The following is a 57,037-nucleotide window of genomic DNA, read 5'->3' as shown; positions in this document are numbered from 1 at the left end:
TGGTTGCCGGTTTCGGCGCCATCGCGGTTTTCGGTACGTTCATGGTACGGCCCGGTTGCGCCGCGCCATAGCTCTTACCGCTGGCATCGGTGTACTGGCCGTAGGCCGGGCTAGCCGGGTTTTTCGAGCTAAACAGCGGCTGCTGCGCGGCCATGCCGCCGCCCATCAGGCGGCCCATCATGTAACCGGCCATCAGCGGCATCCAGAAGCTGCCGCTGCTTTGCGCCTGCGCCTGGTTTTCCGGGGCGACGCCCGCCTGAGCTGGCGCCTGCTGGCATTGGCCTTCGCCGAACTCGGCGACGCAGTCTTCGCGGGTGGCGTATTTCGGCGCGGTGCGCGCGGCTTCTTTCACCGCGTTGTTGTAGGCGGTGGTGCACTCTGCGGCTTTGCTTGGGTTAGCCGCGGAGCAGTCATCGGCGTTCTGATACAGAGAAACCGTCTCGTCAGTTTTTTCGCAACCGGCGAGCATAAAGACGGCGGTGACGGCAAGGGCGACCGGCGTCAGGTGGCGAGCGCTCCAGCTTTTGCGGAACGACGCATGATTAATATTTTTTGTCCGTTTCATATTTGTCTTCCAGGACCCAGTGGTAGTGCGTTTGTCAACGCTCAGGATAGAGTATGAGTGGTGGAAATTGAAGCGAAAGAGGGGAAAAGCGGGGGTCTTTACGTTGTCTTACGTTTTACGCCCGCCTGACCCGAAGGCCAGACGAGGCGTAATCGCATTCAACGATTAGTGACTAAACGGATTGGAACCGCTGGTCTTCGTCGTACGGGCGGCAGCCGGCTGTGCGGAGGCGGTGTTCGCATAACCGTCAGCGGCGGCGTCCTGCTGCGGGTTTTCCGGCGCGACGCTGTCTGGTGAAGTCGGGATCGCTTTACCCAGCGTGTTGTTCAGCGCAATCAGATCCTGCTCGTTTAGCGTGCCGAGAGCGGACTTGATGTTCAGCTCGTTGATCAGGTAGTTATAACGGGCGTTGGAGAGCTGCTGCTTGGCGTTGTACAGCGTGGTGGTAGCATCCAACACATCAACGATGGTACGCGTACCCACCGAATAACCCGCTTCCATCGCATCCAGGGAGCTCTGCGCAGAGACCACGGCCTGTTTGTAAGCGTTGATGCTGCTGATGGAGGCATTCACGTTGTTAAACGACGAACGCACGGTTTGCACCACGCTGCGATGCGCGCTTTCCAGCTGCTCGCTGGCGCCGACGAAGTTGTACTGCGCCTGTTTCACCTGCGAGTTAACCATCCCGCCCTGATACAGCGGTAGGGAGAAGCTCAGGCCGACTTTGTTTTGCCCGACATCGGCGTCCTGGGTAATGTTTTTGGAACCGCTGTAACGGTTATTAGAGACACCGGTAGAAGCATTCAAATCAAGGGTAGGTAAATGACCATCCTGCGCCTGGCGAATCTGCTCACGAGCCAAATCCTGGTTCAGACGCGCCTGCAGCAGCGACAGGTTGCGGTTTTCCGCTTCCTTCAGCAGCGCGTTCACCGCCTGCGGCTTGTTGGTTTTGAAACCGTTAACGTTCAGCGACGCCAGCTCCGGATAGTAGTTGCCGGTGACCTGACGCAGCTCTTCCACGGCGTTGTCGAGGTCGTTACGCGCGGTCACTTCATTTGCCAGCACGGCGTCGTATTGTGAACGGGCGTTCTGCACGTCGGTGATGGCAACCAGGCCCACGTTAAAGCGCTGGGTGGTTTGGTCCAACTGGCGGTAGATGGCCTGTTTCTGCGCTTCGGTATAGGAGAGCGTATCGATAGCGGCCAGAACTTTAAAGTATGCCGTCGCGGTATTCAGGATCAGCGTTTGCTGGTCGGTTTGATAGGTGACATCCTGAATGCCCGCCGCTTTTTCCTGCAGGGTCAGCGCGCGCCATTTCGACATATCGAACAGGGTTTGCGTTAACTGCAGTGAACCGCTGGTGACGTTGGAGTTCTGGTTTTTGTAATCACGGAACCCGCTGGTATAGGTATAATCCGCGCCCAGACCGAGTTGCGGCAGTAATGGGCTACGCGCTTCGTTGATTTTTTCGAATGCAGCATCGCGATCGGCTGCCGATTTACGCAGATCAGGGTTGCTAATACGCGCCTGCTGATAAACCTGCAACAGGTTCTCTGCCTGGCTCATGGCGCTGAAGCCAGTCAGGCCCAGGCCGATAAGGATGGGAAAAAGTTTCTTCATTTGCATTCCTTGTTGTGAAGCATTTAGCGCTACTCAAATTCTAAAAATAATCGCTGATTGTATCGACTCTGTCGCCGTAAAAAGTTGGCGTTACGTGCCATAGGGCGGTAATTTGCACCAATCTAACATACAGGCTGTAAAACGGTAGCCAAACGGCCTATAAATCCCTACTTTCGGATGAGCAGGACACAGACAATGAGCAAACCCAATCAGCAGGGAATTACCTTCTCTAAAAACGATGTAGAAATTATTGCACGCGAAACGCTTTATCGCGGTTTTTTTTCGCTCGATTTGTATCGTTTTCGCCATCGCCTGTTTAACGGCGGGATGAGCGGCGAGGTGACCCGCGAAATTTTTGAGCGCGGGCACGCCGCGGTCTTGCTACCCTTTGACCCGGTACGCGATGAAGTTGTGCTGGTCGAGCAGATCCGCATTGCCGCCTATGATACCAGCGAGAGCCCGTGGCTGCTGGAAATGGTCGCCGGGATGATAGAAGAAGGCGAAACGGTAGAGGATGTCGCCCGCCGCGAAGCGCTGGAAGAGGCCGGGCTTGAAGTTGGGCGTACCAAACCAATATTAAGCTATCTGGCAAGCCCAGGCGGCACCAGCGAACGGTTATCGATCCTGGTGGGCGAAGTTGATGCATCGACGGCTAAAGGCATTCACGGCCTGGCCGAAGAAAACGAGGATATTCGGGTGCATGTGGTGAGCCGGGAACAGGCTTACCAGTGGGTAGAAGAGGGGAAAATCGACAATGCGGCTTCTGTCATCGCCCTGCAATGGCTGCAGCTGCATTATCATAGCTTACGAAACGAGTGGAAATAATATGAAGCGTTATACACCTGACTTCCCGGAAATGATGCGCCTGTGCGAAACCAATTTCGCCCAGTTGCGCCGCCTGTTGCCTCGCACTGAGGCGGTCGGCGATATGGCGAACTATCAGGTGGGTGCGGCGCAATACCGATTAACGGTGGTCGAATCGACCCGCTACACTACATTGGTGACAATAGAACAGACCCAGCCTGCGGTGAGTTACTGGAGCCTGCCGTCAATGACGGTGCGCCTGTACCACGACGCGATGGTGGCCGAAGTGTGTTCAAGTCAGCAGATTTTTCGCTTCAAAGCGAGATATGATTATCCTAATAAAAAGTTGCATCAACGCGACGAAAAGCATCAAATTAATCAGTTTCTGGCCGACTGGCTGCGTTACTGTTTAGCACATGGAGCGATGGCGATTCCGGTTTGTTAGCGTCGTGAAACCTAAGGACACCATTTGGAAAGCCTGTTAAACCTACCTCTGGCTGGTGAGGCCAGAGTCAGGATATTACAAATTACTGATACTCACCTGTTTGCTGAAAAACATGAAACGCTGTTGGGTATCAATACCTGGGAAAGTTATCAGGCTGTATTGGATGCGATACATGCCTCACAGCGTGAATGCGACCTGATTGTAGCAACAGGCGATCTGGCGCAAGACCACTCCGCCGCGGCCTATCAGCATTTCGCTGAAGGCATCGCGAGCTTTGCCGCACCCTGCGTCTGGCTGCCGGGAAACCATGATTTCCAACCGGCGATGTACAGCACGCTGCACGATGCCGGCATCTCCCCCGCCAAACGCGTCCTGTTGGGCGACCATTGGCAAATCCTGCTGCTCGACAGCCAGGTCTTCGGGGTGCCCCACGGCGAGCTGAGCGATTTCCAATTGGAGTGGCTTGAGCATCAATTGAATGCTGAACCTGAGCGCTACACGCTGCTGTTACTCCATCATCATCCGCTGCCGGCGGGTTGCAGTTGGCTCGATCAGCATAGCCTGCGCAATGCCGGGGCGTTAGACCAAATCCTGAGCAACTATCCGCGGGTTAAGCACCTGCTATGCGGCCATATTCACCAGGAGCTGGATCTCGACTGGAACGGGCGGCGGATGATGGCGACGCCATCGACCTGCGTGCAGTTTAAGCCGCACTGCGCTAATTTCACCCTCGATACCGTCTCTCCAGGCTGGCGCTGGCTGGAGCTGCATCCCGATGGCGCGTTGACGACTGAAGTCTGTCGTCTCAGCGGCGCCGAGTTTCACCCGGATATCGCTTCAGAAGGATACTGATGTCTACTCTTCTTTATCTGCACGGATTTAACAGCTCGCCGCGCTCGGCAAAAGCGACGGCGCTGAAAACGTGGCTGGCGCAGCACCACCGGGAAATTAACATGGTGGTGCCGGAACTGCCTGCTTTCCCGGCGCAGGCGGCAGAGATGCTGGAAGCTATCGTGCTGGAGCACGGCGGCGAGCCGCTAGGCGTGGTTGGGTCGTCGCTGGGCGGCTACTACGCCACCTGGCTGTCGCAATGTTTTATGCTGCCGGCGGTGGTGGTTAACCCGGCGGTGCGGCCATTTGAACTGCTGAACAATTTTCTTGGCCCCAATGAGAATCCGTACACCGGGCAGCAATATGTGCTAGAGTCTCGCCATATTTACGATCTTAAAGTCATGCATATCGACCCGCTGGAAGCGCCTGACCTCATCTGGTTATTGCAGCAAACGGGCGATGAAGTGCTTGATTACCGCCAGGCTGTTGACTACTTCGCCTCCTGCCGTCAAACGGTCGAGGAGGGCGGTAATCACGCATTTGTTGGCTTTGAAGATCATTTCACCCAGATTATCGATTTTCTGGGCCTGCGCTAAGCGGTTCAGAACGACCTACGAATACACACCATGACGCAATCTTCATATAACGCTGATGCCATTGAGGTACTCACCGGGCTTGAGCCGGTTCGCCGCCGCCCGGGAATGTACACCGACACAACCCGTCCTAACCATCTTGGTCAGGAAGTTATTGATAACAGTGTGGATGAAGCACTGGCCGGTCACGCCAAACGCGTGGAGGTCATCCTTCATGCCGATCAATCGTTGGAAGTCATTGACGACGGACGCGGGATGCCGGTTGATATCCACCCGGAAGAAGGGGTTCCGGCGGTTGAGCTGATCCTTTGTCGGCTGCACGCGGGCGGGAAGTTTTCTAACAAAAACTACCAGTTCTCCGGCGGCCTCCATGGGGTAGGGATCTCGGTCGTCAACGCCTTGTCTAAACGCGTGGAAGTCAACGTGCGCCGCGATGGCCAGGTCTACAGCATCGCCTTTGAGAACGGGGAAAAAGTTGAAGACCTGCGCGTCACCGGCACCTGCGGTAAACGCAACACCGGGACCAGCGTCCATTTCTGGCCGGATGAAAGCTTCTTCGATAGCCCGCGTTTCTCCGTCTCGCGGCTAACTCACCTGCTAAAAGCGAAAGCGGTGCTGTGCCCGGGTGTGGAAATTGTTTTCCGCGACCAGGTGAACAACAGCGAACAGCGCTGGTGTTATGCGGACGGCCTTAATGATTATCTGTGCGAGGCGGTCAACGGCCTGCCGCTGCTGCCGGAAAAACCGTTTGTCGGTAACTTCTCCGGCGAAACGGAAGCGGTGGATTGGGCGCTGCTGTGGCTGCCGGAAGGCGGCGAACTTCTGACTGAAAGCTACGTCAACCTGATCCCGACCATGCAGGGCGGTACCCACGTTAACGGTCTGCGTCAGGGTCTGCTCGACGCGATGCGCGAGTTCTGCGAATACCGCAATATCCTGCCGCGCGGCGTGAAGCTGTCGGCGGAAGATATCTGGGATCGCTGCGCGTACGTACTGTCGGTGAAGATGCAGGATCCGCAGTTCGCCGGGCAGACGAAAGAACGTCTGTCGTCGCGTCAGTGCGCGGCATTCGTCTCCGGGGTGGTTAAAGACGCCTTCAGCCTGTGGCTGAATCAGAACGTACAGGCGGCGGAGCTGCTGGCGGAAATGGCCATTTCCAGCGCCCAGCGCCGCCTGCGCGCCGCCAAGAAAGTAGTGCGCAAAAAGCTCACCAGCGGCCCGGCGCTGCCGGGTAAGCTGGCGGACTGCACCGCGCAGGACCTGAACCGCACCGAACTGTTCCTCGTCGAAGGGGACTCGGCGGGCGGTTCGGCGAAACAGGCGCGCGACCGTGAATATCAGGCGATCATGCCGCTTAAAGGCAAGATCCTGAATACCTGGGAAGTCTCTTCCGATGAAGTGCTCGCTTCGCAAGAGGTGCACGACATTTCGGTGGCGATTGGTATCGACCCGGATAGCGATGATTTAAGCCAGCTGCGTTACGGTAAAATCTGTATTCTCGCCGATGCCGACTCGGATGGTCTGCACATCGCTACCCTGCTGTGCGCGCTGTTCGTGAAGCATTTCCGTACCCTGGTGAAAGAGGGGCACGTGTACGTCGCGCTGCCGCCGCTGTATCGTATCGACCTGGGTAAAGAGGTTTACTACGCGCTGACGGAAGAAGAAAAAGCCGGCGTGCTTGAGCAGTTGAAGCGTAAGAAAGGCAAGCCGAACGTACAGCGCTTTAAAGGGCTGGGCGAGATGAACCCGATGCAGCTACGGGAAACCACGCTCGACCCGAATACCCGCCGCCTGGTGCAGCTCATCATCACCGATGAAGACGAGCAACAAACGACCGCGGTGATGGATATGCTGTTGGCCAAGAAGCGTTCGGAAGACCGCCGCAACTGGCTGCAGGAAAAAGGCGATATGGCGGATCTCGAAGCCTGAGCCGACGTCAGCCGCCAGATACGAAAAAGGGAGCCCCAGGCTCCCTTTTTTGCTTTTGCCGGGCTTATACGCCAGCCTGCAAAATGCGGATGCTGGTTTCCAGCACGTCGCCTTTTACCGCTTCGGCGTAAGCCTTCATGTGCGGCGTTTGCAGATGCGCTTCGAGATGCGCGACGCTTTCCCACTGCTCGACCATGACGATCGAATCCGGGGCGGAGGTCTGGAAACTCACGCCGGCGGCGTGGTCAACCAGCGGCGCGTAGCCGTGGCAACCCTCTTCCTGCAGTACCACAGGGACAATTTTAGCGAACTGATCCAGTACCGCCTGACGGTGGTGCTGGCCCGGACGGGTACGAATTTCGGCAATCACTGTTAACATGGTTAACTCAACTCCTTCTGTGTGTAAACTCGCCATACTTCAAGGTTAGTGACTTGAATAACAGCGAGTGTAGACATCTAGTTAACCAAAAATCTCGGCCAGATGCTTGCGATATTCTGCGATGACGTGTGGAACGTCAGGCATTTTAATCACGTCGTTGGCGATAAAGGTCGGCATCGCGCTCATGCCAAGGAACTGATTGGCTTTGTGGAACGGCAGGTAAACGCCATCAACGCCGACGCCGTGGAAGAACTGATCTTTATCGGTGAAAGCTTCCATCGGCGCGTTCCAGGTCAACGACAGCATATACTGTTTGCCCTGAATCAACCCGCCGGAGCCATATTTTTTGCTGTCATCGGAGCGGGTACGGCCATCGCTGGCGTACAGAGAACCATGGCCTTCGGTGAAGACATCATCCATGTACTTTTTCACGGTCCACGGCGCGCCCATCCACCAGCCCGGCATCTGCCAGATAACCACATCGGCCCACAGGAAATTCTGCACTTCTTCTTTTACATCGTACTCGCTTTCCGCGCGGACGATTTTAACATCATGCCCGACGTCGCGCAGATAACCATCCGCGACCTCGGTCAGGGTGTCGTTTAATTGGCCATTAGAGTGAGCGAATTTTTTCGCCCCGTTGATAATCAGGATGTTGCTCATTTTTTGCCCTCAACCTATTAAATTTGTCGGCAATTTTACCCCGCGAAGCGGGGCAGTAAAATGAGCAAAATGTGCAAAGTCTTTTGCATTTTTGGCAATAATGAGGCTACCAGTAAACGCGTGCCTCGAAGCCGCCTTCCGGCGCGTTAGCAAAATCAACCCGCATACCGTGCAGCGAGGCGATGCGGCGAACGATCGATAAGCCTAATCCGCTGCCGGGGGCGTCCTGGCCCGGCGGGCGATAAAAACGCTCGCCAATGCGCGCCAGGGCTTGCGGACTAATGCCTGGACCATTGTCGCGAACCCGGAACTCGCGGGCGGAAAGCGTGATATCCACCCGGCTACCGCGCGGGCTATAGCGCACGGCATTATCCAGCAGATTGCGTACCAGCAGGCTGAGCAGCAGCGGCTGGCCGGTACGGACGATATTGCTGGCATTCAGATGCAGGCGTAGCTCAATGGCGGACTGCTGGGCGTGGTGATACATCTCCATCACCGCCGACTGCAGCAGGTCGTCGATGGCGACCGGCTGCACGTCATCCAGTTGGGCAAGGGAATCCAGACGCGACAGCGTAAGTAATTGATCGACCAGCCGAGTGGCGCGGTCGATGCCCTGATGTAATTGCGCCAACGCTTTATCCCGGCCTTCGGGATCGTCCATCGAAAGCTGGGCGACTTCGGTTTGCACCTTCAGCGCCGCCAGCGGACTGCGCAACTCGTGGGCGGCATCAGAGGTAAAACGGCGCTCGCGCAGCATGGTTTCGTGGGTACGGCTGAATAGCTGATTCAGGGCATCGACCAGCGGGCGAACTTCCGAAGGGATTTTGTCGTCCGACAGACGTTCCGCCGAGTCCGGCGCGCGCTGGCGCAGGGTTCGAGCCAGTTTCTTCAACGGCGCCAGCTCGCGGCTTAATAGCACAATGAGTAACAGGAACATCAGCGGCAGCGCGACCAGCCACGGCGTGAGCTGCGAGGTGACGATATCCACCGCCATCTCCCGGCGATAATCCCACTCCTGACCGACGGCGATACGATGTCGGCCATCGGCGGTGGTCAACCACAAGAAGCGCCATTCGTCGTCATCGCCGCGCAGATAGCCGTCACTGAAGCCTTCGCGTTGCGATCCCCATTGAATATCTTCGCCGTTTTCACCATCGTTGAGCACCATTTTCCCGTCGCGGGTGAAGATAGCGAAGGCCAGCGCGTCATCATCAAGATGGCCGTGTTTTACTTTTTTCTTTTCGCGGATTTGCGTCGGTCGCGCCTGTAGCTCATCGACATTCATCGCGCTCAGGCGGCGGGCGAAGAGCAGTTGTTGGGTATCAAACAGCTTATCCAGCTTTTCGCTGGTCTGCTGCCAGGCGATCACGCAGGCGATCCCCCAGGCGGCGCTGGTCAACAGGACAAACAGCAGCGTCAGTCGCAGGCGCAGGCTTAAACGGGCGAGTCGTTTCATGCGTCACCCAGGGTATAGCCGATGCCGTGCACGGTGCGGATAAAACCGCTGCCGAGTTTGCGGCGCAGATGATGAACGTGTACTTCCACGGCGTTGCTGGAGACCTCGTCGTCCCAGTTATAGAGCTTTTCCTCGATAAGCTTACGCGGCAATACGCGCCCGGCGTTGCGCATAAGCAGTTCCAGCAGGGCGAACTCCTTCGGCTTCAGCGCCAGGCTTTCGCCGTCGAGGCTGGCGGTTAAGCGGTTTGGATCGAGGCTCACCTTGCCGTGGCGTAGCTCGCTGCTGCTCTGGCCGTGAGCGCGGCGGATCAGCGCTTCGAGACGCGCCGCCACCTCAATCAGGGCGAAGGGTTTACACAGATAGTCATCGGCGCCGAGCTGTAGCCCTTCAACCCGCTGGCTCAGCGCGTCGCGGGCGGTGAGGATCAGCACGGGTTCATTACGGCCTTTATCGCGCCATTCGCGCAGAATATCGAGGCCGTCAATGCCGGGGAGGGTAAGGTCAAGTATCGCGGCGTCGTAAGGGGCGCTATATAAGGCATTTTTGCCCTCCTGGCCTGCGGTGAACCAGTCGATGCTGAAGCCCATTTTGCTCAGCCCGGCTTTGATGCCGTCGCCGATCAGTTTGTCATCTTCTACCAATAATATGCGCATGTTTCCCTCCGCCGATCCCGTTTCTTTGCGCAGTAAACCGCGTTGAAGTAGGGGATGTACAGCATTAAAATTTCTTTTTTCCGCTTAAGAAGTCGTTAAGTTTTGTCAGGCGTAATAGGAGCCATACCAACACAAAAGGGAGAATATAAGATGAAAAAAATTGCTGCGATGACCGCGATTATTGCTTTGGTTTCCATGCCGGTACTGGCCGCCGGGCAGGGTGGCTTCACCGGGCCGTCGACTACCACCACCACGCAGGCCGGCGGCTTCACCGGGCCGAGCGGCGCGGTGACCACCGTGGCGAACGCCAAGTCGCTGCGTGATGACACCTGGGTGACCCTGCGCGGTAAAATCGTCGAGCGCATCTCTGATGACCTGTATAAATTCCAGGATGCCTCCGGCGTGGTGAACGTCGATATCGACCACAAGCGCTGGAACGGCGTCACCGTCGGCCCGCAGGATACGGTAGAAATTCAGGGTGAAGTCGATAAAGACTGGAACTCGGTCGAGATCGACGTGAAGCAGATCCGTAAAATCACGCCATAACGCCCGCGCCAGAATGCGCAAGATCGGTCAGGAATCGCTATCCTCGCTCTGGCAGAGTGTGTCGCGTGGAGGAGACGATGAACGATATTAAGGCCAGCCCGGCGTACGTCGGGCGTTTTCAGCGAGTCTGTTTGTACATTGAGAACCATCTTGATGAGCCGCTAACGCTGGAGGCGCTGAGCGCGATTGCGTATAGCTCGCCTTACCATTTTCACCGGCAATTTAGCGCGTATACCGGCGTTCCGCTGTACCGGTATATTCAGTGGTTACGCCTGCGGCGCGCCTGTTGGCGCCTGGCTTTCAACCCGCAGGATAAAATCATCGATATTGCCCTTGATGCCGGATTTCAAAATTCGGAGTCGTTCAGTCGCGCCTTCCGTACCGCGTTTGATCAAAGCCCGACTCAGTTCCGTCAGCGACCGGATTGGGGCGAGTGGCATCGGCGCGTACCGAAACATACGCTTCAGGAGCAAACTTCGATGGACGTCAACATTATTCAATTTCCAGCCACAAGGATCGCCGTATTGCAACATCGCGGGAGCCCGGACCTGGTCAACGCCACCGCCGCGCGTTTTATCGCATGGCGCAAAACGAGCGGGCTGTCGCCAGTCGCCACCAGCGAAACCTGGGGCATTGCCTGGGACGATCCGCAAACAACGCCAGGCGACGCTTTTCGTTTTGATATCTGCGGCACCGTTGAGCGACCGATTAGCGAAAACGCGTTTGGCGTGATTAACGGCGAGATCCCGGCAGGCCGTTGCGCAGTGGCCCGCCATCACGGTTCGCTGGACACGCTGGCGCAAAGCGTCTGGTTTCTCTATCGCGACTGGCTGCCCGCCTCCGGGGAGACGCTAAGGGATTTTCCGGTGTACTTCCGCTACCTCAATTTTGTGCATGAAGTTGGCGAGCATGAACTCCGCACCGATATTTATTTACCGTTAGCCTGATTGATATCCTCATCCTCTTTAACCGATCTCACTTCCTGTGACTCAGGGCGTGAGATCGGGTATTATCGCAGGTAGTTTTGCCGCCGCAATGGCCGCGTCCCAGATTGAGGATCCACGATTAATGAGCGATATGGCAGAGCGCCTCGCGCTACATGAATTCACGGAAAATGCCTACCTGAACTACTCCATGTACGTCATCATGGACAGGGCATTGCCGTTTATTGGCGATGGCTTAAAGCCGGTTCAGCGCCGCATTGTCTATGCAATGTCCGAGCTGGGCCTGAACGCCAGCGCCAAGTTCAAAAAATCCGCCCGCACCGTCGGCGACGTACTGGGTAAATATCACCCGCACGGCGACAGCGCCTGCTATGAAGCGATGGTGCTGATGGCGCAACCTTTCTCTTACCGCTATCCGCTGGTGGACGGGCAGGGGAACTGGGGGGCGCCGGACGATCCGAAATCCTTCGCGGCGATGCGTTACACCGAATCCCGTCTGTCGAAATACGCCGAGCTGCTGCTCAGCGAGCTCGGCCAGGGCACCGTCGATTGGGTACCGAACTTTGACGGTACGCTGCAGGAGCCGAAAATGCTGCCTGCGCGTCTGCCGAACATTCTGCTGAACGGCACCACCGGCATCGCCGTTGGTATGGCCACCGATATCCCGCCGCACAACCTGCGTGAAGTGGCGCAGGCGGCGATTACGCTGCTGGAAAAACCGAAAACCACCCTCGATGAGCTACTGGATATCGTGCAGGGGCCGGACTACCCGACCGAAGCGGAAATCATTACCCCGCGCGCGGAAATTCGCAAAATCTACCAGAACGGCCGTGGTTCGGTGCGCATGCGCGCCGTGTGGGCGAAAGAAGACGGCGCGGTGGTGATTAGCGCGCTGCCGCATCAGGTGTCCGGCGCGCGCGTGCTGGAGCAGATCGCCGCGCAGATGCGTAACAAAAAGCTGCCGATGGTTGATGACCTGCGTGATGAGTCGGATCATGAAAACCCGACCCGTCTGGTGATCGTGCCGCGTTCCAACCGAGTGGATATGGAGCAGGTGATGAACCACCTGTTCGCCACCACCGATCTGGAAAAGAGCTACCGCATCAACCTCAACATGATCGGCCTGGACAACCGTCCGGCGGTGAAAAACCTGCTTGAAATCCTGACGGAGTGGTTGACCTTCCGTCGTGATACCGTGCGTAACCGCCTGAACTACCGTCTGGAAAAAGTCCTCAAGCGCCTGCACATCCTCGAAGGTTTGCTGGTCGCGTTCCTCAACATTGATGAAGTGATTGAGATAATCCGCCACGAAGATGAACCAAAGCCGGCGCTGATTGCCCGCTTCGGCATCAGCGAAACCCAGGCGGAAGCGATTCTGGAATTAAAACTGCGTCATCTCGCCAGGCTGGAAGAGATGAAGATCCGCGGCGAGCAGAGCGAGCTGGAAAAAGAGCGCGATCAGCTGCAGGCGATTCTGGCGTCTGAGCGCAAGATGAATAACCTGCTGAAGAAAGAGCTGCAGGCCGATGCCGATACCTTCGGCGACGATCGCCGTTCGCCGCTGCGCGAGCGCGAAGAAGCGAAGGCGATGAGCGAGCACGATATGCTGCCGTCCGAGCCGGTCACTATCGTTCTGTCGCAGATGGGCTGGGTGCGTAGCGCCAAAGGTCACGATATCGATGCGCAGGGGCTGAGCTACAAAGCCGGCGATGGCTGGAAAGCGTCGGTGAAAGGCAAGAGCAACCAGCCGGTGGTATTCATTGATACCACCGGGCGCAGCTATGCCATTGACCCGATTACGCTGCCTTCCGCCCGCGGCCAGGGCGAACCGGTCACCGGTAAAGTGACGCTGCCGCCGGGCGCGAGCGTAGAACATATGCTGATGGAGGCAGACGATCAGAAGCTGCTGATGGCTTCCGATGCCGGCTACGGTTTCGTCTGTACCTTCAACGACCTGGTGGCGCGCAACCGCGCCGGTAAAGCGCTGATTACGCTGCCGGAGAACGCGCATGTCATGCCGCCGCTGGTCATTGAAGACGATGCCGATATGCTGTTGGCGATCACCAACGCCGGGCGCATGCTGATGTTCCCGGTGAGCGACCTGCCGCAGCTGTCGAAAGGCAAAGGCAACAAGATTATCAACATTCCATCTGCGGAAGCTGCCTCCGGCCAGGATGGTCTGGCGCATCTGTTTGTCCTGCCGCCGCAGAGCACGCTGACTATCCACGTCGGCAAGCGTAAGATCAAACTGCGTCCGGAAGAGCTGCAAAAAGTCACCGGCGAGCGCGGTCGTCGCGGTTCGCTGATGCGCGGCCTGCAAAAAATCGACCGCGTGGAGATCGACTCCCCGCGCCGCGCCTCGGCTGGCGACAGCGAAGAGTAAGACCCGCATCCTTCACCTGGCTGGAGGATGCGAAAATTTGCCGCAAAATCGTTGTTTATTCAGGCATTGCGATTAACATGTCCTCCAGGGGCGGAGATTTTCCGCCCCGCGTTGAGAGGGCTGCGGTGTCCTGAACCTGTTATTCTACAGGGATAACGCTAAGCGGTTTGGGTTTCAGAGGAAGCTATGTTATTTATTTTTCGACTAATTTTTGTTGTCATTTATTGCATCGTGGTGTGCATATTTGGCAGTCTTTACTGCTTGTTCAGCCCGCGCAACCCTAAGCACGTCGCGACGTTTGGTCATCTGTTTGGCCGTCTGTCCCCGGTATTCGGCCTGAAAGTCGAGCTGCGTAAGCCTGCGGACGCGGAAAGCTACGGCAATGCGATCTACATCGCTAACCACCAGAACAACTATGATATGGTGACAGCGTCGAACATCGTGCAGCCGCCGACGGTTACCGTGGGTAAAAAAAGCCTGTTGTGGATCCCGTTCTTTGGCCAGCTTTACTGGCTGACAGGCAACCTGCTGATTGATCGCAATAACCGAACCAAAGCGCACGGCACTATTGCTGAAGTGGTGAATGCGTTTAAAAAGCGTAAAATTTCGTTCTGGATGTTCCCGGAAGGAACCCGCAGCCGCGGCCGTGGTCTGCTGCCCTTTAAAACCGGCGCGTTCCACGCGGCTATCGCCGCTGGCGTGCCGATTATTCCAGTATGCGTGTCGAATACATCGAACAAAATTAAACTCAATCGCTGGAACAACGGTCTGGTGATTGTCGAGATGCTGCCGCCGGTCGATACCAGCCAGTTTGGTAAAGATAACGTGCGCGCGCTGGCGACACACTGCCGCGAGCTGATGTCCGCTAAAATCGCCGAGCTGGATAAAGAAGTGGCCGAGCGCGAAGCGGCTGGAAAGAAATAATACAGGAAACGCCGCGAACGCGAGCGTATTGCTGGCGGGAAACGAATTCCCTTTTTGCATTGTCAGTATTTCATGGAGTTAATATGTCACTCAGTCGGCGTCAGTTTATTAAGGCTTCAGGTGTAGCGCTGTGCGCGGGCGCCGCGCCGCTGAAGGCTCATGCCGCCGGCCAGCAGCCGGCGCTCCCCATACCGCCTCTGCTGGAATCCCGTCGCGGTCAGCCGCTGTTTCTGACCCTGCAACGTTCCCACTGGTCATTCACCCAGGGCACGCGCGCGCCGGTATGGGGCATCAATGGCCGCTACCTCGGGCCGACCATTCGCGTCTGGAATGGCGATGACGTCAAACTTATCTACAGTAACCGCCTGACCGAAAACGTCGCCATGACGATTCGCGGCCTGCAGGTGCCGGGGCCGCTGATTGGCGGCGCGGCGCGCATGATGTCGCCGAATGCGGATTGGGCGCCGGTGCTGCCGATCCGCCAGGGCGCGGCCACGCTGTGGTATCAGGCGAATACCCCGAACCGGATGGCGAAACAGGTTTACAACGGTCTGGCGGGAATGTGGCTGGTGGAAGACGAGGTCAGCAAAAACCTGCCGATCCCAAACCACTACGGCGTTGATGACTTCCCGGTGATTATTCAGGATAAGCGGCTGGATAACTTCGGCACCCCGGAATATAGCGAACCGGGCAGCGGTGGCTTCGTTGGCGATACCCTGTTGGTCAACGGCGCGCAGGGGCCGTATGTCGAAGTCTCTCGCGGCTGGGTACGACTGCGTTTGCTGAACGCGTCTAACTCGCGCCGCTATCAGCTGCAGATGAGCGATGGTCGTCTGCTGCACGTTATCTCAGGCGATCAGGGCTTCCTGCCGGCGCCGGTCTCACTTAAGCAATTGTCGCTGGCCCCCGGCGAGCGGCGAGAAATTCTGGTGGATATGACCAACGGCGATGAAGTGTCGATTACCTGCGGCGAAGCGGCGAGCATCGTCGACCGTATCCGCGGTTTCTTCGAGCCGTCGAGCATTTTGATCTCCACGCTGGTGCTGACGCTGCGTCCGACCGGCCTGCTGCCGCTGGTTACCGATAGCCTGCCGGTGCGGCTGCTGCCGACCGAGCTGCTCTCCGGCACGCCGCTGCGCAGCCGCGATATTACGCTCGGCGACGACCCCGGCATCAATGGCCAACTGTGGGATCCGCAGCGTATTGATATCACCGCCCAGCAGGGAACGTGGGAGCGCTGGACCGTTCGCGCCGACCGCCCGCAGTCGTTCCATATTGAAGGCGTGATGTTCCAGATCCGTAACGTTAATGGAACGATGCCGTTCCCGGAAGACCGAGGCTGGAAAGATACCGTATGGATCGACGGGCAGGTAGAACTGCTGGTGTATTACAATCAGCCTTCCTGGCCGCACTTCCCGTTCCAGTACCTGAGCCAGACGCTGGAACTCGCCGACCGCGGCTCGATTGGCCAGATTCTGGTGAATCCGGCGCCATAATATCCGCAACCCTGGCCGCAACACGGTCAGGGTTTGAGAAAATCCTCCTTCATTTCCACTATCATTCCGGCTTATAATCCACGCCCTTTTGGTTATTTTTTTATCATTTTCCCCGGAAGCAATATGAGCGCAATATCCCTGATCCAGCCGGATCGTGACCTATTTTCCTGGCCGCAATACTGGGCTGCCTGTTTTGGCCCTGCGCCATTTTTACCAATGTCGCGTGAAGAGATGGATCAACTTGGCTGGGATAGCTGCGACATTATTCTGGTGACCGGCGACGCCTACGTCGACCATCCAAGCTTCGGCATGGCTATCTGCGGCCGTATGCTGGAAGCGCAGGGCTTCCGCGTAGGGATCATCTCCCAGCCGGACTGGAACAGCAAAGAAGACTTCATGCGCCTGGGTAAGCCGAATCTGTTCTTCGGCGTGACCGCGGGCAATATGGACTCAATGATCAACCGCTATACCGCCGACCGTAAGCTGCGCCATGACGACGCCTATACCGCCGGCAACGTCGCGGGTAAGCGCCCGGACCGCGCGACGCTGGTTTATACCCAGCGCTGTAAAGAGGCATGGAAAGACGTGCCGGTGATCCTCGGCGGTATTGAGGCCAGCCTGCGCCGTACCGCGCACTACGATTATTGGTCCGATACCGTGCGCCGCTCGGTGCTGGTGGATTCGAAAGCCGATATGCTGATGTTCGGCAACGGCGAGCGCCCGCTGGTTGAAGTGGCGCATCGTCTGGCGATGGGCGAGGCCATCGGCGATATTCGCGATGTGCGTAATACCGCGATCATGGTAAAAGAGGCGCTGCCGGGCTGGAGCGGCGTTGACTCCACGCGTCTGGATACGCCGGGCAAAATCGACCCGATTCCGCATCCGTACGGTGAAGACCTGCCGTGCGCAGACAACAAACCGGTGGCGCCGAAAAAAGCCGAGGCCAAAGCCGTTGTCGTGCAGCCGCCGCGGCCAAAACCGTGGGAAAAAACCTACGTATTACTGCCATCCTTTGAGAAGGTCAAAGGCGACAAAGTGCTGTACGCTCACGCGTCGCGCATTCTGCACCATGAAACCAACCCAGGCTGCGCTCGCGCGCTGATGCAAAAGCACGGCGAGCGTTATATCTGGGTTAACCCGCCGGCGATCCCGCTGTCGACTGAAGAGATGGACAGCGTCTTTGCGCTGCCGTACAAGCGTGTGCCGCATCCTTCTTATGGCGATGCGCGTATCCCGGCCTACGAGATGATTCGCTTCTCTATCAACATCATGCGCGGTTGTTTCGGGGGCTGTTCTTTCTGCTCGATCACCGAACACGAAGGGCGCATCATCCAGAGCCGCTCTGAGGATTCGATCATTAATGAAATCGAAGCGATTCGCGACACGGTTCCCGGCTTTACCGGCATTATTTCCGATCTTGGCGGCCCAACCGCCAATATGTATATGCTGCGCTGTAAATCGCCGCGCGCCGAGCAGACCTGCCGTCGTCTCTCGTGCGTCTATCCGGATATCTGCCCGCACATGGACACCAACCATGAGCCGACGATCAATCTGTACCGTCGCGCCCGCGACCTGAAAGGCATCAAGAAAATCCTTATCGCATCGGGTGTGCGTTACGACATCGCCGTAGAGGATCCGCGCTATATCAAAGAACTGGCGACCCACCACGTCGGCGGCTACCTGAAGATCGCTCCGGAGCATACCGAAGAGGGGCCGCTGTCGAAGATGATGAAGCCGGGCATGGGCAGCTACGACCGCTTTAAAGAGCTGTTTGATACCTATTCGAAGCAGGCGGGTAAAGAACAGTACCTTATCCCGTACTTTATTTCCGCCCACCCCGGGACGCGCGATGAAGATATGGTGAATCTGGCGCTGTGGCTGAAGCGTCATCGCTTCCGTCTTGACCAGGTACAGAACTTCTATCCGTCGCCGCTGGCGAACTCAACCACCATGTATTACACCGGCAAGAACCCGCTGGGTAAAATCGGCTATAAGAGCGAGGACGTGGTGGTGCCGAAGGGCGATAAACAGCGCCGTCTGCATAAAGCGCTGCTGCGCTATCACGATCCGGCAAACTGGCCGCTGATCCGTCAGGCGCTGGAGGCGATGGGTAAAAAGCATCTGATTGGTTCACGCCGTGACTGCCTGGTACCGGCGCCGACGCTGGACGAGATGCGTGAAGCGCGTCGCCAGAACCGTCATACCCGCCCGGCGCTGACGAAGCATACGCCGGTTGCGCATCAGCGCCAGACGCCGGCCGCTCCGGGGGCGAAAAAGCGTATTAAGCCGAAGACAGCGTCCCGCTAAGACGCTTCCCCGGCGGTTGCGATCGCCGGGGGAAAACCTGTCATATAAGGAGAGAGAACGATAATGACGCCGGTAATCCTGTCGCGACAGCAGCTGGAAATGTTGTGGGAGATAGATCGCAGTGAAATTATCGACACCCTTTATAAGCTCGATAATGGCCGGCTTCAGGCGTACCCGCAATATTATGATGTGCGAGGTTGGGATCCTCACGATCGCCAGATTTATACGCCTATTCACGAGGCCTGCTACGATCGCGGCGGTATTTTTTTCGCCTTTTTCGAGCAGGATAAAATCATTGCCGCGGCGGCGATTGATACCTTGCCACGGGGTAAAAATGGCGATCTACGCCAACTGCTATTCTTTTATGTGGGCGCGGCGCAGCGCGGCCAGGGATGGGGACGGCGTCTGTTTGATTATGCGCTGCAACAACTTCCTGCCCTTGACGCATCCGGCCTGTATATTTCGTCCATCCCTAACAAAAGTACCGTTGATTTTTATCTTTCCCAGGGCTGTCGTTTAATTGATGAGCCCGACCCGGAGCTATTTGCGCTGGAGCCTGAGGATATCCATTTAATTTGCGAAAGCCTTTAGCGCCGCGCGGCGCTAAAGGCAAAAGTGAAGGGGATTACCCGCCGAACTGATCCGGGTCGGGGCCGAGACGTTTCCCCTGGTCCAGCTTAGCGATTTCACTGAGTTCGTCTTTGTCGAGACGGAAGTCCCAGACGTCAAAGTTTTCCGCAATACGCGATGGCGTGACGGATTTCGGGATCACCACCAGTCCGCTGTCGAGATGCCAGCGAATGACGATTTGCGCCGGCGTTTTGCCATATTTATCCGCCAGATGGTGAATAATCTTTTGATCGAAAACCCCCTTACCGCCCTGCGCTAATGGGCTCCAGGATTCGGTCTGGATTTTGTGCGTGGCGTTCCAGGCGTGCAACTGGCGCTGCTGCATTAACGGGTGCAGCTCAATCTGGTTGATCACCGGAGCGACGCCGGTTTCATCGATCAGCTTTTGCAGATGCGGCACCTGGAAATTACACACCCCGATGCTTTTTGCCAGCCCCTGCTGCTGCAGTTCGATCAGCGCCTGCCAGGCTTCGACGTAATGGCCTATCGCTGGCACCGGCCAGTGGATTAAATAGAGATCCACATAGTCCAGTTTCAGCTTGCTGAGGCTCTCTTTTAGCGCTTCATGCGGCCGTTTTTGATCGTCATTCCACAGTTTGGTGGTGATGAAGAGCTCATCGCGATTGACGCCCGCGCTGCTTAACGCGTTGCCGACGCCAGCCTCATTTTGGTACGCGGCGGCGGTGTCAAAAGAACGATAACCGACTTCCAGCGCCTTATGAATGGCGGAGACGACTTCCTCGTTGCCTGCTTTCCACACGCCGAGACCCAGCTGCGGCATCAGGTTGCCGTCGTGTAGTTTAATAACGGTTGGATGTGTCATGCCTTCCTCCTGTTAATGAACTCAGCGTGAAAAATCCGCCGAGGGGTAGCATTAAGTCTGGACGAAATAGCTAAAAACGGTAGTAAAAACACCTCTCCCGGACGTTTGTTTAACGTAAGGAGAGGTGAATCAGGCGGGAATAACTTAGCGGGCAGCCTCGTAAATACGGCGGCTGACGTCCAGAGTGATATCCTGATTTTCGCCAAGCTTAGTCATGCCGTGTTCTTCCAGTTTCGCCAGCAGCGCCGGGATGGAGCTACCGTCAAGACCGTAATCGGAAAGGCGAGTCGGCACGCCCATCTGCTCGAAGAAACGACGGGTTGCGGCGATAGCGGCATCGATACGTTGTTCTTCGGAACCTTCGGTAATATTCCACACGCGCTCGGCGTACTGCAGCAGCTTAGCGCGCTTGGTATCGCGTTTCTCATTCCACAGCGCCGGCAGCACGATAGCCAGCGTCTGAGCGTGATCCAGGCCGTGCATCGCCGTCAGTTCATGGCCGAGCATGTGGGTCGCCCAGTCCTGAGGGACGCCTGCGCCGATGAGACCGTTCAATGCCTGCGTCGCCGCCCACATAATGTTGGCGCGCACGTCGTAGTTCTCCGGCTCCTGCAGCGCTTTCGGGCCATCTTCCACCAGCGTCAGCAGAATGCCTTCGGCGAAACGGTCCTGAATTTTGCCGTTTACCGGATAGGTCACGTACTGCTCAACGGTATGGACGAAAGCGTCAACGACGCCGTTAGCGACCTGGCGCGGCGGCAGGGTGTAGGTGTAAACCGGATCGAGGATTGCGAAGACCGGCTGAACGTGTTCGGACATAAACGCGCGTTTATCGCCGGTGGTTTTACGCGAGATAACCGCGCCTTTGTTTGATTCGGAACCGGTCGCCGGCAGGGTCAATACCGAGCCCATCGGAATGGCGCGAGTAATCTTGCTGCCGTAGGTTTCCAGAATTTCCCACGGATCGATATTCGCGTCATAGTGCGCGGCCGCGGCGATAAACTTGGTGCCATCAAGCACCGAACCGCCGCCAACCGCCAGCAGGAAGGTCACTTTCTCTTCGCGGGCGAGTTTTACCGCGTTCATCAGCGTTTCGTAAGACGGGTTTGGCTCAATCCCGCCGAATTCCAGCACGTCAAAGCCAGCCAGCGCGCTCAGTACCTGATCCAGTACGCCGGTTTTCTTCACGCTACCGCCGCCGTAAGTCACCAGCACGCGAGCGCCGGCTGGGATTTGTTCGCGCAGGTCGGCGATGGCGCCTTTGCCGAACAGAATGCGGGTTGGGGTATGTAAATTGAAGTTATTCATGGCTGGTGCCCTCATAAAGATGAAACTCCCGGCAGAAAGGACGACTCTCTGCCCGATGGCGGCTATTGTGTTCCTGCGCCCGTTTCCTCTCAATGCACATTCCTGCCATTGTCTTGCCCATTTCTCCATTTGGCTGGAGAAAAGGAAGGAAACTACGCACAATAAGGACGTAGAAAAATCGTCGGAGAAGCAGCGAAAATGAACCGTGCCGAGATATGCCAGCTATTAACAGACAAGGTTAACAAACTGAAAGATAAGCAAGAAATGCTAAGTGATCTGCTGCCGGATATCCGTCTGCTGTACGGGACACAGCCGGGCACCCGTACGCCGGTGATGTACCAGCCGGGGATCGTTTTTCTCTTTTCCGGCCATAAAATTGGCTATATCAATGAACGAACCTTCCGTTATGACACAAACGAATACTTACTGTTAACCGTCCCGCTACCGTTCGAATGTGAAACCTTCGCGACTCCGGAAGTGCCGCTGGCGGGAATGCGGTTGAATGTCGATATTTTGCAGTTGCAGGAGCTGCTGATGGATATCGGCGAAGATGAGCTTTTTCAGCCGTCGGTCGCTTCCAGCGGGATCAACTCGGCGGTGCTATCAGAAGAGATCCTCTGTGCGGCGGAACGCCTGTTAGACGTGATGGAGCGACCGCTGGACGCGCGCATTCTCGGCAAACAGATTATCCGCGAGATCCTTTATCACGTCCTGATTGGCCCCTGCGGCGGGGCGCTGCTGGCGCTGGTGAGCCGGCAGACGCACTTTAGCCTGATTAGCCGCGTCCTGAAGCGCATTGAAAGCCAGTACACCGAAAACCTCAGCGTCGACCAGCTGGCGGCGGAAGCGAATATGAGCGTCTCGGCGTTTCACCATAACTTTAAATCGGTTACCAGCACCTCGCCGCTGCAGTATTTGAAGACCTATCGCCTGCATAAGGCCAGAATGCTGATGATTCATGACGGCATGAAAGCCAGCGCGGCGGCGATGCGCGTCGGCTATGAAAGCGCCTCGCAGTTTAGCCGTGAGTTTAAACGCTATTTTGGCATTACACCGGGTGAAGATGCCGCGCGTATTCGCACGATGCAGGGGATTTGATAAGGATGCGGCGCCTGTAGCCCCGGTAAGCGCCAGCGCTACCGGGGATTTTGAGACCATCCGGCGCGGGTGAATCAGGCGCTGCAGTATTTCTTCTTGATAACGACGATAACCGTACCAACGAGGCCGGTTACCAGCAGGGCGATCGGTAAAATCATCAGGCAGGTCATGACCTGGTCTTCGTGGTTTTTCACGAATGGGATCATGCTCAGCGCATAGCCGAGACCGGTGACGACGCCAACCCACAGCAGACCGCTGAGCCAGTTAAAGAACTGGAAACGACGATTCGGCAGGCCGGAAATACCCGCCATGGTTGGCAGCAGGGTGCGGACAAACGCCAGAAAGCGTCCGGCCAGCAGCGCCAGCAGGCCGTGTTTATCAAACATGTTGGTGGCGCGCTGATGATATTTGTGCGGCAAATGCGACAGCCAGCCTTTAACCACAGTGGTATTACCCAGCCAGCGCCCCTGTAAATAGCTCAGCCAGCAGCCGAGGCTGGCGGCGGCGGTCAGAATGGCGAGAGTGGGGACAAAATCCATGACGCCTTTGGCGATTAACGCGCCAGCGAGCAGCAACAGGCTATCGCCCGGTAAAAATGAAGCCGGCAGCAGCCCGTTTTCCAGAAACAGGGTCGCGAACATGACCAGATATACAAAACCCACAACGTGAGGGTTTGCCAATGCGGCAAAATCATGTTGCCACAGCGCGGCGACAATCTCTTGAATGACAACCATGGACTTTCCTAAGTGGTACCGTTTTTCGACTAGTGTACTCCTGAAGCGGCCCGAGCACCTTGATCCCGGGCGCAACAAAAGCGGCCGCTTTTCTGAAAGCGTCCGCTTTTGTTGCCACTTCCTGTCACTTTACACGATACGCGCGAAACCTGCCGCTAAATCCGCCAGCAGATCGTCAACATTTTCTAAACCTATGTGCAGTCGAATAAGAGTGCCGCTGAAATCCACTTCCGCCCCGGGGCGGATGGCCGCGATATGTTCCGGCTGGTTGGCGAGGATCAGTGATTCGAACCCGCCCCATGAGTAGGCCATGCTGAACAGGCTGAAGTTGTCCAGATAGGCTGACAGTTCGGCGTCGGTCAGACGTTTATTAAGGACGAAAGAGAACAGACCACTGCTGCCACTGAAGTCGCGCTTCCAGAACTCGTGGCCCTTGCTGCCCGGCAGCGCCGGATGATTGACTCGCGCCACCTGCGGGTGCTGCGCCAGCCATTCGGCGACGCGTAGACTGCTTTCATGATGCTGACGCAGGCGGACGCCAAGCGTACGCAAGCCGCGGCTGGTCATGTAGGCGGTGTCGGCATCGACCATCTGGCCCATCAGATAGGCATTTTCACATAATTGCTCCCAGCAGCGGGCGTTGGCCACCGCGGTGCCGATCATCCCGTCGGAGTGGCCAATTAAATATTTCGTTGCCGCCTGAATAGAGATATCGATACCAAAATCGAGCGCTTTAAACAGTACCCCTGCCGCCCACGTATTATCGATCATGATAATGGCTTCCGGCGCGACGCGGCGCACGGCGGCGACGATGGCCGGCACATCATGCACTTCCATGGTGATCGAACCGGGGGATTCAAGAAACACGACTTTAGTATTGGGTTGAATCAGGTTGGCGATATCCGCGCCGATGAGCGGATCGAACCAGCCGGTCGTCACCCCGAGCTTCGCAAGGATCTTCGTGCAGAAGTCCTGGCTGGGTTCATAGGCGGTATTGGTCATTAACACGTGGTCGCCCTGTTCGACGAAGGCCAGAATCGTGTTGGCGACCGCGGCCGCGCCGCAGGGGAAGAGGGCGCAGCCAGCGCCGCCTTCCAGTTCGCACATGGCTTCCTGCAGCGAAAAGTGGGTCAGCGTGCCGCGGCGGCCATAAAACAGCTCGCCTTTGGCGCGGTTACGGGTGGCGTGTTTTTTAGCCTCGACGGTATCAAACACCAGCGATGAGGCGCGTTGGATAACGCTATTCACCGAACCCTGAGTATATTTTTTGCGGCGCCCGGCGTTGACCAGCGCGGTATCAAGATGTTTATCAGCCATGTTATAGAAACCTGTTTTTATACGTCTGGACGTCTAAACTACCATGAATACCGGTTTGTGTACCGGGCCGGAAACGATACAGGCAAAAATTTTCCCGAAACCGGCGTCAGCCGCTTTTTTACTGCGTAAGCGCAAAGAAAATAAACGTGATTTGCTGCACAGTGTAAATACTAATGAGAACCACTATCAATTCGATGTCGTTTTGATATTATTATGCTCAGTTTTTGTGATTGACGTCCTGGAGAAACAGTGTGGGTAATAATTTGATGCAGGCGGATCTCTCCGTTTGGGGTATGTATCATCACGCCGATATTGTCGTTAAGGTTGTGATGATTGGCTTGATTCTGGCTTCGGTAGTCACCTGGGCTATCTTCTTCGGCAAGGGCGCCGAAATGTTGTCCAGCAAGCGTCGCCTCAAGCGTGAGCAGCAGCAGCTCAGCGAAGCGCGTTCTCTCGATCAGGCTAACACTATCGCGAATGGATTCCATGCTAAAAGCCTGACCACTCAGCTGATTAACGAAGCCAATAATGAGCTGGAACTGTCGGCAGGCGTGGATGACAACGAAGGCATTAAAGAACGTACCGGTTTCCGCCTTGAGCGCCGCGTGGCGCAGGTTGGCCGCTATATGGGCCGCGGCAACGGTTATCTGGCGACTATCGGCGCCATCTCTCCGTTCGTCGGCCTGTTCGGTACCGTCTGGGGCATCATGAACAGCTTTATCGGTATCGCGCAAACGCAGACCACTAACCTCGCGGTTGTCGCGCCGGGTATCGCTGAAGCGCTGCTGGCAACGGCGATTGGTCTGTTTGCCGCGATCCCGGCGGTGGTTATCTACAACGTTTTCGCCCGCATGATTGCCAGCTACAAAGCCTCTCTCGGCGATGTGGCCGCGCAGATTATGCTGCTGCAAAGCCGTGACCTTGACCTGAACGCCAGTGGTTCTCAGCCGCTGCGTCCGGCGCAGAAATTACGGGTAGGTTGATCCGCTATGGCGATGCATTTTAACGAAAACCTCGATGATAACGGCGAAATGCACGACATTAACGTGACGCCGTTTATCGACGTCATGTTGGTGCTGTTGATTATCTTCATGGTGGCGGCGCCGCTGGCCACCGTGGACGTCAAAGTCAATCTGCCTGCCTCATCCAGTCAGCCGCAGCCGCGTCCGGAAAAACCGATTTACCTGTCGGTGAAAGCCGACAAATCGATGTTCCTCGGCAACGATCCGGTGACCGAAGAGAGCGTGATTGCCTCGCTGGACGCGCTGACTCAGGGTAAGAAAGACACCACCGTGTTCTTCCGCGCCGACAAAACCGTCGACTACGAGACGATGATGAAAGTGATGGATACGCTGCATCAGGCCGGTTACCTGAAAATTGGTCTGGTGGGCGAAGAGACCGTCAAAGCGAAGTAATTTCCCCCAGGATATCTCCCGAAAGGCCAACACTGCGTTGGCCTTTTTTATTTCCCCGCCGCCTGCACACCGTTTTGATATGGACCAGCTGCGATATAATGGCCGCCATTTTTACAAACTGACAGGACCTTATGGAACGCTTTCTGGAAAACGCTATTTATGCTTCGCGCTGGCTGCTGGCGCCGGTTTATTTCGGCCTCTCGCTGGGGCTTATCGCGCTATCGATAAAATTTTTTCAGGAGATATTCCACATCCTGCCGCATATCTTCAGCGTCGGCGAGTCGGATCTCATTCTGACGCTGCTTTCGCTGGTCGATATGACGCTGGTGGGCGGGCTGCTGGTGATGGTGATGTTTTCTGGTTATGAAAACTTCGTCTCGACGCTGGATATTAACGAAGGCAAAGAGAAGCTCAACTGGCTTGGCAAAATGGATGCGACATCGCTGAAAAACAAGGTGGCGGCGTCGATTGTGGCTATCTCTTCCATTCACCTGCTGCGGGTGTTTATGGATGCGAAGAACGTGCCGGATAACAAGCTGATGTGGTATGTCATTATCCATCTCACATTTGTGCTGTCAGCCTTTGTGATGGGCTATCTCGATCGCCTGACCAAGGTAAAACACTGATGTGACAACTTACCCGGCAGCTCCGCGCCGCCGGGTAAGGGCATCACGCCTGGCGCTTGTCTTCGGTCTGCGTGTCGAAATCGCGGGCGTCATGGCGCTCGTGCAACTGCTCGTCGAGCGGGCCATTGGTGCGGTTAACTATCCGCCCGCGCTTCACCGCCGGGCGATTGCCCACATCCTGCGCCCAGCGCAGCACGTTAACGTAACTGCCGGCATCGAGGAATTCCGCGGCGTTATAGACGTTGCCCAGCACCACGTTGCCGTACCACGGCCAGATCGCCATATCGGCGATGGTGTACTCTTCCCCCGCCACAAAGCGGCCGCGCGCCAGCTGCTTATCCAGCACGTCGAGCTGACGTTTCGCTTCCATGGTAAAGCGGTCGATGGCGTACTCAATTTTCACCGGCGCATAGTTATAGAAGTGGCCAAAGCCGCCGCCGAGGAACGGCGCTGCGCCCTGTAGCCAGAACAGCCAGTTTAGCGTTTCGGTGCGCCCGGCCGGGTCTTTCGGCAGGAAGAAACCAAATTTTTCCGCCAGATAGAGCAGGATGCTGCCGGATTCAAATACCCGGGTCGGCGGAGTGGTGGAGTGGTCGCTCAGCGCCGGGATCTTCGAGTTTGGGTTCACTTCGACAAAGCCGCTGGAAAACTGATCGCCTTCGCCGATACGAATCAGCCAGGCGTCATACTCAGCGCCAGCCACGCCCAGCGCCAGCAGCTCTTCCAGCATGATAGTCACTTTCTGCCCGTTCGGCGTGCCCAGCGAATAGAGCTGTAGCGGGTGATTGCCAACGGGCAGCACTTTTTCATGCGTCGCGCCGGAAACCGGACGGTTGATATTGGCGAACGCGCCGCCGTTATTCTGTTTCCATTCCCATACTTTCGGTGGTTGGTATTGATTGTCGGACATACTGACCTGCCTCTTTAGTAAGGTGTACAAAAAAGTCTAGCAGCTAATCTCAGGCCATAATCCGCGCGGCCCACACGCTGACGTCATCGCCGCTGCCGAGATCGGGCTGCACCAGGCCGTTGACCATAAACGTCGGCGACACATGGATGCCGTTCTGGCGGGCGTATTTACTGTGCCATTTGATTTCGTTTTGCAGCTCAGGGCGGGCAAATGCCGCCGCCAGCGACACGTGGCTATAGCGCTCAAGGCGCTCGATAATTTGCTGCGGAGTGGTATTCATATTCGGCCCGCTGCAGTGGTCGGTGAATTCAAACTCTTCACGATGATCGGCGACCGCCTGCAGGACTTTGTGCGCCTGCTCTCTGCCGTGCGGCAGGGTGGAGGCGGCCAGCACGCAGCGCACGATTACCCCGGAAAACAGATGCCACGGCTGGGACTGCAGGCGAATCTTAATCGTGACGTTCTCGGCGCCGACTTCATCCAGCAATTCATCGAGTTTGTTGAAGGCGCGAACGGAAAACGGACAGGTTGGTTCGAGGAATACTTCAAAAGTCCGTGGGCCATGTCCCCAGACCAGCGGCTGGGCATTGAGATGCGAAGGTGCGCTCATTGTCGACTCCTGATGTAGTGATGTTTTTTTGTTATGTGTTGGCTAACAATATCACTTTTGCCAATGGACGCCGGGTTATTTTCTATAAGGGCACGTTTAGCGAATCGAATGAGTGGTATCATCATTTCACCTCTGTCTGGTAAGTGCCTGCGGCAGGATAAGAAGAGGGAGTTTTGTTCCGCCAACTGCCCGGGCTGCATTAATTTGAGGTCAGGCTAAATGAGTAAAGGATCGACCAGTATTGACGCCCCTTTCGGCACGCTTTTGGGCTACGCGCCGGGCGGCGTGGCAATTTATTCTTCGAATTACAGTAGTTTAAACCCACAAGATTATCCGGATGACGCCGCTTTCCGCAGCTATATCGGCAACGAGTATATGGGGCATAAATGGCAGTGCGTGGAGTTCGCGCGGCGCTTTTTATTCCTCACCTACGGCTTTGTCTTTACCGACGTCGGTATGGCTTATGAAATCTTCTCGCTGCGCTTTCTGCGCGAAGTGGTCAATGACAACATTCTTCCCCTGCAGGCCTTCGCCAACGGCTCGCGCCGTCCGCCGATCGCCGGTTCGCTGCTAATCTGGCAGAAAGGCGGCGAGTTTAAACATACCGGACACGTGGCGGTGATTACGCAACTGGTAGGGAATAAGGTCCGTATCGCCGAGCAGAACGTCATCCACGCGCCGCTGCCGCAGGGCCAGCAGTGGACCCGCGAGCTGACGCTGGAAGTGAAAGACGGCGTCTACACCATCAAAGATACCTTTGCCGATACCGAAATTTTAGGCTGGATGATCCAGACCGCCGATACCGAGCATAGCCTGCCGCAGCCGGTGCTGCCGGGCGAGGAGATGAAAATCAGCGGCGCGCGGCTGCCGAATAAAGGCCAGTTCCGCGGTAACTGGCTCAATGAGAAAGACGCGCTGCAAAAGGCCTATGTTGAAGCCAACGGTCATTTCATCAATCAGGATCCCTACCAGTACTTCACCATCAGCGAGAGCGCCGAACAGGAACTGATTAAAGCGACCAATGAACTGCATCTGATGTATCTGCACGCCACTGATAAGGTGATGAAGGATGACAACCTGCTGGCGCTGTTCGATATTCCGAAAATTCTCTGGCCTCGTCTGCGCCTCTCGTGGCAGCGCCGCCGTCATCATATGATTACCGGGCGCATGGATTTCTGCATGGATGAGCGCGGGCTGAAGGTGTACGAATACAACGCCGACTCTGCCTCTTGCCATACGGAAGGCGGATTGATCCTCGAACAGTGGCTGAAACAGGGCTATCGCGGTACCGGCCATAATCCGGCGGAAAATCTGCTTGAGGAGCTGGCGGGGGCGTGGAAGCACAGCCGCGCGCGGCCGTTCGTGCACATCATGCAGGATAAGGATCTTGAAGAGAACTACCATGCCCAGTTTATTCAGCGTTCGCTAACCGAGGCGGGCTTTGAGAGCAAAATTCTCTTTGGTCTTGATGAGCTACGCTGGGATGCTGCCGGGCAGCTTATCGACGGCGATGGCCGCTTGGTTAACTGCGTGTGGAAGACCTGGGCATGGGAAACCGCCATCGAGCAGGTGCGTGAAGTCAGCGCCGATGAGTATGCGGCAGTGCCGATTCGTACCGGTCATCCGCAAAATGAGGTGCGCCTGATTGACGTCCTGCTGCGCCCTGAAGTATTGGTATTCGAACCGTTGTGGACGGTTATCCCCGGCAACAAGGCGATTCTGCCGGTGCTGTGGTCGCTGTTCCCACATCATCGCTATCTGCTGGATACCGATTTTGTGGTCAATGACGAGCTGGCGAAAACCGGTTATGCGGTCAAACCGATCTCCGGGCGCTGCGGTAATAACATCGATCTGATAAGCCCGCACGATGAGGTATTGGATCAGACCAGCGGGCAATTTGTCGATCGCAAAAATATTTACCAGCAGCTGTGGTGTCTGCCGAAGGTTGACGGCAAGTACATTCAGGTGTGCACCTTCACGGTGGGCGGTAACTATGGCGGTACCTGCCTGCGCGGCGATGATTCGCTGGTGGTGAAAAAAGAGAGCGATATTGAGCCATTAGTCGTGCTGAAAGACGACGAGTAACGGCCGCAAACCGGGCAGCGGCTAGCATCGCTGCCCGGCACCTGCAAAGCTACAACGAACAACTAACACAACAACAAGACAGAAAAGGAAAAGCATATGCACGATCGGCGCCTCGCCGCCCGCGCGGGTGAACTTAAGCCCTCCGCCGTCCGCGAACTTCTCAAACACAGTAAACTGCCTGGCGTCATTTCGCTTGGCGGCGGTATTCCGGCTCCGGAACTGTTTGATACCGAAGGTCTCAACCTCGCGGTGCAAAAGGTGATGAGTGAACGTTTTAATGATGCGTTCCAGTACGGCCTTACCGAAGGATATCCGCCGCTGCGCCAGGCGGTGAGCGAAATCTGCCAGTCGCGCGGCGTGGCCTGCTCGGCAAGCCAGGTGTATATCACCTCCGGTTCGCAGCAATCGCTGGATATCGTCGCCCGCACGCTGCTCGATCCGGGCGATGCGGTCGTCGTTGAACGTCCGACCTACCTTGCCGCGCTGCAGGTATTCCAGCTGGCGCAGGCGAATATCCTGAGCGTCGATACCGACGATAACGGCATGCTGGTTGAACAACTGGCCGATCTGCTGGAAACCACTAAGGTTAAAGCGGTCTATCTGGTGCCGACATTTGGCAACCCTGGCGGTAAAACCCTCAGCGACGATCGACGCCAGCGGCTGGTGGCGCTAGCGAAGCAACATGATTTTGTGATCATCGAAGACGATCCCTACGGCGAAATCAGCTTCACCGATAAAGTGCGTCGTCCGCTGTATCAACATGCGATCGAACAAGGCTGTGAAGAACGGGTGGTGTACACCTCCACGTTCTCCAAGATCCTTGCGCCGGGAATGCGTATCGGCTGGATCGTGATGCCGGAATGGCTGGCGCACCAGGCGGTGATCGTTAAGCAGGCGGCGGATCTGCATACTAATATGCTCTCTCAGGTTATCACCGCTGAGTATCTGGAAATGAATCGCCTGAACGATCAGATCGCTCTGATCCGCGAAGACTACCGCAAGAAGTGCGTGGCGCTGGCTGATGCGCTGGAAAGTCGTCTTGGCGAGCATCTTGAGTTTAGCCGCCCGGAAGGGGGAATGTTCCTGTGGGCCCGTTTCCGCTATCCGTTCGATACCATGGCGTGGCTTGAGAAAACGCTGGAAAACGGCGTGGTTTACGTACCTGGTGAAGCGTTCTACAACGATAATCCGGATACCCGCACGCTGCGTCTTTCCTACTCGACGGTTTCTGAAGCCGGTCTGCTGACCGCCGTCGAACGTTTGGCTAAATCGCTGTAATCTTTTGTCTCCGCACCGATGACCGGTGCGGAGCGCTTTAAATCGGGGGAGGGTTTACTCTTGCTCGGCGATGCGATCGTCAAGCCAGATGAGCATCAGGGAAGAGAGAAAAGCGACAGCAATAGTGCCAATAAACAACAACATAAAGATTTCCTCAGGGGTTTTATTATTTTTCTAATGTAACCGGTGAGTGGCTATTTTTGTTTGCAAAGGTGATTTTGGTGTCATGCTGCGCTGTTGCAAGGGTGAAAAAATCATCAGCGTCAACATCGAAATTCAGTACTATTTCCCGGTACTTTCTGGCGTTAACTAATTCTTTAGCTTCTTTCATACTACTGGCGATAATAGTAGGCATCAGTTTCATCTCAGTTTGAAAACTAGCAGCAAAATAAAAGCTTGTTCGTATCAGATCAACATTTTTTTGCCGACGCTCTAAAAGCGCATCTCATGACGGTCTGCTGATACCCGGAACCCTGCTAAGTGGAATGCAGGTAAAAACGGAGGCCGAAGGCCTCCGCTAAAAGATAATCAAAAGCAGTAAGTAATTGACTTATAGCAGGCCAATCTCTTTAGCGGTACGGTCAACGGCACGCTTGGTTTTTTCAACCAGTTCATCGAGTTCGCTATGTCCGGCAATCAGCGCCGGCGCCATGATCATGCGCCCCAGCGTTGAGCGGATGATCACGCCTTCTTCAAAGCCGATGGTGCGACAGCGCCAGGCCAGTTCGTTCTCGTTGGCAAAGCGTTTGCGAGTGGCTTTATCTTCGGAAAACTGCAGGGCGGCCACCAGCCCGGCGCCCTGCACCTCGCCAATAAGCGGATGGTTTTCAAACACTTCGCGCAGCGTTTTTTGCAGATAGGGGCCGCTATCGGTACGAACTCGGGTAACGTGGTTTTCATCGCGTAAGGCTTTCAGGTTGGCGATCGCCACCGCGGCCGCCACCGGGTGGCCGGAATAGGTCAGGCCGTGTGGGAAAACGCCGCCTTTTTCTACCAGCACGTCGGCCATGCGCTTGCTCAGTATCAGCCCGCCCATCGGTACGTAACCGGAGGTTAGCCCCTTGGCAATCGACAGCGTATCCGGTTCAAAGCCGAAGTACTGATGCGCAAACCACTCGCCGGTACGGCCAAAGCCGCCAATCACCTCATCGGCGCACAGCAGCACGTCATATTGCCGGCAGATACGCTGGATCTCCGGCCAGTAGCTTTCCGGCGGGAAGATCATGCCGCCCGCCCCCTGGAACGGTTCGGCGATAAAGCCGGCGACGTTTTCCGCGCCCAGTTCCAGGATCTTCTCTTCCAGCTGGCGGGCGCAGCGCAGGCCGAACTCCTGCGGCGTCAGGTTGCCGCCGTGCATAAACCAGTAGGGTTCATCGATATGGGCCACGTCCGGGATCACGCCGCCCATTTCATGCATGAACTTCATGCCGCCGAGCCCGCTTGCCGCCAGGGTAGAGCCGTGATAGCCGTTCCAGCGGCCAATCATCACCTTTTTCTCCGGCTTACCGAGGATCTGCCAGTAGCGGCGAACGGTGCGAATCAGCACTTCATTCGATTCCGAACCGGAGTTGGTGTAGATAGCGTGGCTGTAGTGCGGCGGCAGCAGGCTAAACAGCAGCTCGGAAAGCTCGATAACCGCCGGGTGGGTCGTGTGGAAGAACATGTTGTAATAGGGCAGTTTGGCAAACTGCGCCGCGGCGGCGTCCGCCAGATCCTGGCGACTGTAGCCCAATTGGGTACACCACAGGCCGGACATCCCGTCGAGGTATTTATTGCCGTCGTTGTCCCACAGGTATAGTCCTTCGCCGCGTACCATCACGCGCGCCCCTTCGGCGTTCAGCGCTTTTTGATCCAGGAAGGCGTGAATATGGTGAGCCGCATCTGAATGTTGGTAATCGGACGTCGAACGGTTCTGATTGCTTGGATTAGTCATTTCGTCTCTCCTGTCTGCTGAAACTGAAAAAGTGATGCAGGCTGCGGCCTACTCGCGAAACTGAAACCAGGTGGTTTTGAGGCTGGTGAATTTATCAAAGGCATGTAGAGACAGATCGCGGCCAAAGCCCGACTGCTTGTTGCCGCCAAAGGGAACGGTGACGTCCAGCGCATCGACGGTATTTACCGAGATTGTTCCGGCGGTCAGCTGCGCGGCGACGCGATGGGCGCGGTGCAGATTGTCGGTCCACAGCGAGGCGGCCAGCGCATAGATATGGTTATTCGCCAGATGAACCGCCTCCTTCTCGCTATCGAAGGCGCAAACCGCCAGCACCGGACCAAAAATCTCCTCTTTCCACAGCGCCATCTCTTCGTTTACGTCGGCCAGCAGCGTCGGCTGAACGTAGTTGGCGACGCCGTCTATTTCCACCGTACGGCCGCCGGTAAGCAGCGTTGCGCCCTCGTCTTGCGCGCGGCGGATAGCCGCCATCACTTTTTCGGCATGGGCGGCGCTGACCATGGCCCCCATGCGGGTTTGCGGATCGAGGGGATGCGCCGGAGCCCAGGCCTGCATTTTTTCCTGTAGTTTGGCAATGAAGGCCGCGTAAATCGGGCGCTCAACCAGCAGGCGGGAGTTTGCCGAGCAGACTTCGCCCTGATTAAAACAGATGCCGAAGGCTGCTTTTTCAGCGGCCAGGTCGAGATCCTGGCAGTCGGCGAAGATGATATTGGCGCTCTTGCCGCCGCACTCCAGCCATACCTGTTTCAGGTTGGACTGGGCCGAATAGGCCATAAAGGCTTTGCCGACGGCGGTTGAGCCGGTGAAGGCGATGACATCGATATCGTGATGCAGTCCCAGCGCGCTCCCGGTTTCGGTTCCCAGCCCGGTTACCACGTTAAGCACGCCTGGCGGAATACCGGCCTCCAGCGCCAGCTCGCCCAGACGCAGGGCGCTAAACGGCGAGTTTTCCGAGGGCTTGAGGATCACGCTATTGCCGGCCGCCAGCGCCGGACCCAACTTCCAGGAGGCGAGGTCGAGCGGGAAGTTCCACGGTACGATGGCGGCAACCACGCCGATGGGTTGGCGAGTGATGGTCGCCAGCGCGCCGGGCCTGGCGGGAGCCACTTCATCGTAGATTTTATCTACGCTTTCGGCATACCAGCTGAGGATGTGCGCGGCGCCGGGGACATCAATATTCAGCGCATCGTTGACCGGTTTCCCCATGCTGACGCTCTCCAGCAGCGCCAGCTCTTCGCGATGCTGAAGGATCAGCGCCGACAGGCGCAGCAGCGCGCGTTTACGCTCCTGCGGCGCCAGTCTCGACCAGACGCCGGAAGTAAACGCGCGGCGCGCGGAAGCGACGGCAATATCGATATCTTCCGCCTGCAGCGAAGTCACTTCCGCCAGCAACGTATTGCTGGCTGGATTAATGGCGGGACAGGTTTTACGGCTTTTCGCGACGTACGGTTGACCATCGATAATGGCGTGGCTGATAAAGCGCTGCTCCTGCAGCCTGCGCTGCCAAAAGTTTCTATCAGACATGAACCTTCTCCTTCGCATGTTGCGTAATTGTTATTTATTTGTTTCTTTGAGTTCATGATGCAGGAGGGCAATGCGGCGAGAAAGGACTAAAAATCTAGGCAACCTCTATAAAAATCGTTGTTAGCTGGCGTTAGCCATTTTTCTCATTACCGGTCTGATGACCATGCACTGTGATGGCGTTCAAAAAATAATACTGCGTCATTTTTCAATAAGCTGTAATGCAAAGAGTTTTTATTTGCGATCAGTTTTCTATAACGACGGGGCCCGGTGGGTTTTGGCAATATTAAATATTCTCAAATAAAAATATTGAGAACATAAATACTACTTAAGGCAAAATGAATAACGATGAAACGTTCGACCTCACCAGCGCATTTTAGTGAGCGTAAGCACAATTAATACGTTGTAATATAAGGTAGTTATATGCCTTGTTTTTTCTCATCCTGCTTATACTGGCCGAAGTATTATCCTCCGGCGCTCGCAATTTTCTCGCCAGGTATCTGTTAATTTTATGTAAAAATCTGATCGCTGTCGGATTGTTGATCTTTTTCACGGCAGAGGGTTGCAGGCCAGGGTGTTCATCGTTTAAAGCTAACCAGCCTGCCTCCTTGATGATAAAAAAATAAGGTATCACATGCCCCATTTCACCCTGAAACAGCTCAAATACTTTGTTGCCGTCGTCGAGGCGGAAAGTATTGCTGAAGCCTCACGCCAGCTGCATATCGCGCAGCCGTCGATTTCCATCGCCGTGAAGACGCTGGAAGATATGTTTGAACAGCAGTTTTTTATTCGCCACCACGCCCAGGGGGTATCAATGACCCCGAGCGGACAGCGTTTTTATGAAAAAGCCAAAGAACTGCTGCGGCTCTCTTATCAATTTGAACAAAACTCGAAGGCCGATAATGAGCTGGTCTCCGGGATTATTTCCATCGGCTGTTTCGAGACCGCCGCGCCGCTGTATATGCCGTCGTTGATGGCCGGGTTTAAGAAAATTTATCCGGAAATCACCATTAAAATTTACGACGGCGAGCAGCACGAGATTGCTCACGGTCTGCACCGCGGGCGTTTTGACCTGGCTTTTCTCTATGATCTCGAACTGGATACCTCGATTTATACCGAGAGCCTCAACGCGCCGCAGAAGCCCTATGCGCTGTTACCGGCGGATCATCCCCTGGCCCAGCGGCACGCCGTGCGGCTGTCCGAGCTGAGCAATCTGCCAATGATCCTGTTGGATGTGGTGCCGAGCAAAAACTACTTCATCAGCATTTTCAAAGATAAGGGCTACAACCCGCAGGTGGCCTACAGTTCGCCGTCGATTGAGATGGTGCGCTGCATGGTTGGCCAGGGGCTGGGCTTCTCGGTGCTGGTGACGCGTCCGGTGAACGACATGACCTATGACGGCCAGCAGGTACGCTGTGTGGAGATTCAGGATGAAATGGCGAATTCCGCGCTGGTGATGGCCCATCTGCGCAGTAGCGAACCGACCAAACCGACCAAACTGTTTATGGAGTATTGCCGCAACGCGGTATTAAGCCCGCCGCAGCAAGAAGTGAAAGTCGCCTGAATGAGCAAATTTACCCGCCATTAGCGCGGGTAAATATATTCATGTGGTATTTTCTGCGTTTTATTGCCTATAAAAAAACGAAGCTCTGACGATATTTTTATGAGCCTCGAAAGTCATGGTTGTTTTTCCTTTCAAAATCTCATGCCTGAAAAATAAATACTGCGTATTAGCGTGGCGGAAATGGCCTGGCGGCGGGGCGAATCCGCTGCATCATTATTTTATTCTCAGGTGCTAAATTTATAATAATTTACCTGTGCATAACGGTTTATTAACCTCGGTCATGAGCAGAACATCACCGAAGGACATATTTATGACCGTAGAAAAAATACAAATCGAGACGCTGGTTGTTGGTGGGGGGCAGGCCGGTATCGCCATGAGCGAGCACCTGAGCAAACAGGGGATTTCGCATCTGGTCGTGGAAAAGAATCGCATTGCCGAAGCCTGGCGTACCGGCCGCTGGGATTCGCTGGTGGCGAACGGCCCGGCGTGGCATGACCGTTTTCCGGGCATGGAGTTTAAAGGCGGCGACCTCGATGCCTTTATTGCCAAGGATGATGTTGCGCAATACTTTGTCGATTATGTGCGCGAGTTTAATCTTCCGGTCCGTACCGGCGTGGAAGTTAAAAGTGCGGTGCGTAACCACGGGCGTCCGGGGTTTACCATTGAAACCACCGACGGCGTGATTGAAGCGCTGAATATTGTCGCGGCGACCGGGCCGTTCCAGAAGCCGATTATCCCGCCGATCGCTCCGCGCGACAGCGCCATCCATCAAATTCATTCGGCGAAATATTACAACCCGCAGCAACTGCCGGAAGGCGCGGTGCTGGTGGTGGGCGCGGGCTCGTCCGGCGTGCAAATCGCCGATGAACTGCAGCGCGCGGGCCGCAAGGTTTATCTGTCGGTCGGCGCCCATGACCGCCCGCCGCGCGCCTATCGTAACCGGGATTTCTGCTGGTGGCTGGGGGTATTAGGCCTGTGGGATGCCCCGGCCAGCGAACCCGGTAAAGAGCACGTCACCATCGCGGTTAGCGGCGCGCACGGCGGCCACACGGTTGATTTCCGCGAGCTGGCGCATCGTGGTATCACGCTGGTTGGTCTCACCGAATCCTTCGCCGGGGGAACCGTCTCCTTTAAAAATAATCTCGTCGAAAACATTCGCCTCGGCGATGAAAACTATCTGGCGCTGCTGGATGCCGCCGATGCTTATATCGCCGCCAATGGCCTGGATTTACCGGAAGAGCCCGCCGCACGGCAATTCTTAGCGGACCCGGAGTGCATGACGTCGCCGATCCTCTCGCTCGATCTGGCGCAGGCGGGGATTAACACCATTATCTGGGCTACCGGCTATGCGGTGGACTACAGCTGGCTCAACGTCAACGCTTTCAACGAACAGGGCCGTCCTCAGCATCAGCGCGGCGTCTCCAGCGAACCGGGCGTCTACTTCCTCGGCCTGCCGTGGTTATCGCGCCGGGGATCAACCTTTATCTGGGGCGTCTGGCACGACGCGAAGCATATCGCCGACCATATCGCCACCCGCCGTAAATACACCCAGTACAAAGACGCCAGCCAGCGTTAATCATGACTTACTGAACAGGATAACCCTTATGCCGACCCATACTCGTATTCGGATGTTCAATACCAAAGAGACTTACCCTAATCAGACGCTGGACAATGATTTATGTCAGGCGGTACGCGCCGGTAATACCGTCTACGTTCGCGGCCAGGTAGGGACGGATTTTGAAGGCAATCTGGTGGGCCTTGGCGACCCGCGGGCGCAGGCGGAGCAGGCGATGAAAAACGTCAAACAGCTGCTGGAAGAGGCGGGGAGCGACCTGTCGCATATCGTGAAAACGACCACCTATATTATCGACCCGCGCTATCGCGAACCGGTCTATCAGGAGGTAGGCAAGTGGTTAAAAGGCGTGTTCCCGATCTCCACCGGGCTGGTGATTTCCGCGCTGGCGCAGCCGCAGTGGCTAATGGAAATTGATGTAATCGCCGTCATCCCTGATGACGCGGCGAAATAAGGAGGCAGAATGACATTTTCGATTGCCGCACACTGCCCGGAAAGCGGGCAGTTTGGTATCGCGATCAGCTCTTCAAGCATTGCCGTCGGCGCCCGCTGTCCGTGGCTGCAGGCGGGGGTAGGGGCGGTATCGAGCCAGAACATTACCTTACCGGCGCTGGGGCAACTCACTCTGGCGCAGATGGAGCAGGGGCTGACGGCGGAGAAAGCGATGCGTCGGGCGCTGGCGGAAGACGACTTTAGCCGCTATCGGCAGATTATCGCCATCGACGCCAGCGGCCAGACCGCGTGGTTCAGCGGCGATAAAACGCTGGGGACCTGGCATGTTGTGCAGGGCGATAACTGTATCGCCGGCGGTAATATGCTGGCATCTGAAGCGGTGATTGCCGCGATGGCGGCAACGTTTTCGCAAACCGAAGGCGAGCTGGCGACGCGGCTGGTTGCCGCGCTGCAGGCCGGCGTCGCCCAGGGCGGCGAGGCCGGGCCGGTCCATTCGGCGGCGGTGAAAGTGGTGGATGATTACTCCTGGCCGCTGGTGGATCTGCGCGTCGACTGGAGTGAAACGGACCCGATTGGCGAGCTGGCGGCGCTGTGGCAGGCCTATGAACCGCAAATGCAGGCCTATGTCACGCGCGCCCTCGACCCGCGGGAGGCTCCCAGTTACGGAGTACCCGGCGATGAATAGTCGATTACAGGATATTCTGGCGCGGCTGCTGGCGTTTGACACCACCAGCCGCGAATCGAACCTGGCGATGATCGACGATATTGCCGATTATCTCCACGGCTTCGCAATCGAAACGCAGCGCTTTTATGATGCGCAAGGGCGAAAAGCTAATCTCTATGCACGACTGGGCCCCGCGGGGCCCGGCGGCGTTATGCTCTCCGGCCATACCGATGTGGTGCCGGTTGACGGCCAGCCATGGACGGTTCCCCCTTTTGCCCTCACGCAACGCGATGGCCGCTGCTACGGCCGCGGTAGTGCCGATATGAAAGGCTTTCTCGCCTGCGTACTGGCCGCCATTCCTGATTTTCTCGCCCAACCGTTACGCATGCCGCTGCACCTGGCTTTTTCCTACGATGAAGAGGTGGGATGTCTTGGCGTACGCAGCCTGGTCGCCCATCTGCAGGCGTCGACAGAGAAACCGGCGATGTGCATTATCGGCGAGCCGACGGAGATGCGCCCGGTCTATGGTCACAAGGGGAAGCTGGCGATGCGCTGCGATGTTCACGGCCACGCTTGCCACTCCGCTTACGCGCCCGATGGCGTGAATGCGATTGCCTGGGCGGCAAAGCTGATTGGCCGCCTGGATGAGCTGGGCGAGCAGCTTGCGCTTCGCCAGGATACGCGTTTCGATCCGCCTTTCAGCACCCTGCAGGTGGGGGTAATTAAGGGCGGCGCGGCGTTGAATATTGTACCGCAGCACTGTCAGTTCGATTTTGAAATTCGCCATTTACCGGATGTGTCGGTCGATGATGCGCTGGCCTCGCTGCAGGCGTATGCCGAAGGCGAGCTGTTGCCAAAAATGCGCGCGACGGCGGCGGAATCGGCTATTACCTTTCAACCGCTCAGCCAGTATCCCGGCCTGCTGAGCGACCCGCAGTCGGCGTTCGCCGGCTGGCTGGCGCAGTGGGCCGAATGCGAGGATTTTTCAACGGTCGCTTTTGGCACCGAAGGCGGATTGTTTGATGAGGCCGGCGTGGCCACGCTTGTTTGTGGCCCGGGGAGCATGGAGCAGGGACATAAGGCGGATGAGTTTGTTAGCGAGGCGCAGTTGGAAAAGTGCGAGCAGATGTTGAAAAATCTCTGCCGCTGGATGTCAGCTTAAACGCCGGCGCGCCGCGAAGGCGGCGCGCTTTCTTGTAGGCCTTAAACCTTCTCTTTTGCAAAAGCCATGCTTTTAACACTCTTCGCTTTCGAGAAATAATAATAGACCGGCGAGACCACCAATAAACCCACAATCCAGGAGAGATCCGCGCCGCCAAAGGAGAGGGCGATTGGCCCGGTATAAATTGAGGTCGACATAAACGGTACTTCGACCAGAATACCGAGGATATAGCAGGATATCGCCGTTGCATTAAAGTAACCGTAAATACCGCCGTCGCGTTTAAAGAACGATTCAACGTGATATTCGCCGTGGGCCACTAAATAATAATCGACCAGATTAATCGCCGTCCACGGCACCAGCACATACAGCAGCACGGTAATAAAGTTAGTGTAGATTAGCAGGAAATTTTCCTGGCCATAGATAGCGAGGAATATCTCCAGCAGCATGGTCAAAATAGCGGTGATAATGCGTGCCCGTGCCATCGGCGACCAGCCATCGATAAAAGTCTGGCCGAGCGTCAGGGTACAGAGTACGCCGCAGTACAGCATCATCGAGTTGGTGGCGGCGATCCCCAGCGCCAGTACGATAATCACTATCGCCCCCATGCTGCCGGTCAGATCCATAATCCCTTGAATGATATCGTCATTACCGATACAAATCGCCACCAGCACCCCGAGCACCATCGGCAGATAGGAGCCGAGAATGCAGCCAAAATAGCTGGCGTAAAAGACGCTTTTATCGTTGGTGCTGTAGGGCATATAGCGGGAATAGTCAGAGACATACGGCGCATAGGCCAGCTGCCAGAGCGCGGCGATAGAGACGGCGCCGAGAAAGCCGACGATGTTGAAGCCGCCGCGGTCGACAAAGTCGCCCGGCAGGCCATGGATGAAGACTATCCACACGAAGGTTGCCACCAGTACAATGCCTGAAATCCACGACATGATCCGCGCGTAGGAGTGGATGATCTTATAGCCAAAGATGGTGGCGAACAGGCTTAGCGCGCCGACCACGATAATCCCGATGTCCGAGTTCATCGGCTGATAAATCGCGTGCATCGACTGCCCGCCGAGCACCAGACTGGAGGCGGTAAAGCCGATATACATCAGTACGACGATGGAGACCACCAGTACCGAACCATAGGAGCCAAATTGCCCCTTGGTCTGGACCATTTGCGGTACCCCGAGTTTTGGCCCCTGCGCCGAATGCAGCGCCATAAAGAGCCCGCCGACCAGGCTGCCGATAAATAGCGCAATCACTGACCATAAAAAGGAAAGGTGGAAAATCGTCACCGACATCGCGCCGGTGATGACCGTTAACAGCATAATGTTGGAGCCAAACCAAATGGTAAAAAGATCGCCTGGTTTGCCGTGGCGCATATTTAAGGGGATAGGTCTGATGGTATTACTTTCAAGATTCTCGACATTAACAGATTGATGTTTTGTCATGGTGCTCTCTCATTATTTTGGTCTTCATCAGCGTAAGAGTGATATTTCAATGAGGAGTACAGCTAATCTACTCATCACAACATTTCATTCACCATTTTTACAACTCTGTATCATTTGCGAAATGACAAAAAATATCGGTGCTGGATATAAAAAAAATGCTTTACCCGGCGCTGGAAAAACGCTGCATCTGTGCGTTGCGCTATTTTTAGAGTTTTATGCTTTGTGCTTAATTTTTTACTGGCAAACCCGCTGATGGTTTTTTATCGGGCAGATAAAACTCTGCCATATTGCGAGGAGATTAGAATGATGAACCGTAGAGAGAAATAACAATTCCCTGTTTTTATTATGGTCTAATGAGATAGGAGCTTGGCCCGATAAAATAATGGGGAAATAAAATAATTAGCTGATACATCATGACATTAGTATTATCGTGTGGTGTATCCTAAAGGCGCACAAATAACAGGGTTAAGTGCGTTATGCGAGGCGCTTCACAATAACCAACAGATATTTAATATAAGGGCAGGAATACGACATCCTGCCCGAAAATAATTAATAACCGACTTTATAAACCCGCCCGCTTTGGATCCCTTCGACGCTGCGGCGATAGGCCTGCGCCACCGCTGCGGCCGGTACGCTGGCGAAACCGGGGAAGAAACCATCATAGGTCTCGACAGACTCACTGAGCACGGTGGGGCTTATCAGGTTAATGCGGATCCCGCGCGGTAATTCGCAGGCGGCGGCGCGAACGAAACCCGCCAGTCCGGCATTGACGGTGGTGGCATTCACCCCTTGAGCGATCGGTTCATCGGCGACGATGCCGCTGATAAGGGTTATGGAACCACCATCGTTAAGATAATGCTGGCCGGTGAGGGCGAGGCGAATCTGCCCCAACAGTTTATCCTGCAGTCCCTGGTCAAAATCGCGGTCGGTCATCGTGCTTAGCGGGCCAAAGTATAAGCTGCCGGCTGCTGAGACAATGGCATCGACCGGGCCAACTTTCTCGAACAACGCCTGCACGCTGTGCTGCGAGGTAATATCAACCTGCTCGTCGCCGTGGGTGCGGCCAACGCGGATAACTTCATGCTGGCGGCTCAGTTCTTCCGCAACCGCGCGGCCAACGGTACCGCTGGCGCCAATAACGATAATTTTCATCGCAAACTCCTCAGTGAAGTGAGCCTCTATTCTTTAATTAATCGATTGTCGGATAAACTGGCTAAAAGTTAGATGATTGCTAACCAGAGGTTTGCAATATGGATAAGCTGCGTGGAATGGAGACGTTTGTCGCGGTGGTAGAGTGCGGCAGTTTTACCGGCGCGGCGACGCGCCTTGAGATGTCGGCGGTGATGGTCGGCAAATATATCGCCTTAATTGAAGGCCAGCTCGGCACCCGCCTGCTGGAGCGAAATACCCGTCGGCAAAGCCTGACCGATGCCGGGCGAGTCTATTTTGACGAGGCGCGGCGGGTACTGGAGCAGGTGGCGAATGCCGAGCGTTCGGTTGAACGGTTACGGCTGGCCCCTGCCGGTACGCTACGGGTGAGCGCGCCGGTTTCTTTCGGCGCCAGCATTATCGCGCCGCTGACCGCCTCCTTTCTGCAGGCCTGGCCGGAGGTACGCGTCGAGCTTGATTTGACGAACCGCATGGTGGACCTGGTGGATGAGGGAATCGATCTGGCGATTCGTATCGGTGACATCCAGCGTACCGATCTGGTGGCGAAGTATCTCGCTCCCTATCGTATGGCGATCTGCGCGGCGCCGGATTATCTGGCGCGCCACGGCACGCCGCAGACGCCCGCTGATTTAGCCGGACATCAGTGTCTTTCGCATACGGTGTGGACCGCGCGCAACGAGTGGCGGCTGCCGGGCGCTGCGGAAGAGGTGCGCTGGAAGCGCGACGCGGTACTGCGCTGCAACGATGGCTACGCGCTGCGTATGGCGGCGGTGGCCGGCGCCGGGCTGTTATTGCAGCCGGAAGTGCTGCTGGCGGAAGATTTAGCCAATGGCCGACTGGTGCGTATTTTGCAAAATTACACCCCGGAACCGAGGCCGATACACCTGCTGTGGCGCCAGGATCTGCGCCCGTTGCCGAAGCTTACCCGCTTCGTCGAGCATTTGTTAAAGGAAGTGAACGGTATTTATAAGCTATGATTATCGTGTCTGATGAAAGCATTCATCGTGAAACAGTAATGGAGGTATGGATAGATGGGATTATTAAGTTTTGTGAAAGAAGCGGGCGAGAAGATCTGGGATGCCGTGTCCGGCTCCAGCAAGGAAGATCAGGCCGACAAGCTGAAAAAACATATTGATAGTCTTAACCTGCCTGGTGCCGAAAAGGTCAATATTGCCGTAGCGGACGATGGTACCGCGACGGTAACGGGCGATGTCGGTTCACAGGAAGATAAGGAAAAAATTCTGGTGGCGGTAGGTAACGTAACCGGGATTGGCCAGGTCAACGATAGCGTTACTGTGACGCAGAGCGGGGCGGAAAGCCGTTACTATACGGTTAAATCCGGTGATACCCTCAGCGCCATCTCAAAAGCGATGTATGGCTCCGCCAATGACTATCAGCGTATTTTTGAAGCCAATAAACCGATGCTGAAGCATCCCGATAAGATCTATCCGGGGCAGGTGCTGATTATCCCGGCGAAGTAAGCCGTGAATCAGGGATTAATAGCAACGTTTTGATGGAGATTGTAATGGGATTATTAGATCAAATCGGCGGCGTGCTTGGCGGGCAGGCTGGCAAAGCTGAACAACTTCAGGCGATCATGACCTGGATTGAACAGCAGGGCGGTATCCAGGGAATCCTGGAAAAATTCCGCAGCGGCGGCTTAGGTGAAATCGTCGAGTCGTGGCTTAGCCAGCAGAGTAATATGTCGGTGAACAGCGATCAGATTACCTCGGTGTTCGGCTCGCCTGCCCTGCAGGATCTCGGCGCCAAACTGGGCGTTGATTCGCAAACCGCCTCATCGCTGATTGCGGAATACCTGCCAAAAATCGTCGATGGCCTGTCGCCGCAGGGCGAAGCGCCGTCCCAGGGCGACCTGGTCTCCGCAGGACTTAATCTACTGAAAGGTAAGTTTTTTAGTTAAGCGCTAGCCGTTTGAGTTTTAACTTATCACATAATACGGGCCTGAATAACGGCCCGTATTTTATTATCCGCCATAAATTCATCTCATCACGATTATTTATTCTGTATTACTAATTGACAATTTACCGCTGCGTTGAAAATATCATTATTTAATCTTACCGGAACGGTTATGATAAATTTTTATGATATTTATCGGCGTTCTGCCGGGCTAATTAGTTTTTTTATTTTCTGTAGCCATAAACAAAGTAATTTACCCTTTCGCTAAATAATGCGCATTATCTCCAAAACATAAAAACACCTGCACATCACAACCATTATTAATGGTTCCTGACTTTGGAGAATGCTATGCCGACCAAAGAATCATCGCCGCCGCTTATTGAGAAGCACACCATTGGCTATATTCCGCCAGAAGATCGCCACGGTAAAACCCGCGATCTCTTTACCCTGTGGTTTGGCGGCAACATCGCGCCGCTGCCGATCGTTACAGGCGCCCTGGGAGTACAGATCTTTCACCTGAATCTGCTGTGGGGGATCGTTGCGATTTTAGTCGGCCATCTGGTCGGCGGGGCGCTGATGGCGCTGCACTCGGCGCAAGGGCCGCAGATGGGGATCCCGCAGATGATCCAGAGCCGCGCGCAGTTTGGATCTTTTGGTTCGCTGCTGGTGGTGGCGATCGCCGGGGTGATGTACGTCGGTTTCTTTGCTTCGAACATCGTGCTGGCCGGGCAGTCGCTGCACGGCATCGCTCCCGCGGTTCCGCTACCGGTGGGGATTGCGATCGGCGCGGTGGGATCCTGCGTGATTGGCATCATTGGCTATCGATGTATTCACATTCTCAACCGGATCGGCACCTGGGTGCTGGGCATCGGCATTATGGTCGGCTTTGGCTACATCTTCACTCATCTGCATACCGCCGATTTCTTAACTCGCGGCGGTTTTTCCTTCTCGGGCTGGCTGGCCACCGTGTCGTTGGCGGCGCTGTGGCAGATTGCCTTCGCCCCGTATGTTTCTGATTATTCGCGCTACCTGCCGGCGGATGTTCCTGTCGCCGCGACGTTCTGGGCCACCTACCTTGGCTCGACGCTCGGTTCCAGCCTGTCGTTTATTTTTGGCGCGGTAGCGGTGCTGGCAACGCCGGTGGGGCTGGAAACCATGGATGCGGTAAAGCTGGCGACCGGCGCGATAGGCCCGTTGATGCTGGTGCTGTTCCTGCTGAGCGTCATCAGCCATAACGCGCTTAATCTGTATGGCGCGGTGATGTCGGTGATAACCCTGGTGCAAACCTTCCTGTGGCGCTGGATCCCCGGCAGTCGTAGCCGGGCGCTGCTGTCGGTCATCGTGCTTATTTGTTGCGTGGCGGCGGCGATCTTCGCCTCGGCGGACTTTATCAGCCACTTTATCGATCTGGTTCTGGCCCTGCTGGTGGTGCTGGTGCCGTGGACCGCGATAAACCTGATCGACTTCTACGCCATTCACAAGGGCAACTACGATATTAACTCGATATTTCAGGTGGATGGCGGTATCTATGGCCGTTACAACCCGCACGCGCTGCTGGCCTACGCCATTGGCATCCTGGTGCAGATCCCGTTTATGAATACCCCGCTGTACGTTGGCCCGGTCTCGGCGTGGTTTAACGGCGCCGATCTCTCCTGGCTGGTCGGCCTGCTGGTGACCTCGCCGTTGTACTACTGGCTGGCGAGCCGCGATAGCGCCTGGCGTCGCCGTCAGGTTGGCCTCAAGCAGGCGATGGATTAAGTTATAAAGCGGAGCGCCGCTGGCTGGCCTTACGGTACTGCAGCGGCGTCTGGCGCATCATCTTTTTAAAACAGGTAATGAAGTAGGTCACCTCGCCAAATCCCACCGCCACTGCGATGGCATCAACGCTCTCATCGCTATTACGTAGCAGATCGCAACTGCGTTTTATTCGCCGGGTGAGCAAATATTCATGGATATTGCCGCCGGTCTGCTGACGAAAAACCCGCGAGGTGTAGCTGCGCGAAAGTCCGAGGTCGCAAGCCAGCTGGTCAAGGGAAAACTTGCTGGCATAGTGGGCTTCGATCCAGTTCATAATCCGCGAGGCGACGGTCTGCTGGCGCGGCGGGTAGCGTTGCGGCTGCTCGGGTAGAAACGTCATTAGCTGCATCATCAAAAACGCCACCTCGCAGGCGGTGGTCTGCTCGTTATCCTCCAGACGCTGAAACTGTTCAAGGATCCTTTCGATAAATGCCGCGTGCTCGCTGAGGTCGTAAATTTGCGCCGGCAGATTGCTGGCGGCCAGCGCCGCGAACTGGGCCTGATGGCGCGGGAAAGCGCTGAGCGCGCTCTCGACGACCGACTGCTCAATGTGCATGGTGGTGCGGTGATAAGGATTTTTATCGCTATGATCGACCTGCACTTTGTGCAAACGGAAGGGCGGGAAGATAAATAATCGCCCCGGACGGGCGGTGTAGTGCTGGTTATCCACCACCACGATGCCATAGCCGCTGGAAATATAAAGCAATTCAACGCATTGATGCCAGTGGTAGTAAAGCACGCTGGTGGTGTACATGCGATTAAACGAAATGGCCTGCCGATCGAGCGTAATACGTTCCAGCAGTTGCGCTTCGCCCATTTTGCCTCCAGGACAACAGATTTAAATTTTTACGCCATCATTTGCAATTTATCCTCCGCGCGGTCGACAAAATCCAGCAAAAATGAAATGGCGGTTTAAATTTGTGAGTCCGCTCACTCAGCGCCGGGAATAAAAGCGGTTACTCTTCATCCAGACGTCGCACACGTGGCTTGATAAAAGCTTAATAACAATAACTTACCTCTACCCTCGTGTTATACGGGAGGACCCTGTGCAACCTGAAAATATTCATCTGGATAACCCACTGATAAGCCGGGAAGAGGTGCTACGGCTGGTCAATGAAATGCTGAATGCGGTAGCGCCTTATTTTAAAAACGACGCCAGCCGCATTGATTTAGCGAACTTCACCGCTCACTACGGCCAGCAGGTCGCGAGCATGGAAACCTTTTCCCGGCTGCTGTGGGGCGTAACGCCGCTGTTGGCTGGCGGCAGCGAGCCGCAGCATTTCTCCTTCTATTTACAGGCGATAAAAAACGGCACCAATCCGCAGCATGCCGATTATTGGGGCGAAGTCGCGCCTTACGATCAACGCATCGTCGAGATGGCGGCTTACGGACTATTGCTGGCGCTGGCGGGCGAAACCGTACTGGCGCACTTCAACGCTGTGGAAAAAGAGAACTTATGGCGCTGGCTAAAGCAGTGCGAGACCCAGGATATCCCGGATAATAACTGGCACTTCTTTCCGATTCTGGTGCAGGTTGGCTTTCATTATTGCGGAATGCCGACCAATCCGCAGGCGCGGGAAGATCATTTTGCCGCAATGGAACGTTATTACCTCGGCGATGGCTGGTACTCGGATGGTCCGGGCCGCCCGCGCGACTATTACATCTCGATGGGCTTCCATTTCTATGGCCTGATTTACGCGAAGCTGATGGCCGATGTCGATCCGCAGCGCTGTGCGGAACTGCGTCAGCGGGCCGCGCGTTTCTCCTCTGACTTCATCCATTTCTTTGCCGATGACGGCGCGGCGATCCCGTTCGGCCGTAGTCTGACCTATCGCTTTGCCGAAGCGGCGTTCTGGAGCGCGGCGGCCTTCGCCGGGCTGGAGGTATTTTCGCCGGGGGTGATTAAAGGCATCGTATTGCGCCACCTGCGCTGGTGGCTGAAACAGCCGATGTTCGATCGCGACGGCGTACTGAGCGTCGGCTACAGCTACCCGAACCTGGCGATGGCGGAAGATTACAACGCGCCGGGTTCACCGTACTGGGGGCTGAAAACCATGCTGGTGCTGGCGTTAGGCGAGGGCGACGCCTTCTGGCAGGCGACTGAGTTGCCGTTGCCGCCGCTGCCCGCGCAGCACACAATAGCCCATGCGGATCAGGTGCTGGTACATCAGGCCGATCACCTGTGGATGCTGACTTCCGGCCAGCTGGAGCTGAACAACTTCGTTAATACCGAGGCGAAATACTGCAAATTTGCCTACTCCACCCGCTTTGGTTTCACCATTGAACGGGGGCGCTACGGGTTGAACCATGCCGCTCCCGATTCGATGCTGCTGCTGGCCGAAAAGGATAACTACTGGCGCGGTCGCCGCGAATGCCAGCAGGTGGTTACCGCTGATGGCACTATTTACAGCCGCTGGCTGCCGTGGCGCGACGTGGTGATTGATAGCTGGCTACTGGCGCTGGGCGACTGGCAACTGCGCGTCCACCGCATAGCTACCCAGCGCGCGCTGGATTGCGCAGAAGGCGGCTTTAGCCTGGCGAATCGTCCGCTGCCGCAGGCGCAAGAGAGTGACGGCGCCTGCTGCTTACGCAACGCCCGCGATATCTCGGCGATTTTCTGTTTACATCCGCACGCCCGCCGCGGCGAGACGGTGCTGACGCCGCCGAACAGCAATCTGTTGTTCGCCGAACGTGCGGCGGTGCCGGTGCTGCGCGGCGAGCTCGATGCGGGGACGCATTGCCTGGTAAGCGCGGTATGGGCGGGGAATGCCGCCGACTTCGAACCGCAACACTGCCCACAGGCCTTCATTAGCGATGACGCGGTACGCTTCGTGACGGCACGACAAGAAACGACGCTCGTTCTGGCCCCGGAGGCATCGCTATGAGCACATCATCATCCGTACGCGCCGCGCAGTACAAAATGAGTACCTTTATTTTTCTCTACTTCTTCACCTGGTCATCCAGCTTTGGCCTGTATGCGCTGTGGCTGAGCCAGAAGGTAGGCCTCGATAGCATTACCATCGGCAGCGTGTTCGCCATTAATGGCGTTTTCGCGGTGGTCCTTAAGCCGGTGTATGGCTATATCATGGACAAAATCGGCATGAGCAAGTGGCTGCTCTATTTTGTCTGCGCCATTTCCGCGCTGATGGCGCCGTTCTTCGCGCTGGTGTACCAGCCGCTGCTGCAAAGCCACGCGACGCTGGGGATTATCATCGGCGCGCTGTATTTGAGCCTCGGCTGGTACGCCGGGGTGGCGGCTTCCGAATCTTATGCCGACCGCTTTAGCCGTCTGTACGGGCTGGAGTTTGGCCGTATCAGAATGTGGGGTTCGCTGGGCTGGGCGATGGCGGCTTCGGTCTCCGGACTGCTGTTTAACTTCACGCCGCTGGCTAACTTTTTGCTCAGCAGCGGCACCTCGGTACTGATGCTGCTGGTGCTGATTAGCCTCAAAATTGGTGATGAACAGCTGCGCAATAACAACGTTATTTCCGCGAATAAGATCGTCTTTGCCGATGTGTTGATGCTGCTGAAAAATCGCAAATTCTGGATGTTCAGCCTCTACGTCGCCGGAGTGGCGTGGATGATGTTCATCGCCGAGCAGCAGTTCCCGCGCTATTTCGTCTCGTTCTTTGCCACCAAAGAGCAGGGCAACGCCTGGTACGGCTATCTGAGTACCGTCCAGTCGGGGATGGAGTTCGTAATGATGATGTTTATCCCATGGCTGGTGAACCATTATGGCGCCAAGCGCGGCCTGCTGTTCTGCGGCTGCGTAGTGGGGGCGCGGCTGATTGCCTCCGGCCTGACCAATGACCCGATTGTCATCTCCATCATCAAACCGTTTTACGGCGTTGAGATCGCGCTGCTGCTGATTTCGGTCTTCAAATACATCGCCGAACACTTCCATCGTCGGGTTAACGCCACGATGTACCTGCTGGGTTACCAGGCGATGATTTATGTCGGATCGATTGTGGTCGCGCCGCCGGCGGGTTACCTGTACGACAAAATCGGCTTTGAGCATACCTATCTGTTGATGGGCTGCTGCGCCCTGACGTTTACGCTGATTTCCGCTTTTACGCTATCGCGCTGCCAATCGAAGCGCGATGCCTCACGACCCTTTACTCCGGCTTTAGATACCGCCTCGGTTGAACCGGCCAAACATTAATTCAGGAGTTGTTATGACCAAATCTGTTATCACCGAAGCGCTGCGGCCGATAGAACTGTATCAGGTTGACCGCCTGGCGTTGAGCCAGAAGCTGGAAGATGCGCTGGCCCGCGTGACGCGCAAGCTCGACAAAAATATCGTTGCCTTCGGCGATAAGTTCCCCGGCGAAGCCTGTGAAAACGGCATCTGGCCGCGTACCGATAACGTAGAGTGGACCACCAGTTTTTGGCCGGGCCAACTGTGGCTGGCGTGGGAGATGACCGGCAAAGCGCGCTACCGCGAAGCCGCTGAGCGCTATTTGCCGTCGTTCGCCCGGCGTATTGAGCAGCGTATCGACACCGCGACCCACGACCTCGGCTTCCTTTATTCGCTCTCCTGCATCAGCGCCTGGCGGCTCACCGGCAATGAAGCCGCTCGCCAGTCGGCGCTGCTGGCTGCCGAGCGCCTGATGGAGCGTTTTAACCCGACGGCCAAAATTATCCAGGCGTGGGGCGATTTAAACGATCCGGAACAGCAGGGGCGAATGATCATCGACTGCAATATGAACCTGCCGCTGCTGTACTGGGCCAGCGAGCAGACCGGCGACCCGCGCTACGCGCAGGCGGCAACGGCGCATGCCGGACAGGCGGCGAATTATATCGTGCGTGAAGATGCCTCGACTTATCACACCTACTATATGGATGTGCAGACCGGCGAACCGCGCTTTGGCAACACCCATCAGGGCTACAGCGATACCTCATGCTGGTCGCGCGGCCAGGCGTGGGGCATTTACGGTTTCCTGCTGAGCTATCAGCACACCGGCGATAAGCAGATGGTTGAGCTGTCGCGCAGCCTGGCGCACTACTTCCTCAACCGCCTGCCGGAAGATGATGTTTGCCATTGGGATCTGGCGCTGCTCGGCACCGATGCCGTGCGCGACAGTTCGGCGGCGGCGATTGCCGCCTGCGGCCTGCTGGAGCTGGTCAAAGCGCTGCCTACGCTCGACGCCAACCGCGCGTATTACGAAGAGATGGCGCTACGCATTGCGCTATCGCTGACCGACAACTACCTGGCCCACGACGATGACCCTACCGAAGGGCTGCTGCAGCACTCGGTTTATCATATGGGCAGCGGAAAAGGCGTCGATCAGTGCTGTAGCTGGGGTGACTATTTCTATCTTGAGCTGCTGGCGCGGCTGCGACAGATTTGGTACCCGTACTGGTAATCCTCAAGGAATGGAGAGCGAGATGAAAAACGTAGCCGTGTTATTAGCCCCCGGGTTTGAAGAGGGGGAAGCGATAGTCACTATCGATATCCTGCGCCGTCTGAATATTGCGGTGCAGACGATTGCCTGCGGCGAGAGTCGCGAAGTGGTGAGCTACCACGCTATCCCGATGCTAGCGGATAGCACCCTGAAGGCCAGCTTCGATCAAACCTTTGATGCCGTGGTGTTGCCGGGCGGCCCGGAAGGCAGTGTTAATCTGGCGAAAAGCGCGGAGGTTATTGCCTTCGTTCGCCGCCACGATGAAGCGGGTAAATATATCTGCCCGATTTGCTCCGCCGCCGCCCGCGTGCTGGGCGGCAATGGGCTGCTGAAGGGGCGTCGCTATGTCTGTTCCGGCGATCTTTGGCAGCAGGTGAGCGATGGCGTGTACGTGGATGCCGACGTCGTGGAAGACGGCAATCTGCTCAGCGGCCGGGGGCTGGGCAAGGTATTTGATTTCGCTTTCACCCTGGCGGCTCGGCTGCAGGGCGATGAAGCGCCGGCGCGCGAACAGGCGGAACATATTTATTATCCGTGGCTCTAGCCGCTCGGCATGCTGTTGAAGGTTTCACTGCCCGTGTTATGCGGGCAGTGGCTGGATTAGTGGCAGTCTGGTACGCGTTCAGCTTTTTCACGGCTGATATCTAGCAGCGCGCTGCGGAAAGAGGCATTAAACATCGGTCCATGGCCCAGGCCCGGGAAATCCCAAACAGCGGCATCTACCTCTTTCTCTTTCAGCGTAGTCATCGCGGTATTCACTTTTGTTAGCACGTGATCAGCGTTCGAATCCCGCTTATCGCCCGGCGTCGCTGACCCTTCCATAATGACCAGACTTTTGCCGCAGTACGACGCAGGTTCGGCCGTCGTGATGCGGCTAAGTAGCGCAAAGTTATCCCGGCTAAGCGATGGACTGGCGCTGTAATAAGCGTGGAAGTACGAGGACGACAGCCAGGAGTCGAGTACGAACAGGCCGCCGTAGGAGTGGCCCCACAGGCCGCGGCGCTGCGGGTTGATATGCAGACCTTGCTCCGCCTTAAGGGCGATATGCGTTTCCAGCAACTGACGGAAGCCATGACTCCCCCCGTTTTTACGGCCAGTCGGCGTTGCGCCCTTGCTGTTGTCAACAGGCGTATAGTCAAAGGACCGGCCCTTCAGATCGAAAGGCAGGTTGGTCCGATAGCCGACCGCGACGATCACCGGCGGCGATTGCGCCGTGAGCTGTTTGAGCAGCTCGTCAGAAAGTCGGTCCATTACCGCATTACCGTCAAGCATGTATAACACCGGGTAGCCGGTGGGCGGCGCGGCTTTGTTCGGCACTGCCGTCCACACCCGATAGTGGCGTGCGCCGTCGGCGGAATCGAACTGATGGACGCTGAAGTGGTAAAAGGCCGAACCCTTTTCGGCGATATTGGGCCCCAGCGGCTGCATATCGGGTTTTGCTAAGACAGGAGCGCTGTAACTGAGCGTAAGGCAAGAGAAAATGGCAAAAAGCGTCCTGCGCGGGGGCGTGGAGCGAGACTCGCGGGCATACATCTGATGATTTTTCCTTTTCCGCCGGTGAATTTTAATTTTAGCCTGCACATACCGTTTGGGGGTACCGTGCCAGACAGGGTGTTAACAAAAACAATAATAAGAATAATTACCAATTTCATTTAAGGATTGCAATGATTAATAGGAATCGAATGAAAGCGGAAAGGCGTATAGGGCAAATCTCAGTTGTAGGGAATGGAGGGAATATCAGATCGGAGCAGTAAGCGCTCGGAAAGTAAGGATAAAAAGGAATGAGCGGGGGACACGGTAGGTGATAGATATGGACTGATGTCTGCAATCAGACACACCATGCGACGTGTTTTGATGTTTATTATTATTAAAGGTTGGTATGTAAATAGAGAGATGTAAACGTTCGTGGTTAATACTGTGGTGGTAGGAATGTTTATTATGATGGTTTTTTATAAAGATGGATTTCTATTTTATCCAAATGGCGGATTTCTTATTTCACCATAATTTCCCGGTATATTGTTCTTGGTAAATATAGTTATATGGAGCATTTTTATAAAGTGTATTAACGCGGCAGGGGCCTTGCAAGCGGGAGAGAATATTATAAGGAGGGAAATATTCTCTCCCTCCACCGGAAAGTGAGGGAATGCCATAGGATAATGTGGCCACGGAACGTCCCGCATTTTTCTGGATAGATGATAAGAAGTGCTTACGCTTTCCATTGATTTCAATTGTTTTTCTTTTTTGCAATCATGGAATTATACACTCGCCATAATGACACTATCAACATTCCAGGCGCCGGACGTCGTTCGTCCGAAGGAACCCCCTCAGCGGCGTCCAGTCGCATTAGAGAATCGCCGTAACCCTTTCATACTACAGGTATAACCAGAGCCACTTCTGGTTATCGTTTTTCTTGCGACTCTCTCCGGCCTGCGAGCCTGTTGATGGGCAGAGCATCGTCAAAAAAACGCCGTTTTTTTTATATCTTAAGTGCGTGGTAATTTGTTTTTTTATCAATGGGTTATTGTGTTTTGCTAAGGTAAGTAAAGATAACTTTAGGGGTTGGGTAGATGTTGATAAGAATAATGAAGCTAACTTCATTTTAAATTAAGCGCAAAGCTAACTATCTTGGCATTTAATTCAATCTATTACTTTCTTTACCCTCAGCAGGAAAGAGGTTGTAGACGCTGGTGGTTTATTCATCGGCGCTGTGATAGCGCGTTTGAGTTGGCCGTAACCATCCCCGGTAATCGGGGGAAACACATTGATTTTTCGGGGGGAGAGAGGGCGGTCTTCTCCTGAAACACTATTCATCCCGCCAGAGAAAACATTATGGAAACTAAAGAGTTTGTTCTGAACGACAAAAAATTCATGTTGGTAAAATTACAAGCGTGGAATCGCCTGATGTTTGTTGCGGATTTACAGAAAGATATTCTTACGCCGCTTCTGGATAACCTGGGCGAAAAATCTCTGGAAGGTGTTTTTTCAGCTGTATCCGAGCAGGGCGCTAAGCCAGATGTAATGAAGTTATTAAAATCACTGTCTGGTGTAATCGATAGTCGTAATTTAGAGAAATGGGTAAAAAGAGTACTCTCTGAGGGAATGATTGTTTCTATCAAAGAGGATGAACAAAAAGTAAAACTATCTTTCCACGAGCTTACAAAACTATTCTCGGCTCCGCAAGATATTATCATGCTGATGAAAGAAGCCATTGTATTTAATCTCGATGGCATTCTCGACATTATTAAGGGTATGGGAGGGAAAAAGGCTGATACACCGCAAATAAGCTAAAGAGGAGCTCAGGAGAATAGCTCTTCAAACTATAAGAAAATACATTGAATCAGAAATGGAATAGGGATGTTCCTGGGTGGTTTTGAGCTTATCACCGTGTGTTTTCTTTTTTATTAATAAATATGGACTGAATTTATATGAATGGAACAATAGATTTTTTCTCGCCAACAGGCGAAAAACTCGCAAGCACGGCAGAAATGACAGGGGCTGCCCCGGTCGAAAGCGGAGCGATCCGTTTACCTGTATCTGCGAGGGATGTCACGGGCGTACAAAAGGATAAGAACGCCCTTAATATCTTAATGAAAGATAATCAAAAAATCGTCATCGAAGACTTTTTTGGCGACACAAAAAAGAAGCTGGTTTTTGACGATGGTAAGGAGATTTTTGAGGCTGATTATCTCGACAAAGAACAATTCAATGGTCTGCAATTTAAACCATTACAGAGCTTTGAAGAGGTGTTTACCGCGGCTGAACCAGCCGCGAACGATAGCGATGTTTATGTATGGGTCGTGCCATTAATCGCCGCGGTTGCGATCGGTGGTCTCGCCATTGCCGCCGTTAATGATAACGACGACGGCGGTGATAATAGCCAGGATAAGGCCAAAGCCAAACTCAAGGAAGCGAAAGACGGCGCCAATCAGGCGATCGACACTATGGCGTACCTGAGCAGCGAACAGAAAGAAGCCGCTCACCAGGCCGTTGAAAATGCGACCACCGTAGATGAGGTGCAGAAAGCGCTGTCCGGCGCCACGGCGAAAAATCTTGAAGAAGCCAAAGCCGATGCCAATCAGGCGATCGACGGTATGACGCATCTGAGCGATGAGCAGAGAGGGGCGGCTCAACAGGCGGTGAACGTTGCGACCGGCGTTGTGGGCGTAGAGGAAGCGCTTGCTGACGCGGTGGCGAAAAACCTTGAGGAAGGCAAAGCCGACGCCAGTGAGGCAATCAACGCCATGGCGTACCTGAGCGACGAACAGAAGGCTGAAGCTCAGAAAGCCGTTGATAATGCGACCAGCGTCGACGAGGTGCAGAAAGCTCTGGCCGATGCCGTAGCGAAAAACCTTGAGGAAGGTAAAGCCGACGCCAATGAAGCGATCGACAATATGGCGTACCTGAGCAACGAGCAGAAGGCCGAGGCACACCAGGCGATCAATGGCGCGACTGACATTGCGCAGGTGGAAAAAACCGAGGCCGATGCCGCGGCGACAAACCTTGAGGCAGGCAAAGCCGACGCCAACAAGGCGATCGACGATATGGCGTACCTGAGCAACGAGCAGAAAGCCGAGGCGCAGCAAGCGGTGAACGACGCGACCGACATTGCGGGCGTGGAAAAAGCGGTGGCCGATACCGCGGCGAAAAACCTTGAGGAAGGTAAAGCCGACGCCTATCAGGCGATCGACGATATGGCCTATCTGAGCGATGAGCAGAAAGAAGCGGCCCGCCAGGCGGTGAAAGACGCGACGGACCCGGCGGGGGTAGAGAAAGCGCTGACTGATGCCGTGGCGACAAACCTTGAGGAAGGCAAAGCCGACGCCAATAAGGCGATCGACGACATGACCTATCTCAGCGACGAGCAGAAAGAAGCGGCTCACCAGGCAGTGAACGACGCCACCGACATTGCGGGCCCGGAGAAAGCCGAAGCCGCCGCTGCCGCGAAAAACCTTGAGGAAGGCAAAGCCGACGCCAATAAGGCGATCGACGACATGACCTATCTCAGCGACGAGCAGAAAGAAGCGGCTCACCAGGCAGTGA

At 55.7% G+C, this 57,037-nt stretch carries 52 protein-coding genes and 1 pseudogene (1 of these 53 cut by a window edge); 34 read left to right on the top strand and 19 right to left on the bottom strand.

Features of this window, described 5'->3' with window-relative positions:
- Both PGR09_RS18065 and tolC read right to left on the bottom strand, forming a co-directional pair.
- Nucleotides 1–565, bottom strand: partial view of a DUF1190 family protein gene (locus PGR09_RS18065; protein ID WP_045392186.1) — the 5' portion only. The gene continues 107 nt to the left of window position 1, outside the view; 565 of the gene's 672 nt are visible here — the first part of the coding sequence; its start codon is at nt 563–565; its stop codon lies beyond the left edge, outside the window.
- 165 nt (nt 566–730) lie between these two features.
- Nucleotides 731–2,185, bottom strand: a complete 1,455-nt coding sequence (tolC, locus tag PGR09_RS18060) for an outer membrane channel protein TolC (RefSeq protein ID WP_047043046.1) — start codon at nt 2,183–2,185, stop codon at nt 731–733.
- Nucleotides 2,186–2,380: 195 nt separating this feature from the next.
- On the opposite strand from tolC, the gene nudF reads away from it, so the two are divergent.
- Genes nudF through parE form a run of 5 tightly spaced genes read left to right on the top strand, consistent with a single transcriptional unit; the run spans nt 2,381 to nt 6,787 of the window.
- Nucleotides 2,381–3,010: an ADP-ribose diphosphatase gene (gene nudF, locus PGR09_RS18055; RefSeq protein WP_015369649.1), complete on the top strand. Its 630-nt coding sequence runs from the start codon at nt 2,381–2,383 to the stop codon at nt 3,008–3,010.
- 1 nt (nt 3,011) lies between these two features.
- A complete protein-coding gene (locus PGR09_RS18050) occupies nt 3,012–3,434 on the top strand; it encodes a DUF1249 family protein (RefSeq protein ID WP_045392180.1) in 423 nt (140 codons plus the stop codon).
- 24 nt (nt 3,435–3,458) lie between these two features.
- Nucleotides 3,459–4,286: a 3',5'-cyclic-AMP phosphodiesterase gene (gene cpdA / locus PGR09_RS18045; protein ID WP_045392177.1), complete on the top strand. Its 828-nt coding sequence runs from the start codon at nt 3,459–3,461 to the stop codon at nt 4,284–4,286.
- Nucleotides 4,286–4,861, top strand: coding sequence for an esterase YqiA (gene yqiA, locus PGR09_RS18040; RefSeq protein WP_430916379.1), 576 nt, complete (start codon nt 4,286–4,288; stop codon nt 4,859–4,861). Before cpdA ends, yqiA begins: the two co-directional genes overlap by 1 nt.
- A 30-nt stretch (nt 4,862–4,891) precedes the next feature.
- The gene (gene parE / locus PGR09_RS18035; protein ID WP_015369653.1) at nt 4,892–6,787 is read left to right on the top strand and encodes a DNA topoisomerase IV subunit B; all 1,896 of its coding nucleotides are present in this window, start codon (nt 4,892–4,894) and stop codon (nt 6,785–6,787) included.
- Nucleotides 6,788–6,851: 64 nt separating this feature from the next.
- Here parE and PGR09_RS18030 read toward each other — a convergent pair whose 3' ends face one another.
- From PGR09_RS18030 to qseB, 4 genes are all read right to left on the bottom strand, one after another.
- A complete protein-coding gene (locus PGR09_RS18030) occupies nt 6,852–7,166 on the bottom strand; it encodes a putative quinol monooxygenase (RefSeq protein WP_015369654.1) in 315 nt (104 codons plus the stop codon).
- An 81-nt stretch (nt 7,167–7,247) separates the two neighbouring features.
- Nucleotides 7,248–7,829, bottom strand: coding sequence for an NAD(P)H-dependent oxidoreductase (locus PGR09_RS18025; protein ID WP_020077910.1), 582 nt, complete (start codon nt 7,827–7,829; stop codon nt 7,248–7,250).
- A gap of 106 nt (nt 7,830–7,935) precedes the next feature.
- Nucleotides 7,936–9,285 (bottom strand): quorum sensing histidine kinase QseC, encoded by a 1,350-nt coding sequence (gene qseC / locus PGR09_RS18020; protein WP_430916378.1) that lies wholly within the window; start codon nt 9,283–9,285, stop codon nt 7,936–7,938.
- A complete protein-coding gene (gene qseB, locus PGR09_RS18015) occupies nt 9,282–9,941 on the bottom strand; it encodes a quorum sensing response regulator transcription factor QseB (protein WP_032712534.1) in 660 nt (219 codons plus the stop codon). Before qseB ends, qseC begins: the two co-directional genes overlap by 4 nt.
- A 150-nt stretch (nt 9,942–10,091) precedes the next feature.
- On the opposite strand from qseB, the gene PGR09_RS18010 reads away from it, so the two are divergent.
- The 7 genes and pseudogenes from PGR09_RS18010 to PGR09_RS17980 all read left to right on the top strand — a co-directional run bounded on the left by PGR09_RS18010 (nt 10,092) and on the right by PGR09_RS17980 (nt 19,132).
- The gene (locus tag PGR09_RS18010) at nt 10,092–10,487 is read left to right on the top strand and encodes a YgiW/YdeI family stress tolerance OB fold protein (protein WP_045392168.1); all 396 of its coding nucleotides are present in this window, start codon (nt 10,092–10,094) and stop codon (nt 10,485–10,487) included.
- A 77-nt stretch (nt 10,488–10,564) separates the two neighbouring features.
- On the top strand, nt 10,565–11,434 hold the full coding sequence (locus PGR09_RS18005; RefSeq protein ID WP_430916377.1) for an AraC family transcriptional regulator: 870 nt from the start codon (nt 10,565–10,567) through the stop codon (nt 11,432–11,434).
- 121 nt (nt 11,435–11,555) lie between these two features.
- Nucleotides 11,556–13,814: a DNA topoisomerase IV subunit A gene (gene parC / locus PGR09_RS18000; RefSeq protein ID WP_045392162.1), complete on the top strand. Its 2,259-nt coding sequence runs from the start codon at nt 11,556–11,558 to the stop codon at nt 13,812–13,814.
- A 186-nt stretch (nt 13,815–14,000) separates the two neighbouring features.
- Entirely contained in the window at nt 14,001–14,738 is a 738-nt protein-coding gene (plsC, locus tag PGR09_RS17995; RefSeq protein WP_045377717.1) for a 1-acylglycerol-3-phosphate O-acyltransferase, read from the top strand.
- Between the two features lie 83 nt (nt 14,739–14,821).
- On the top strand, nt 14,822–16,234 hold the full coding sequence (gene ftsP / locus PGR09_RS17990) for a cell division protein FtsP (protein ID WP_045392156.1): 1,413 nt from the start codon (nt 14,822–14,824) through the stop codon (nt 16,232–16,234).
- A gap of 33 nt (nt 16,235–16,267) precedes the next feature.
- Nucleotides 16,268–18,605: pseudogene (locus PGR09_RS17985) on the top strand (YgiQ family radical SAM protein).
- Nucleotides 18,605–19,132, top strand: coding sequence for a GNAT family N-acetyltransferase (locus PGR09_RS17980; RefSeq protein WP_047043031.1), 528 nt, complete (start codon nt 18,605–18,607; stop codon nt 19,130–19,132). The pseudogene PGR09_RS17985 and the gene PGR09_RS17980 overlap by 1 nt, the downstream one beginning before the upstream one ends.
- Before the next feature lie 34 nt (nt 19,133–19,166).
- Here PGR09_RS17980 and dkgA read toward each other — a convergent pair whose 3' ends face one another.
- A complete protein-coding gene (gene dkgA, locus PGR09_RS17975) occupies nt 19,167–19,994 on the bottom strand; it encodes a 2,5-didehydrogluconate reductase DkgA (RefSeq protein ID WP_015369664.1) in 828 nt (275 codons plus the stop codon).
- Nucleotides 19,995–20,138: 144 nt separating this feature from the next.
- Nucleotides 20,139–21,302 (bottom strand): alcohol dehydrogenase, encoded by a 1,164-nt coding sequence (gene yqhD / locus PGR09_RS17970; RefSeq protein WP_047043028.1) that lies wholly within the window; start codon nt 21,300–21,302, stop codon nt 20,139–20,141.
- Nucleotides 21,303–21,500: 198 nt separating this feature from the next.
- On the opposite strand from yqhD, the gene PGR09_RS17965 reads away from it, so the two are divergent.
- Complete coding sequence (locus PGR09_RS17965; RefSeq protein WP_045392143.1) at nt 21,501–22,400, top strand: AraC family transcriptional regulator; 900 nt, start codon at nt 21,501–21,503, stop codon at nt 22,398–22,400.
- 74 nt (nt 22,401–22,474) lie between these two features.
- On the opposite strand, the gene yghB is transcribed toward PGR09_RS17965, so the two are convergent.
- Together yghB and metC are read right to left on the bottom strand one after the other, a co-directional pair.
- On the bottom strand, nt 22,475–23,134 hold the full coding sequence (gene yghB, locus PGR09_RS17960) for a DedA family general envelope maintenance protein YghB (protein WP_047043022.1): 660 nt from the start codon (nt 23,132–23,134) through the stop codon (nt 22,475–22,477).
- A 129-nt stretch (nt 23,135–23,263) separates the two neighbouring features.
- On the bottom strand, nt 23,264–24,451 hold the full coding sequence (metC, locus tag PGR09_RS17955; protein ID WP_047043019.1) for a cystathionine beta-lyase: 1,188 nt from the start codon (nt 24,449–24,451) through the stop codon (nt 23,264–23,266).
- 251 nt (nt 24,452–24,702) lie between these two features.
- Here metC and exbB point away from each other — a divergent pair, with 251 nt between their 5' ends.
- The 3 genes from exbB to PGR09_RS17940 all read left to right on the top strand — a co-directional run bounded on the left by exbB (nt 24,703) and on the right by PGR09_RS17940 (nt 26,492).
- Nucleotides 24,703–25,434, top strand: coding sequence for a tol-pal system-associated acyl-CoA thioesterase (exbB, locus tag PGR09_RS17950; protein WP_015369670.1), 732 nt, complete (start codon nt 24,703–24,705; stop codon nt 25,432–25,434).
- A 6-nt stretch (nt 25,435–25,440) separates the two neighbouring features.
- Nucleotides 25,441–25,866: a TonB system transport protein ExbD gene (gene exbD / locus PGR09_RS17945; protein WP_015369671.1), complete on the top strand. Its 426-nt coding sequence runs from the start codon at nt 25,441–25,443 to the stop codon at nt 25,864–25,866.
- A gap of 131 nt (nt 25,867–25,997) precedes the next feature.
- Nucleotides 25,998–26,492 carry a TIGR00645 family protein gene (locus PGR09_RS17940; protein WP_032712529.1) on the top strand — a complete coding sequence of 165 codons (495 nt, stop codon included), beginning with the start codon at nt 25,998–26,000 and terminating at the stop codon, nt 26,490–26,492.
- 43 nt (nt 26,493–26,535) lie between these two features.
- Here PGR09_RS17940 and yghU read toward each other — a convergent pair whose 3' ends face one another.
- Nucleotides 26,536–27,402 carry a glutathione-dependent disulfide-bond oxidoreductase gene (gene yghU, locus PGR09_RS17935; RefSeq protein WP_047043015.1) on the bottom strand — a complete coding sequence of 289 codons (867 nt, stop codon included), beginning with the start codon at nt 27,400–27,402 and terminating at the stop codon, nt 26,536–26,538.
- Between the two features lie 49 nt (nt 27,403–27,451).
- Complete coding sequence (locus PGR09_RS17930) at nt 27,452–28,012, bottom strand: DsbA family protein (protein WP_015703498.1); 561 nt, start codon at nt 28,010–28,012, stop codon at nt 27,452–27,454.
- Between the two features lie 20 nt (nt 28,013–28,032).
- Here PGR09_RS17930 and PGR09_RS17925 point away from each other — a divergent pair, with 20 nt between their 5' ends.
- The 3 genes from PGR09_RS17925 (at nt 28,033) to PGR09_RS17915 (ending at nt 31,375) form a co-directional block, all read left to right on the top strand.
- Nucleotides 28,033–28,155, top strand: a complete 123-nt coding sequence (locus PGR09_RS17925) for a hypothetical protein (RefSeq protein WP_306463112.1) — start codon at nt 28,033–28,035, stop codon at nt 28,153–28,155.
- Between the two features lie 76 nt (nt 28,156–28,231).
- Nucleotides 28,232–30,097, top strand: coding sequence for a bifunctional glutathionylspermidine amidase/synthase (gene gss / locus PGR09_RS17920; protein ID WP_032712528.1), 1,866 nt, complete (start codon nt 28,232–28,234; stop codon nt 30,095–30,097).
- Between the two features lie 96 nt (nt 30,098–30,193).
- Nucleotides 30,194–31,375 carry a PLP-dependent aminotransferase family protein gene (locus PGR09_RS17915; RefSeq protein ID WP_015703496.1) on the top strand — a complete coding sequence of 394 codons (1,182 nt, stop codon included), beginning with the start codon at nt 30,194–30,196 and terminating at the stop codon, nt 31,373–31,375.
- Between the two features lie 166 nt (nt 31,376–31,541).
- Here the strand turns inward: PGR09_RS17915 and PGR09_RS17910 are convergent, their stop codons facing one another.
- From PGR09_RS17910 to PGR09_RS17900, 3 genes are all read right to left on the bottom strand, one after another.
- Nucleotides 31,542–31,730, bottom strand: coding sequence for a hypothetical protein (locus PGR09_RS17910; protein WP_045392131.1), 189 nt, complete (start codon nt 31,728–31,730; stop codon nt 31,542–31,544).
- Between the two features lie 195 nt (nt 31,731–31,925).
- Complete coding sequence (locus tag PGR09_RS17905; protein ID WP_430916376.1) at nt 31,926–33,308, bottom strand: aspartate aminotransferase family protein; 1,383 nt, start codon at nt 33,306–33,308, stop codon at nt 31,926–31,928.
- Nucleotides 33,309–33,356: 48 nt separating this feature from the next.
- A complete protein-coding gene (locus PGR09_RS17900; RefSeq protein WP_430916375.1) occupies nt 33,357–34,850 on the bottom strand; it encodes an aldehyde dehydrogenase in 1,494 nt (497 codons plus the stop codon).
- 631 nt (nt 34,851–35,481) lie between these two features.
- On the opposite strand from PGR09_RS17900, the gene PGR09_RS17895 reads away from it, so the two are divergent.
- From PGR09_RS17895 to argE, 5 genes are all read left to right on the top strand, one after another.
- Nucleotides 35,482–36,411, top strand: a complete 930-nt coding sequence (locus PGR09_RS17895) for a LysR substrate-binding domain-containing protein (RefSeq protein ID WP_015703484.1) — start codon at nt 35,482–35,484, stop codon at nt 36,409–36,411.
- Nucleotides 36,412–36,721: 310 nt separating this feature from the next.
- A complete protein-coding gene (locus PGR09_RS17890) occupies nt 36,722–37,987 on the top strand; it encodes a flavin-containing monooxygenase (RefSeq protein ID WP_430916374.1) in 1,266 nt (421 codons plus the stop codon).
- Nucleotides 37,988–38,015: 28 nt separating this feature from the next.
- Nucleotides 38,016–38,438 carry a RidA family protein gene (locus tag PGR09_RS17885; RefSeq protein WP_047042999.1) on the top strand — a complete coding sequence of 141 codons (423 nt, stop codon included), beginning with the start codon at nt 38,016–38,018 and terminating at the stop codon, nt 38,436–38,438.
- A 9-nt stretch (nt 38,439–38,447) separates the two neighbouring features.
- A complete protein-coding gene (locus PGR09_RS17880; RefSeq protein WP_430916373.1) occupies nt 38,448–39,122 on the top strand; it encodes a DUF1028 domain-containing protein in 675 nt (224 codons plus the stop codon).
- Nucleotides 39,115–40,263 carry an acetylornithine deacetylase gene (argE, locus tag PGR09_RS17875; RefSeq protein WP_049059604.1) on the top strand — a complete coding sequence of 383 codons (1,149 nt, stop codon included), beginning with the start codon at nt 39,115–39,117 and terminating at the stop codon, nt 40,261–40,263. Before PGR09_RS17880 ends, argE begins: the two co-directional genes overlap by 8 nt.
- A 41-nt stretch (nt 40,264–40,304) precedes the next feature.
- Here argE and PGR09_RS17870 read toward each other — a convergent pair whose 3' ends face one another.
- Both PGR09_RS17870 and PGR09_RS17865 read right to left on the bottom strand, forming a co-directional pair.
- Complete coding sequence (locus tag PGR09_RS17870) at nt 40,305–41,708, bottom strand: purine-cytosine permease family protein (RefSeq protein WP_047078363.1); 1,404 nt, start codon at nt 41,706–41,708, stop codon at nt 40,305–40,307.
- A gap of 549 nt (nt 41,709–42,257) precedes the next feature.
- Nucleotides 42,258–42,860, bottom strand: a complete 603-nt coding sequence (locus PGR09_RS17865) for a short chain dehydrogenase (protein WP_049061496.1) — start codon at nt 42,858–42,860, stop codon at nt 42,258–42,260.
- Nucleotides 42,861–42,958: 98 nt separating this feature from the next.
- Between PGR09_RS17865 and PGR09_RS17860 the strand changes: the two genes are divergently transcribed.
- The 4 genes from PGR09_RS17860 to PGR09_RS17845 all read left to right on the top strand — a co-directional run bounded on the left by PGR09_RS17860 (nt 42,959) and on the right by PGR09_RS17845 (nt 46,553).
- The gene (locus PGR09_RS17860) at nt 42,959–43,855 is read left to right on the top strand and encodes a LysR family transcriptional regulator (RefSeq protein ID WP_032712524.1); all 897 of its coding nucleotides are present in this window, start codon (nt 42,959–42,961) and stop codon (nt 43,853–43,855) included.
- Nucleotides 43,856–43,909: 54 nt separating this feature from the next.
- Complete coding sequence (gene lysM / locus PGR09_RS17855) at nt 43,910–44,359, top strand: peptidoglycan-binding protein LysM (RefSeq protein ID WP_015369692.1); 450 nt, start codon at nt 43,910–43,912, stop codon at nt 44,357–44,359.
- A 14-nt stretch (nt 44,360–44,373) separates the two neighbouring features.
- Nucleotides 44,374–44,799: a YidB family protein gene (locus PGR09_RS17850; RefSeq protein WP_430916420.1), complete on the top strand. Its 426-nt coding sequence runs from the start codon at nt 44,374–44,376 to the stop codon at nt 44,797–44,799.
- Between the two features lie 344 nt (nt 44,800–45,143).
- Nucleotides 45,144–46,553 carry a purine-cytosine permease family protein gene (locus PGR09_RS17845; RefSeq protein WP_430916372.1) on the top strand — a complete coding sequence of 470 codons (1,410 nt, stop codon included), beginning with the start codon at nt 45,144–45,146 and terminating at the stop codon, nt 46,551–46,553.
- 1 nt (nt 46,554) lies between these two features.
- Here the strand turns inward: PGR09_RS17845 and PGR09_RS17840 are convergent, their stop codons facing one another.
- Complete coding sequence (locus tag PGR09_RS17840; protein WP_047065659.1) at nt 46,555–47,409, bottom strand: AraC family transcriptional regulator; 855 nt, start codon at nt 47,407–47,409, stop codon at nt 46,555–46,557.
- A gap of 229 nt (nt 47,410–47,638) precedes the next feature.
- Between PGR09_RS17840 and PGR09_RS17835 the strand changes: the two genes are divergently transcribed.
- Genes PGR09_RS17835 through PGR09_RS17820 form a run of 4 tightly spaced genes read left to right on the top strand, consistent with a single transcriptional unit; the run spans nt 47,639 to nt 52,541 of the window.
- The gene (locus tag PGR09_RS17835) at nt 47,639–49,477 is read left to right on the top strand and encodes a DUF2264 domain-containing protein (RefSeq protein WP_430916371.1); all 1,839 of its coding nucleotides are present in this window, start codon (nt 47,639–47,641) and stop codon (nt 49,475–49,477) included.
- Nucleotides 49,474–50,754: an oligosaccharide MFS transporter gene (locus PGR09_RS17830; protein ID WP_015369698.1), complete on the top strand. Its 1,281-nt coding sequence runs from the start codon at nt 49,474–49,476 to the stop codon at nt 50,752–50,754. The genes PGR09_RS17835 and PGR09_RS17830 overlap by 4 nt, the downstream gene beginning before the upstream one ends.
- Before the next feature lie 13 nt (nt 50,755–50,767).
- Nucleotides 50,768–51,958 carry a glycoside hydrolase family 88 protein gene (locus PGR09_RS17825; protein WP_430916370.1) on the top strand — a complete coding sequence of 397 codons (1,191 nt, stop codon included), beginning with the start codon at nt 50,768–50,770 and terminating at the stop codon, nt 51,956–51,958.
- A gap of 22 nt (nt 51,959–51,980) precedes the next feature.
- Nucleotides 51,981–52,541, top strand: a complete 561-nt coding sequence (locus tag PGR09_RS17820) for a DJ-1/PfpI family protein (RefSeq protein WP_063416509.1) — start codon at nt 51,981–51,983, stop codon at nt 52,539–52,541.
- Between the two features lie 56 nt (nt 52,542–52,597).
- Here the strand turns inward: PGR09_RS17820 and PGR09_RS17815 are convergent, their stop codons facing one another.
- Nucleotides 52,598–53,530, bottom strand: coding sequence for an alpha/beta hydrolase (locus PGR09_RS17815; protein ID WP_047078368.1), 933 nt, complete (start codon nt 53,528–53,530; stop codon nt 52,598–52,600).
- A 1,296-nt stretch (nt 53,531–54,826) separates the two neighbouring features.
- On the opposite strand from PGR09_RS17815, the gene PGR09_RS17810 reads away from it, so the two are divergent.
- Nucleotides 54,827–55,285: a phage tail assembly chaperone gene (locus tag PGR09_RS17810; protein ID WP_047078369.1), complete on the top strand. Its 459-nt coding sequence runs from the start codon at nt 54,827–54,829 to the stop codon at nt 55,283–55,285.
- Nucleotides 55,286–55,422: 137 nt separating this feature from the next.
- Nucleotides 55,423–57,037, top strand: a 1,615-nt coding sequence (locus PGR09_RS17805) for a BapA/Bap/LapF family prefix-like domain-containing protein (RefSeq protein ID WP_430916369.1), incomplete at its 3' end; no start/stop codon positions are given.

It is taken from the genome of Klebsiella sp. 141251, assembly GCF_050600725.1.
In the GTDB taxonomy this organism is placed as follows: Bacteria; Pseudomonadota; Gammaproteobacteria; order Enterobacterales; family Enterobacteriaceae; genus Klebsiella; species Klebsiella aerogenes.
The sequence above is the reverse complement of the archived record's forward strand: the minus strand, read 5'-3'. Positions and strand labels throughout refer to the sequence as shown.

What these genes read in the sequence shown, in the direction of transcription:
- tolC (WP_047043046.1), bottom strand. Translation starts at nt 2,185, where the DNA reads ATGAAGAAACTTTTTCCCATCCTTATCGGCCTGGGCCTGACTGGCTTC.
- nudF (WP_015369649.1), top strand. Translation starts at nt 2,381, where the DNA reads ATGAGCAAACCCAATCAGCAGGGAATTACCTTCTCTAAAAACGATGTA.
- PGR09_RS18050 (WP_045392180.1), top strand. Translation starts at nt 3,012, where the DNA reads ATGAAGCGTTATACACCTGACTTCCCGGAAATGATGCGCCTGTGCGAA.
- yqiA (WP_430916379.1), top strand. Translation starts at nt 4,286, where the DNA reads ATGTCTACTCTTCTTTATCTGCACGGATTTAACAGCTCGCCGCGCTCG.
- parE (WP_015369653.1), top strand. Translation starts at nt 4,892, where the DNA reads ATGACGCAATCTTCATATAACGCTGATGCCATTGAGGTACTCACCGGG.
- PGR09_RS18030 (WP_015369654.1), bottom strand. Translation starts at nt 7,166, where the DNA reads ATGTTAACAGTGATTGCCGAAATTCGTACCCGTCCGGGCCAGCACCAC.
- PGR09_RS18025 (WP_020077910.1), bottom strand. Translation starts at nt 7,829, where the DNA reads ATGAGCAACATCCTGATTATCAACGGGGCGAAAAAATTCGCTCACTCT.
- qseC (WP_430916378.1), bottom strand. Translation starts at nt 9,285, where the DNA reads ATGAAACGACTCGCCCGTTTAAGCCTGCGCCTGCGACTGACGCTGCTG.
- qseB (WP_032712534.1), bottom strand. Translation starts at nt 9,941, where the DNA reads ATGCGCATATTATTGGTAGAAGATGACAAACTGATCGGCGACGGCATC.
- PGR09_RS18010 (WP_045392168.1), top strand. Translation starts at nt 10,092, where the DNA reads ATGAAAAAAATTGCTGCGATGACCGCGATTATTGCTTTGGTTTCCATG.
- PGR09_RS18005 (WP_430916377.1), top strand. Translation starts at nt 10,565, where the DNA reads ATGAACGATATTAAGGCCAGCCCGGCGTACGTCGGGCGTTTTCAGCGA.
- parC (WP_045392162.1), top strand. Translation starts at nt 11,556, where the DNA reads ATGAGCGATATGGCAGAGCGCCTCGCGCTACATGAATTCACGGAAAAT.
- plsC (WP_045377717.1), top strand. Translation starts at nt 14,001, where the DNA reads ATGTTATTTATTTTTCGACTAATTTTTGTTGTCATTTATTGCATCGTG.
- ftsP (WP_045392156.1), top strand. Translation starts at nt 14,822, where the DNA reads ATGTCACTCAGTCGGCGTCAGTTTATTAAGGCTTCAGGTGTAGCGCTG.
- PGR09_RS17980 (WP_047043031.1), top strand. Translation starts at nt 18,605, where the DNA reads ATGACGCCGGTAATCCTGTCGCGACAGCAGCTGGAAATGTTGTGGGAG.
- dkgA (WP_015369664.1), bottom strand. Translation starts at nt 19,994, where the DNA reads ATGACACATCCAACCGTTATTAAACTACACGACGGCAACCTGATGCCG.
- yqhD (WP_047043028.1), bottom strand. Translation starts at nt 21,302, where the DNA reads ATGAATAACTTCAATTTACATACCCCAACCCGCATTCTGTTCGGCAAA.
- PGR09_RS17965 (WP_045392143.1), top strand. Translation starts at nt 21,501, where the DNA reads ATGAACCGTGCCGAGATATGCCAGCTATTAACAGACAAGGTTAACAAA.
- yghB (WP_047043022.1), bottom strand. Translation starts at nt 23,134, where the DNA reads ATGGTTGTCATTCAAGAGATTGTCGCCGCGCTGTGGCAACATGATTTT.
- metC (WP_047043019.1), bottom strand. Translation starts at nt 24,451, where the DNA reads ATGGCTGATAAACATCTTGATACCGCGCTGGTCAACGCCGGGCGCCGC.
- exbD (WP_015369671.1), top strand. Translation starts at nt 25,441, where the DNA reads ATGGCGATGCATTTTAACGAAAACCTCGATGATAACGGCGAAATGCAC.
- PGR09_RS17940 (WP_032712529.1), top strand. Translation starts at nt 25,998, where the DNA reads ATGGAACGCTTTCTGGAAAACGCTATTTATGCTTCGCGCTGGCTGCTG.
- yghU (WP_047043015.1), bottom strand. Translation starts at nt 27,402, where the DNA reads ATGTCCGACAATCAATACCAACCACCGAAAGTATGGGAATGGAAACAG.
- PGR09_RS17930 (WP_015703498.1), bottom strand. Translation starts at nt 28,012, where the DNA reads ATGAGCGCACCTTCGCATCTCAATGCCCAGCCGCTGGTCTGGGGACAT.
- PGR09_RS17925 (WP_306463112.1), top strand. Translation starts at nt 28,033, where the DNA reads ATGTTTTTTTGTTATGTGTTGGCTAACAATATCACTTTTGCCAATGGA.
- gss (WP_032712528.1), top strand. Translation starts at nt 28,232, where the DNA reads ATGAGTAAAGGATCGACCAGTATTGACGCCCCTTTCGGCACGCTTTTG.
- PGR09_RS17915 (WP_015703496.1), top strand. Translation starts at nt 30,194, where the DNA reads ATGCACGATCGGCGCCTCGCCGCCCGCGCGGGTGAACTTAAGCCCTCC.
- PGR09_RS17910 (WP_045392131.1), bottom strand. Translation starts at nt 31,730, where the DNA reads ATGCCTACTATTATCGCCAGTAGTATGAAAGAAGCTAAAGAATTAGTT.
- PGR09_RS17905 (WP_430916376.1), bottom strand. Translation starts at nt 33,308, where the DNA reads ATGACTAATCCAAGCAATCAGAACCGTTCGACGTCCGATTACCAACAT.
- PGR09_RS17900 (WP_430916375.1), bottom strand. Translation starts at nt 34,850, where the DNA reads ATGTCTGATAGAAACTTTTGGCAGCGCAGGCTGCAGGAGCAGCGCTTT.
- PGR09_RS17895 (WP_015703484.1), top strand. Translation starts at nt 35,482, where the DNA reads ATGCCCCATTTCACCCTGAAACAGCTCAAATACTTTGTTGCCGTCGTC.
- PGR09_RS17890 (WP_430916374.1), top strand. Translation starts at nt 36,722, where the DNA reads ATGACCGTAGAAAAAATACAAATCGAGACGCTGGTTGTTGGTGGGGGG.
- PGR09_RS17885 (WP_047042999.1), top strand. Translation starts at nt 38,016, where the DNA reads ATGCCGACCCATACTCGTATTCGGATGTTCAATACCAAAGAGACTTAC.
- PGR09_RS17880 (WP_430916373.1), top strand. Translation starts at nt 38,448, where the DNA reads ATGACATTTTCGATTGCCGCACACTGCCCGGAAAGCGGGCAGTTTGGT.
- argE (WP_049059604.1), top strand. Translation starts at nt 39,115, where the DNA reads ATGAATAGTCGATTACAGGATATTCTGGCGCGGCTGCTGGCGTTTGAC.
- PGR09_RS17870 (WP_047078363.1), bottom strand. Translation starts at nt 41,708, where the DNA reads ATGACAAAACATCAATCTGTTAATGTCGAGAATCTTGAAAGTAATACC.
- PGR09_RS17865 (WP_049061496.1), bottom strand. Translation starts at nt 42,860, where the DNA reads ATGAAAATTATCGTTATTGGCGCCAGCGGTACCGTTGGCCGCGCGGTT.
- PGR09_RS17860 (WP_032712524.1), top strand. Translation starts at nt 42,959, where the DNA reads ATGGATAAGCTGCGTGGAATGGAGACGTTTGTCGCGGTGGTAGAGTGC.
- lysM (WP_015369692.1), top strand. Translation starts at nt 43,910, where the DNA reads ATGGGATTATTAAGTTTTGTGAAAGAAGCGGGCGAGAAGATCTGGGAT.
- PGR09_RS17845 (WP_430916372.1), top strand. Translation starts at nt 45,144, where the DNA reads ATGCCGACCAAAGAATCATCGCCGCCGCTTATTGAGAAGCACACCATT.
- PGR09_RS17840 (WP_047065659.1), bottom strand. Translation starts at nt 47,409, where the DNA reads ATGGGCGAAGCGCAACTGCTGGAACGTATTACGCTCGATCGGCAGGCC.
- PGR09_RS17830 (WP_015369698.1), top strand. Translation starts at nt 49,474, where the DNA reads ATGAGCACATCATCATCCGTACGCGCCGCGCAGTACAAAATGAGTACC.
- PGR09_RS17825 (WP_430916370.1), top strand. Translation starts at nt 50,768, where the DNA reads ATGACCAAATCTGTTATCACCGAAGCGCTGCGGCCGATAGAACTGTAT.
- PGR09_RS17820 (WP_063416509.1), top strand. Translation starts at nt 51,981, where the DNA reads ATGAAAAACGTAGCCGTGTTATTAGCCCCCGGGTTTGAAGAGGGGGAA.
- PGR09_RS17815 (WP_047078368.1), bottom strand. Translation starts at nt 53,530, where the DNA reads ATGTATGCCCGCGAGTCTCGCTCCACGCCCCCGCGCAGGACGCTTTTT.
- PGR09_RS17810 (WP_047078369.1), top strand. Translation starts at nt 54,827, where the DNA reads ATGGAAACTAAAGAGTTTGTTCTGAACGACAAAAAATTCATGTTGGTA.